The sequence below is a fragment of the Azospirillum sp. NS33 genome (genome assembly GCF_059703765.1).
In genome coordinates, this window is sequence record NZ_BAAKJB010000011.1 from 112,447 (window position 1) to 162,335 (window position 49,889).

Consider the following 49,889-nt stretch of genomic DNA (forward strand, 5'->3'; position numbering starts at 1 on the left):
GCGCCGTCCTCCGCCGCGGGCCGCTCCGGCGCGGCCGTGGCGGGCGCCGTCTCGACGGCCAGCATCCTGTCGGCCATCGGCATATCCGGGGCCGGCATATCCGGGGCCGGCATATCCGGGGCCGGCATATCCGGCGCCGGACGGTCGGGGCGGCTCAACAGCGGCGGCGGGGAGTCCGTCGACGCGCCGCCGCGCGGCGGGATCGCCGGCGCGGCCGCCACCACGGCGGCCGTGGGCGCGGTCGTTTCGAAGGCGTCGATGGGCGGCGCGGCGGGGGCGGCGACGGTGACGGCGTCGGGCGTGGCCGGTCCGGCGGACGGGTCGTAGGAATCCAGCAGGATCACACCGAGCCCGACACCGGCGGCGGCGAACAGGGCCACGGCGATGCGGCCGAACGGGACGCCGCGCGCCGGCTCGGCCACCTCGTCGTCGTCGTCGTCCTCGTCGGCGCTCACGCCGCGGCGGTCGCCCTTGAGATCCTCGTCGATCGCCCGCAGGAGCTGCGCGATGTCGTCGTTGCTGGCCGCCGCGCCGCCGCCGGCCTTGGCCACCGCGGGGCCGCCACCGGTGCCGGCGGCCGCGGCGCCGCGCGGCACGCGGGTGGCGCGCGGCGCCGCACCCTTGGCGGCCGAGAGGTCGTCGCCGGATGAGGCGGCGCCGGACGGGTCGGCGGTGTCCTTCCTCTTGTCCATGGTCACGGCGGGGGCTGCACCCGATCTGTCGCGGTCGGCCGTCGTCAGGGCCCGTCAGTGGGCCTGCGAACGGAACGGGACCGTTCTACCCGATTTCCGCGAGTCGCGAAACGGTCGATGCGCCGCAGGCACGTGAGAAAGCCGTGACCGGCCGTCGCTCCGCCGCCTCAGCCCTGCGCGGCCGGTTCCTCGGCGGTGGCCGGGCGGCGGCGGATGGCCGGGAGGTGCAGCAGCAGCGCGGCGCCCACGTACACCGACGAGAAGGTGCCCAGCAGGATGCCGAAGGTGAGCGCCAGGGTGAAGTTGAAGAGGGCGCTGCCGCCGAACAGCAGCAGGGGCAGGATCGCCAGCAGGGTCGAGCCGGAGGTCAGTACGGTGCGCGACAGGGTCTGGTTGACCGCCTCGTTGATGACCGAGGCCATGTCGAGCTGCTTGTGCCGGCGCATCATCTCGCGGATGCGATCGAAGACCACCACCGTGTCGTTGATGGAATAGCCGGCCAGGGTCAGCAGCGCCGCCACCGCGGTCAGGTCGAATTCGAGCTGGAACAGGGTGTAGAGGCCGAGCGTGACCAGCACGTCGTGCCCGGTGGTGATGAGCGCGGCCACGCCGAACTGCCACTCGAAGCGGAACGCGACGTAGGCGGTGATGGCCAGCACCGCCAGCACCGTGGCGACCACGCCGTCCTGCAGAAGCTCGCCGCCCACCTTGGGGCCCACCAGTTCGACCCGGCGGTACTCCCACCCTTCGCCCAGCACGCCGCGCACGGTGGTGATCGCGGCGCGGTTGGCGGCCTCGCCGCCGGCCTGCTGCTGCACGCGGATCAGGATGTCGCGGGGGCTGCCGAACTCCTGGAGCTCCACCGCGCCGAGGTCGGCGGCGGTCAGCCGCTGCCGCAGCCCGCCGACGTCGATGTCGTGGTCGGCCTTGGCCTCGATCAGGATGCCGCCGGCGAAATCGATGCCGAGGTTCAGCCCCTGAACCGCCAACGACCCCAGGGTCAGCACGAACAGCGCGATGGAGAACGCGTACGCGAGCTTGCGCTTGCCGATGAAATCGAACCGTGGGCGGTCGGGGACGAGGCGCAGCAGACGCATCGATGACTTCCTGATCGGGGGGCGGGGGCCGTCGCGCCTGGGATTAGCGGCTTTTGCCCCGCGGGGCAAGGGCGCAGGCGGCCCTCGCTGCGGCGAGCCGGGCGGCGGTGTGATTTGTCTTGAATGCAGATAGGAAATATGTGAGATCCGGTCCGGATTGAACACGATCGAAGTGCGGTTGGTTTTATATTTCACGACCGCGACCGGGGTGTTGTGAACGGACGCTTGTCGCGGCGAAGCCACCGCTCCCATAATGCGCCCGCACCCCGGCGTGGCGCGCGTGGGCGGAACGGAGCCGGAAGCGGCATGACATTCGACCAGGTTTTCGTGCTCGTTCTGCTGGCGGTGATCTTCGTGGCGTTCATCCGCGAGTGGGTGCCGCCCGACATCGTCGCCCTGACCACCACCGCGTCCCTGCTCGCCGCGGGCGTGCTCACCACCGACGAGACGCTGGAGGTGTTCTCCAACCCCGGCGTGGTCACCGTGGGAGCGATGTTCGTGCTGTCGGCGGCGCTGGAGCGCACCGGCTGCATCGAGGCGCTGGGGGACGCCGCCACCCGCTGGGTCGGGCGGACGCGCCATCTGGCGCTGCTCGGCATCGTCGGGCTGGCGGTGGCGGTGTCGGCCTTCATCAACAACACGCCGGTGGTGGTGATCCTGACCCCGGTGGCGATCCGGCTGTGCCACCACATCAAGATCGCGCCGTCGAAAATGCTGATCCCGCTGTCCTATGCGGCGATCTTCGGCGGCACCTGCTCGCTGATCGGCACCTCGACCAACCTGCTGGTGGACGGGGTGGCGCAGCGCCTGGGCCAGCCCGCGTTCGGCCTGTTCGAGATCGCGCCGCTCGGCCTGGTCATGGCGGCCCTGGGCATCAGCTATCTGCTGCTGTTCAGCGACCGCCTGCTGCCCAACCGCGAGACCGTGGCGTCGCTGATGGACGAGCTGCCGCAGCGCCAGTTCCTGACGGAGATGATCGTCCTGCCGGACGCCGCGGTGATCGGAAAGTCGCTGGAGGAGGCGAAGCTCACCAAGCTGGAGGGGGGGCGTGTCGTCGACGTGGTGCGCGGCGACGAAAGCCAGCGCCGCCAGCTACCGGCGGTGCGCCTCAAGGCCGGCGACCGTCTGGTGATCAAGACCGCGGTGGAGGGGCTGATGGGGCTGCGTGAGCGCGCCGGCATCGGCTTCGACCCCGACGACCGCTTCCAGGAGGTGGCGAGCCGGCGCACGGTGCTGGTCGAGGGCATCGTCGGCCCGCGCTCCAGCTTCGTCAACCACCGCCTGTCGGAGTTCAACCTGCGCCGGCGCTACGGCGTCTACATCATCGCCGTGCACCGCCAGGGCGAGAACCTGCGGGGCAAGTTCGAGGACGTGCGCCTGGAGGTCGGCGACACCGTGCTGCTGGAAGGGCCCACCGACGGCATCCGCCGGCTGGTCGATTCCGGCGACCTCATCAACCTCACCCAGCCCGAGCACCACCCCTTGCGCACCGACAAGGCGTGGATCGCCGTGGCCGCCGTGCTGGCCGTGGTGCTGCTCTCCTTCTTCGAGGTGATGCCCATCGCCGGGCTGGCGCTGATCGCCTCGGTCGCCGTGGTGCTGGCGGGGTGCGTGCCCCATTCCGAACTCTACAAGTCGATCGAGTGGCGCATCCTCTTCCTCATCTTCGGCATGCTGCCGCTGGGCATGGCGCTGGAGAAGAGCGGTGTGGTCGAGCTGGTGGCCACCGCGGTGATCGACCAGATCGGCCATTTCGGGCCCTGGGTGGTGCTGTCGCTGCTCTACCTGCTGGCCACCATCCTGACGGAGATCGCCAGCAACAACGCGGTCGGCGTCCTGCTGACCCCGATCGCCATCGGCATCGCCCAGCAGATGGGCGTCGATCCGCGGCCGTTCATCGTCGCGGTGATGTTCGCCGCGTCGGCCTGCTTCTCCACCCCCATCGGCTACCAGACCCACCTGTTCGTCTACGGCGCCGGCGGCTACAAGTACCTGGACTTCGTGCGCATCGGCGTGCCCCTGAACACCGCCTTCTGGATCGTCGCCAGCCTGCTGATCCCCGTGTTCTGGCCGTTCTGACGGGGGAGGAGCGGTCCCTGGCATGCACGGGCGACTTGTGGCATTGTCCGGCGCGCCCCGTGCGACCATGCGCGCCGGGGGCGGCAGGGCCAATCCGTTTTGAGAGACGTTGAAGATGACGAGCAAGGTTGCGTTGATTACCGGCGTCACCGGACAGGATGGAGCCTACCTCGCCGAGCTGCTGCTGAAGAAGGGATACAGGGTCCATGGCGTGAAGCGCCGTTCGTCCTCGTTCAACACCAGCCGGATCGAGCACCTGTATCAGGACCCCCATGACGGCGACATCCGCTTCACGCTGCATTACGGGGATCTGACCGACAGCACCAACCTGATCCGCATCGTCCAGGAGACGCAGCCGGACGAAATCTACAACCTCGGCGCCCAGAGCCACGTGCAGGTCAGTTTCGACACCCCGGAATACACCGCCAACGCCGATGCCATGGGGACCTTGCGCCTGCTCGAAGCCATCCGCATCCTCGGCATGGGCGGCAAGGTGCGGTTCTACCAGGCCTCGACCTCCGAGCTCTACGGCAAGGTCCAGGAGGTGCCGCAGCGCGAGACGACGCCGTTCTACCCGCGCAGCCCGTACGCCGTCGCCAAGCTGTACGCGTACTGGATCACGGTCAACTACCGCGAAGCGTATGGCCTGCACGCCTCCAACGGCATCCTGTTCAACCACGAGAGCCCGCTGCGCGGCGAGACCTTCGTCACCCGCAAGATCACCCGGGCCGTCGCGGCGATCGAAACCGGGCAGCAGCAGACCCTGTACCTCGGCAACCTCGACGCCAAGCGCGACTGGGGCCACGCGCGTGATTACGTGGAGGGCATGTGGCTGATGATGCAGCAGGAGCGACCGGACGACTATGTCCTGGCCACCGGCGAGACCCATTCGGTGCGGGAGTTCGTCGAGCTGGCGTTCGCGCGCGTCGGCCGGCGCATAGCGTGGCAGGGCACGGGGGTGGAGGAGAAGGGGCTGGACGCCGCCACCGGCGCGGTCCTGGTCGAGGTCGACCCCAACTACTTCCGGCCGACGGAGGTGGACCTGCTGCTGGGAGACCCGGCGAAGGCGCAGACCCAGCTGGGCTGGCGCCACCGCACCAGCTTCGAGACCCTCGTTCAGGAGATGGTCGACGCCGATCTCGCAGAATCGCGGAGGGGGGCGTGAGCGGGGCCGGCGCCGCGGCCGGCGGTCTTCCGGTGGACTTCGCCCTGCGCGGCCGGCGGGTGTGGGTCGCCGGCCATCGCGGCATGGTGGGGGCGGCCATCGTGCGGCGCCTGGCAACGGAGGACTGCACCATCCTCACCGTCGGCCGTCAGGACGTCGACCTGTGCGACCAGGCGGCCACCGGCCGGTGGATGGCGAGCGCCCGCCCGGACGTCGTCGTCGTCGCCGCCGCCAAGGTCGGCGGGATCCTCGCCAACAGCACCTGGCCGGCGGATTTCCTGTACGACAACCTGATGATCGAGGCCAACATCATCCACACGGCCGCGGCCGTGGGCGTGCAAAAGCTTCTGTTCCTCGGCTCTTCGTGCATCTATCCGAAGATGGCGCCGCAGCCGATTCCCGAGGATGCCCTGCTCACCGGTCCGCTGGAGCCGACCAACGAGTGGTACGCGCTGGCCAAGATCGCCGGGATCAAGCTGTGCGCGGCCTACCGCAAGCAGCACGGGGCCGACTTCATCTCGGCCATGCCGACCAACCTCTACGGCTTCAACGACAACTTCCATCCCCAGAACAGCCACGTCCTTCCGGCCCTGATCCATCGCCTTCACGAGGCGGTGCAGGCCGGCGCGGACGAGGTGGTGCTGTGGGGGTCGGGCACGCCGCGGCGTGAAATGCTGTTCGTGGACGATCTCGCCGACGCCTGCGTGTTTCTGCTGCGGCATTACTCCGGGGACTCCCACGTGAACGTCGGCACCGGCGAGGACGTGACGATCCTGGAGCTGGCGCAGACCGTGGCCGAGGCCGTCGGCTACACCGGGCGATTCGTCTTCGACCGGTCCAAGCCGGACGGAACGCCGCGCAAGGTGTTGGACGTCCGCCGCCTGCAGGGGCTCGGCTGGCATCACCGGGTGAGCCTGCGCGAGGGAGTCGCCGCCACCTACCGGTGGTATCTGGACAACATCCGCGAGCTGCGCGCGGAGTGACCGGGGCGGCCGGACCGGGCCGGCGCGCCGCCGGCGCTCACCCCCCGCTGACCGCGGTCATCACGAACACCTCGGCGCCCGGTTCCAGCGCGGTGTGCAGCGTCGCCCGCTCCCCGGCGACGAAGACGTTGATGTGGCGCCGCACCGCCGGCGTGCTGTCGCACAAGCGGTCGCGCATTCCCGGCCAGCGGGCGTCCAGGGCGTCCATCACGTCGGCGACGCTGGCGGCCTCGAGGTGCAGGCGGCGCGGCGCGCCGGGGAACAGCGCCACCAGGGGGGCCGGCAGGTGGATCGCCACGGGAGCGCGTGCCATCGCCTCACCCCCCGACCACCAGGGTCTCCACCGACAGGATGGCCGGCAGGTCCCGGGCCACGCAGTGCCAGCGCCCGCCCTCGTCGGCGCTGGCATAGAGGGCGCCGCCACCGGTGCCGAAATAGACCCCGGCGGGCTCCAGCCGGTCGGTCGCCATGGCCTGGCGCAGCACGCCGACAAAGGCGTTCTCCTGGGGCAGCCCGTCGCGCAGCGCCACCCAGGTCTCGCCGGCGTCGCGGGTGCGCCACACCGCGACCTTGGCGTCGGGGACGAAGCGCCCGGCGGAGTCGCCGTTCAACGGCAGCAGATAGAGGGTGTCGGGGTCGCGCGGGTGGGCGGCGGCGGGGAACCCGAAGGAGGACGGCAGCCCGGCCTCGATGCTGGTCCAGTGCAGGCCGGCGTCGTCGCTGCGGTACATGCCGCAGTGGTTCTGTTGGTAGAGCCGGTCGGGCCGCCCGGCCGCCATGGCGAGGCTGTGGACACACTGCCCGTACACCGGGTAGCGCTGGTCCTCCGGCAGGTAGTCGCAGCGCGTGCCCTGGTTGCGCGGCTCCCAGCTGGCGCCGCCGTCGGCGCTGTGGAACACCCCGGCGGTGGAGATGCCGACCCAGACGCGCTGCGGGTCGTCGGGATGCAGCAGGACGTGGTGCAGGATCAGGCCGCCGCCGCCGGGCTGCCAGTCGGCGCGCGACGGGTGGTCGCGCAGGCCGGCGAGGTGGGTCCAGGTGCGGCCGCCGTCGGTGCTGCGGAACAGCCCGGCCGGCTCGACCCCGGCGTAGAGCGCGCCATGGCCCGCGGCCAGACTCCACACCGCCTTGACCGGCGCCTCCCCTGGCGGGTAGGCCAGCCCGGCGCTGGAATGGCTCCAGCTGGCGCCGCCATCGTCGGAGCGCCAGACCGCGGGGCCGAACCACTCGTTGCCGCCGCCGGCGTAGAGGGTGCCGGTCGCCGGATCGGCGACGGCGTGGTTGATCGGCCAGGTCTCGCAGAAGGGACCGCGCAGCTCCCAGGCGCCGCGCGCCGCGTCGCCCTCGGCAATGAAGCAACCCTTCTTGGTGCCGACCAGAATGATGACCCGTTGCGCCATGCCGCCCTCCCGGCTGCCGTCCGAGTCCCGATGCTGCGGCAGCACGCCGCGGTCCGGCCACTGGACAAATAAGTTGATATCAACATTATTAGATCATGAGCGACGAACGCAACCCCCTCGTGCCCTTCGAGACCACCTTGCTGGTGCGCGACACCTGTCTGTGCCTCCACGCCCAGCGGGCGGCACGGGCGCTGGCCCGGCGCTTCGACGAGGCGTTGCGGCCGGTCGGGCTGACCAACGGCCAGTTCTCGCTGCTGATGTCGCTGAACCGGCCCCAGCCGGCGGGGCTCGGCGGCGTCGCGGCGCTGCTGGCGATGGACCGCACGACCCTGACCGCGGCGTTGAAGCCGCTGGAGCGGCGCGGCCTGATCGTGGTCTCGGTGGACCCCGCCGACCGGCGTGGCCGCCGGCTGGCCCTCACCACCGCCGGGCGGTCGCTGCTCGCCGAGGCGGTGCCCATCTGGGAGTCCACCCACGCCGAGGTGGAGGGGCTGCTGGGCACCGGCGCGGAGGGCCTGCGGGCCGCCCTCCTGGCCGTGTCCTGACGCCGGCGGCCGCCGTCAGCGCGCCGCGCAGGGGTGGCGCTCGATCCAGTGGCGGGCGATGTCGATCCGTCGGGTCACCCAGACCTTGTCGTGGGAGGCGACGTGGTCGAGGAAGCGGCCCAGCGCCGCGGCCCGGCCGGGCCGGCCGACGAGGCGGCAGTGCAGGCCGATCGACAGCATCCTCGGCCGCTCCGCCCCCTCGGCGTAGAGCACGTCGAAGCTGTCCTTGAGGTAGGCGAAGAACTGGTCGCCGCTGTTGAACCCCTGGGCCGAGGCGAAGCGCATGTCGTTGGCGTCGAGGGTGTAGGGCACGATGAGCTGCGGCCGGCCGTGCTGCTGGTCCCAGTAGGGCAGGTCGTCGGCGTAGCTGTCGGCGTTGTAGAGGAAGCCGCCCTCCTCGGCGACCAGCCGCCAGGTGTTGGGGCTGCAGCGGCCGAGGTACCAGCCCAGCGGCCGGGCGCCGGTGATCCGGGTGTGGATCTCGATGGCGCGCCGCATGTGCTCGCGCTCCACCGCCTCGGGCACGTGCTGGTAGTCGATCCAGCGCAGGCCGTGGGTGGCGATCTCCCACCCCGCCTGGGTCATGGCGGCCACCGCCTCGGGGTTGCGCTCCAGCGCCATGGCCACGCCGTAGACGGTGACCGGCAGGCCGCGCTCGATGAACAGGCGGTGCAGCCGCCAGAACCCGGCGCGCGAGCCGTACTCGTAGATCGACTCCATGTTCATGTGGCGCATGCCGGCGACGGGCTGGGCGCCGACGATCTCCGACAGGAAGGCTTCCGAGGCGGGATCGCCGTGGAGCACGCAGTTCTCCGCGCCCTCCTCGTAGTTGATCACGAACTGGACGGCGATCCGCGCCCCGCCCGGCCAGTCGGCGTGGGGCGGGGTGGCCCCGTAGCCGATCATGTCGCGTGGGTAGGCGGGGGGCGGGGCGGCCTGGCTCATGACGGGGCGGTCTCGTCCGACGGTTGATCGGGGATCTGGTGGCGCAGGATAACCGGCATCTGCGAGGCGCTGAACAGCAGAGTGAGCGGCAGGATGCCGAACACCTTGAAGTTCACCCAGTCGTCGGTGGACAGGCTGCGCCAGACCACCTCGTTGAGCGCCGCGAGCACCACGAAGAAGCAGGCCCAGCGGAAGCCGAGGATGCGCCAGCCCTCGTCGCGCAGGGCCATCACCGAGCCCAGCAGGTGCTTCAGCACGTTGCGGCGCAGGATGTGGGCCGTGAACAGCACGGTGGCGAACAGCAGGTTGACCAGCGTCGGCTTCAGCTTGATGAAGATGTCGTCGTTCAGCCACAGGGTCAGCCCGCCGAACAGCAGGACGAAGGCGCAGCCGACCACCGGCATGACCGGCACCTTGCGCTCGACGTGCCAGGAGATGGCGAGCGCCACCAGGGTGGCGACCATGAAGACGGCGGTGCCGGTCATGATGCCGAAGCGGGCGTTGGCGAAGAAGAAGGCGGCGAGGGGGCCGGCTTCGACCAGGAGGCGGACGAACGGATTCATGCCCTCTCACATAGCCCGTCGCGGCCCGCGCGAAAAGGGTGGAGCGACGGCCGGGTCAGAACAGCACAGACAGGCGCACCGATCCGTAGGCGGCGATGCCGTCCTGCTCGGCGAACTCCGGCGTCGTGACGCTGTGGGCGTAGGAGAGCGCGACCCGGTTCCAGCGCGCCGTGACGCCGACCTGGGCGCTGCCCACCAGGGGCGTGCGGTCGACGCTGTGGCTGGAGCGGAAGGTGTTGCCGTCGAGGAAGATGTTGCGCGCCACCGCGCGCGCCTCCGCCGACGCGTAGACGTACCACGAGAAGCTGGCCGGCCGGTCGGCGTCCTGGAAGGGGATGGAGGCGGTGGGGCGGGTCACCAGCGCCCCCACCGGCGGCCCCATGTTCTGCCCCAGCCGCACCGTCAGCCCGGCCCCGGCGAAGGTCAGCACGTTGCCCAGCGACCCCGCGGCGTGGGGCGACAGATCCACCGCCAGGGGACCGAACGGCACCGGGGTGCCGCGCCAGACGTGCTCGTAGCTGAGGATGATGCCCGGCTCGTTCTCCAGCTGGTGGTGCCAGCCCTTGGGGTCGTTGGCGCCGGGAACGATGCTGTGGACGAACTTCTGGGTTGGCTCGGCCAGCGAGGCCGGGCCGACGATGCCGAGGTCGAGGTCGAAGCGGTCGACCGCGCTCTCGGTGGTCTGCAGCAGCGACAGCCGGCCGTAGAGCCAGCCGGCGTAGGGGCGGTCGTCGAGGATCAGGTCGCGCCGGGTGGTGTCCTCGGGGGTGTACATGTTCTGGCCCAGGGCGAAGCCGTAGCGCCGGGCCGCCGTCTCCCCCGGGGCGGTCAGCCGGTCGGCCAGCCAGTCCAGCGCCCCCAGCGACGGCTTCTCGTCCGACAGGTAGTAGAACTGGACACCGTTCGTGTAGTAGCGATCGGTGTTGGAGAACAGGTCGTTGTCCAGCCAGAAGCCGAACACCTCCTGGCCCGCCGCCGGGGCGGCCCCGCCCATCGTCACCACGAGTCCGAGCGTCGCCGCCAGCCGCCGCACCGCCGTCGTCCCGGCCATCCCCGCCGCCATCCCCGTCTTCTCCCGTCCCGTTCCATCAGCACTGCGAGATGGTGGGCGGGGCGGGCGGATGCAAACCGACGAATGTCCTAGCGGCGGAACGGACGACGCCACGGCACCCCTGGCCGAACGGTCTGGCCGGTCGGCCGGGAGCAGGGCCTCGCCGGCCGTCGAAGACGCATCGACAAGCGCCGCGAACCGTGATTCGATGGCGGCATCGGACCTCCGGGCCTGTCCCGGGGCCCGTTCGGGACCCGTCGCCGGGGGGCGCGGGGCCGTGCGATCGGGGGGCGTCGTCATGCTGTTGTTGCAGGCCTACAGCGAGCACGAGCGGGAGCTGATGCGCTACCTGTCGCGGCGCCTGGGCTCCGCCACGCTGGCCGCCGACATCGCCCACGACCTGTACCTGAAGCTGTGCGGCGTCAAGGACCACCCGGACATCCGCGACCGCAAGGCCTACCTGTTCAAGCTGGCGGCCAACCTCGCCACCGATCACGTGCGGGCGGAGCGGCGGCGCCGGGAGATCCTGTCCGACATCAACGGCCTGGTGTGGCTGCAGAGCGAGGAGCTGACGCCGGAGCGGCACATGGCGGCGCGCGCCGAGCTGCGCGCCATGGAGGAGGTGATCGCGGCGCTGCCCGAGCGGTGCCGCCAGGTGTTCCATCTCTGCCGCTACGAGGGCCGGTCCCAGGCCGAGGTGGCGGCGGAGCTGGGCATCGGCGTCACCACCGTCTATTCGGACATGAAGGTGGTGATGACCGCCCTGCTCAAGGCGCGGCGGAGCTTCCGGGCCAGCCGCGGCCAGGGGGAGACCTGAGTGTCCATGCCCCATGTCCAGGGCGGCGGGTCCGACGGGTCCGACGGTGTCGACGACGCGGCGCAGGACTGGTTCCTGCGCCTGGCGTCGGGCGCGGCCTCCGACGCGGACCGGCGCGGCTTCGCTCGGTGGATCGCCGAGGACACCCGCCACCAGGCCGCCTACGCCGAGCTGGAGGCGCTGTGGAGCGTTGTCGCCCCGCTGGACGGCGCCTTCGCCCCGCACGGGCGGCCCGCCGCGGCGGCGCGGGACGCCCGCGCCGTGGGCTGCGGCGGGCGACCGGCCGGGAACCGCCGGCGGCGGATGGCGCTGGCGGGGGGGCTGGCCGCGGCCGCCCTGGCGCTCCTGGTGACGACGGGCGTGGTCCAGCCGGCGCTGCTGCTGGCCGACCACCGCAGCGGCGTCGGCCATCGCACGGTGGTGACGCTGCCGGACGGCACGGTGGCCCACCTCAACACCGACACCGCCATCGACGTCACCTATTCCGCCGGGTTCCGGCGGGTCCGGCTGGTGCGCGGGGAGGCGTATTTCGAGGTCCGCAAGGACCCCTCGCGCCCCTTCGAGGTGGCCGCCGAGGGCGGCCGGACCACCGCGGTGGGAACCGCCTTCGTGGTGCGCGACGCGGGCGTCGCGGCGGTCGTGACCGTCACCGAGGGCGCGGTGCGGGTGGACTCCCCCGGCGACGCACCGGCCGGGCCGGGCGTCGTCGTCAGCGCCGGCCAGCAGGTCCGGTACGGCGCGGGCGCCCGGCCCGGCACCGTGCGCGCCCTCGACACGGCCCTGGAGACGGCGTGGCTGCGCGGCCAGATCCTGATCCGCCAGAGGTCGCTGCCCGATGCCCTGGCCGAGATCGGCCGCTACCACCCCGGCCGCATCGTTCTGCTGCACGACGGCGCCGACCTCCAGCCGGTCACCGCCCGGCTGGCGCTGGACGACCTGGACGGCGGCATCGACGCCCTGGCCGCCACCCACGGCCTGTCGGTCACCCGCCTGACCCCGTATCTGGTGGTCCTGCGGTAAAACTCGCCCCTCGTAAAAAAACTCCACCGGTGTGCCCTACCTCGTTCGGTCTAAAGAGGAAGGCGCGATTGCGAGTAAGTTGCATTAGCGCCCGCCATGGATCGCAGCGAGGAGAGTGAGCATGTGGATTGGGGGCAAGGGGGCGCATGGGGGGCGCCTGGCCGGTGTCGGGCTGATGGTGGTGACGGCGGCGGCCCTGTCGCCGCCGGCGCCGGCCGCGGCCGCGGCGCCGGGCCAGCAGGTGGCGCAGTCGGCCGAGGTGCGCTCCTTCGACATCCCGCCGCAAAGCCTGGGGTCCGCGCTGGACCGCTTCGCCGACCAGAGCGGGCTGGCCTTCGCCTTCAAGAGCGAGGACGTGGCCGGTCGCACCTCCCCCGGCGTCGTCGGCGCCTATGCCGTGGACGGCGCGTTGCAGCGCCTGCTGGCCGGCAGCGGCCTGAGCTGGCGCTTCACCAACCCCCGCAACGTCGTCCTGGAGGCCTCGGCCGGCGGCGCCATGACCCTGGACCCGGTCACGGTCGAAGGGGCGCGGTCCGCCGACGTCGACCGCCCGGTCGGGCCGGACCTGTCGATCGTCGCCCGGCGCTCGGCCGCCGGCACCAAGACCGACACCGACATCCTGGACGTGCCCGCCTCCGTCTCGGTGGTGACGCAGAGGGAACTGGAGCGGCGCAACGTCCACGATCTGCAGCAGGCCCTGTCCTACACCTCCGGCGTCGTGGTGGACGGCTACGGCTCCGACGACCGCTACGACTACTTCGCCATCCGCGGCTTCCAGCAGCTGACCCTGGGCACCTACCGGGACGGCCTGGCGATGCGCGTCGCCGGCTGGACCACCAGCCGGCTGGAGCCCTACGGGCTGCAGCGGGTCGAGGTCCTGAAGGGCTCGACCTCCACCCTGTTCGGCCTCAACGGGCCGGGCGGGCTGGTCAACTCGATCACCAAGCGGCCGCTGTCCGAGCGCCACGGCGAGGTCTACTCCACCGTCGGCGCCGACCACATCGAGGCGGGGACCGATTTCGGCGGACCGATCGACGACCAGGGGATCTGGAGCTACCGGCTCACCGCCATGACCCAGGACGGCGCCTATGACGGCGACGAGTCGAACGACGACCGGATCTACATCGCGCCGGCCCTCACCGCCCGGCTGCCCGGCGGCGGCTCGCTGACCCTGCTGACCGACTACAGCAAGCGCGAGGGCAACGCCGGCTACGGCTACCCCCAGGGCGTCGACGTCAGCCACGAGGCCTTCCTGGGCGAGCCGGACTTCAACAAGTTCGACACCGAGCAGGTCGATGTCGGCTACCAGCTCGACCTGCCGATCAACGATGGGCTGTCGTTCCGCCAGAGCGCCCGCTACACCCATCTGACGCTCGACTACGAGCAGGTCTACCCCTCCTCGGCCGACCCCGCCGCCCCCCGCACCGCCTTCGCCGTCGACGGCACGGTGAACCGCTTCTCCATCGACAACCAGCTCCAGTACGACCGCCGCTGGGGGCGGGTCGACACCAAGACCCTGGTCGGCGTCGACTACTCCTACGACAAGAACGAGGAGGTCGCGCTGTACGGCATCGCCAGCGGCATCGGCTTCCAGAACCCGGCCTATTGCGGCCGGGGCTGCATCACGCTGGGCCCCTGGGTGAACTGGGCGCCCGTGCAGAACGCGCTGGGCCTCTACCTGCAGGAGCAGATCACCCTGGACGAGCGGTGGATCCTCACCCTCGGCGGCCGCTACGACAACGTCCGGACCAAGGTCGACTATCCCGACCTGGGGACCACCGACGACGGCACCGACGTCGCCTTCACCAAGCGCGCCGGCCTGACCTACAAGGCGACGGACGAGCTGTCGCTCTACGCCAACTATTCGGAGTCGTTCCAGCCCCTGGTGGCCCAGACCTTCAACGGCTACAGCGTCGAGGGCTCCCTCGAGCCCCAGGAGGGCACCCAGTACGAGGTCGGCGTGAAGTACCGGCCGCGGGGCGTCGACGCCCTGGTCACCCTGGCGCTGTTCGACCTCACCCAGACCAACGTCCCCGTCAACGTCAGCCCGGTCGTGCAGAGCCAGATCGGCGAGATCCTGGTGCGGGGCGTCGAGCTGGAAGGCAAGATGGCGTTGGACGACCGCGTCAACCTGACCCTGTCCTACGCCTACTGGGACGCCGAGACGACGGAGGACGGGATCGCCGGCAACGTCGGCAAGCGGCCGGCCCAGACGCCTGAGCACATGGCGTCGGCCTGGCTGGACTACACCCTGCCCGGGGCCGGCGCCCGCGGCGACCTCACCGCGGGGCTCGGCGTGCGCTTCGTCGGCTCGAGCTTCGGCGATCCGGCGAACACCGTGACGGTCGACTCCCACACCGTGTTCGACGCGGGCCTGGAATACCGGATCACCGACTCCGTCAGCGCCGCCGTCAACGCCACCAACCTGTTCGACATGTCCTATGTGTCGACCAACTACTACGGCACCGTCTACTACGGTGACCGGCGGAAGGTGCTGGCCACGCTGAAGTACACCTGGTGAGGCCCGGCCGGCGCGGCCCCGGGGGACGGGGCGCGCCGGCGCCAGGGGGGTGCGCGGCTACTGGAACGCCACCTCGGCGAAGCTGCGCAGCTTGCGGGAATGCAGGGTCTCCAGCCCGTTCTCGTGCAGCAGCTCCATGGCCAGCACGCCGATCTTGAGGTGCTGGTCGACCCGCTCGCGGTAGAAATGGTCGGCCATGCCCGGCAGCTTGAGCTCGCCGTGCAGCGGCTTGTCGGAGACGCACAGCAGGGTGCCGTAGGGCACCCGGAAGCGGAAGCCGTTGGCGGCGATGGTGGCGGATTCCATGTCGAGCGCGATGGCCCGGCTCTGGCTGAAGCGCTGCACCGGCTCGCGGTGGTCGCGCAGCTCCCAGTTGCGGTTGTCGATGGTCGCCACGGTGCCGGTGCGCATCAGGCTCTTCAGGGCGTAGCCGGACAGGCCGGTGATCCGCTCCACCGCCGTCTCCAGGGCGCGCTGCACCTCGGCCAGGGCCGGCACCGGCACCCAGGTCGGCAGGTCGGCGTCCAGCACATGGTCGTCGCGCACGTAGCCGTGGGCCAGCACGTAGTCGCCGAGGCGCTGGGTGGAGCGCAGGCCGGCGCAGTGCCCCAGCATGATCCAGGCGTGCGGGCGCAGCACGGCGATGTGGTCGGTGATGGTCTTGGCGTTGGACGGGCCGACGCCGATGTTGACCAGGGTGATGCCGTTCCCGTCGGGCCGCGTCAGGTGGTAGGCCGGCATCTGCGGCAGGCGCAGCCGGCGGGTCAGCGTCACCTCGTCGGGCTCGGCGTCGGGCACCAGGTTGCGGTTGAGGGTGACGATGTCCGAGGGCTCGACGAAGCGGTCGTACTGGCGCCGGTAGGCCGCCTGCTCCGGGTCGTCGGTGGGCGCCATGATGCCGTGCGCCAGCTTGATGAACTCGTCGACGTAGAACTGGTAGTTGGTGAACAGCACGAAGTTCTGGAAATGCGCGGGCGACGTCGCCGTGTAGTGCTTCAGCCGGTGCAGCGAGTAGTCGACGCGCGGCCCGGTGAACAGCGCCAGCGGGCGCGGGGCGTCGGCCTCGCAGGTGCCGTTGACGATGGTGTCGTCCATGCGCGCCAGGTCGGGCAGGTCGAACAGGTCGGGCAGGCGCATCAGCCGCTCGCGGGTCAGGTCGCCCTCGACGTAGAGGCCGCCGGGAAAGGCGAAGTGGATGGGGATCGTCTCCTCGCTCACGCCGACCTCGAGCGGCACGCCGTGGTTCTTCAGGAGCAGGCGGAACTGCTCCCGGTAATAGCCGGCGAACAGGTCGGGCCGGGTCAGCGTCGAGGTGTGCACCCCCGGCCCCTCGACGAAGCCGTAGGACAACCGGGTGTCGACGGCCGCGACGGTGTCGGTCGTCAAGGTGACGTAGGGATAGCCGGCGCGCACCCGCGCCGGCACGTCCTCGCCGCGCGTGAAGGCGGTGAAGCGGGCGCGCAGCCACGCGGTGTTGCGGTCCCAGATGGCCTGCACCTGGGCCAGCGCCGCGTCGGGGTCGTCGAACGCCCCCATCGGCCCGGGCGGCAGCGGCCCGGGCGGCAGCGGGCCGGGGGAACGGGGATCGGCAGAGGGGGACGGGGAGGGGGACGGGGAGGCGTCGGTCATGGCGGGTCCGTTGGCTGGCGGGGCCGTGGCCCCCACCATGGCGCGGCGGCGCCCGCCCTGGAAGAGGGAAGCGGCCGGCGCAGCCCTGCCGGCCGCCGCGCGGTGTCCATTGGTTCGACCCCCGAACCTTATCCTTTACGCGGGCGGGGCTTTGGCGTCATGCTTCCGGACAAGGCCCCGAAGGGCCACGGACACCCGTTCCGAGGGAGGATCTTCCAACATGAGCTGTACCATCACCCTGACGGTCAACGGCAAGGCGGTGACGCGGGAGGTCGAGGAGCGCACGCTGCTCGTCCACTTCCTGCGCGAGCACCTCGGCCTCACCGGCACCCATGTGGGCTGCGACACCAGCCAGTGCGGCGGCTGCGTCGTCCACCTCGACGGCGCCTCGGTCAAATCCTGCACCATGCTGGCGGTCCAGGCCGACGGCAGCCACGTCACCACCATCGAGGGGCTGGCGGCCGCCGACGGCACGCTGCACCCGATGCAGGAGGCGTTCCGCGAGCACCACGGCCTGCAATGCGGGTTCTGTACCCCCGGCATGGTGATGAGCGCGGTCGATCTGGCGACGACCAAGCCCGGCCTCACCGAGTCGGACGTCCGCGAGGGGCTGGAGGGCAACATCTGCCGCTGCACCGGCTACCACAACATCGTCAAGGCGGTGCTGAGCGGCGCCGAGGCGATGCGGGGCGGCACCGGCGCCGGCGCGATGGCGGCGGAATAAGAACAATCGGCTTCATGGGAGGAGTTGTGCGATGGCGAACCCCAGCGGCATCGGCGCGCCCGTGCGCCGGCGCGAGGACAAGCGGTTCCTGACCGGCCGCGGCACCTACACCGAGGACATCAAGCGGCCGGACCAGACCCAGGCCTGCATTCTCCGCTCGCCCCACGCCCACGCCCGCATCAGTGCCATCGACACGGCGGCGGCGGCGGCGGCGCCCGGGGTGGTCGCGGTGTTCACCGGCGCCGACATGGCCGCCGACGGCGTCAACGGCCTGCCTTGCGGCTGGCTGATCCACAACAAGGACGGCTCCCCCATGAAGGAGCCGCCGCACTTCCCGATCGCCCGCGACAAGGTGCGCCACGTCGGCGACGCGGTCGCCGTGGTGATCGCCGAGACCGCCGCCCAGGCCAAGGACGCGGCCGAGCTGGTGGAGGTCGACTACGAGGAGCTGCCGGCCGTGGCCTCGCTGCGCGCCGCGCTCGACGCCGGGGCGGCCGCGGTCCACGACGAGGTGGCGGACAACGTCTGCTACGACTGGCACCTGGGCGACGCCGCCGCGGTCGACGCGGCCTTCGCCCAGGCGGCCCACGTCACCCGGCTGGACCTGGTCAACAACCGCCTCGTGCCCAACGCCATGGAGCCGCGCGCGGCGCTCGGCGAGTACGACGCGGCGACCGGCGAGCACACGCTGACCACCACCTCCCAGAACCCGCACGTCATCCGCCTGCTGATGGGCGCCTTCGTGCTGGGCATCCCCGAGCACAAGCTGCGGGTGGTGGCGCCGGACGTGGGCGGCGGCTTCGGTTCCAAGATCTTCCACTACGGCGAAGAGGCCATCGTCACCTGGGCGGCCAGGAAGGTGGGGCGCCCGGTCAAGTGGACGGCCGAGCGTTCGGAGAGCTTCCTCACCGACGCCCACGGCCGCGACCACCTCTCCCACGCCGAGCTGGCGCTGGACAAGGACGGCCATTTCCTGGCCCTGCGGGTCGCCACCGTGGCCAACATGGGGGCCTACCTCTCCACCTTCGCCACCTCGATCCCGACCTATCTCTACGCCACCCTGCTGGCCGGCCAGTACAAGACCCCGGCGATCTACGCCGAGGTCAAGGCGATGTTCACCAACACCGCGCCGGTCGACGCCTACCGCGGCGCCGGCCGGCCGGAGGCCTGCTACCTGATCGAGCGGCTGGTGGACACGGCGGCGCGCGAGATGGGCATCGACCGCACCGAGATCCGCCGCCGCAACTTCGTGCCCAAGGAGGCCATGCCCTACGCCACCCCGGTGGCGCTGGAGTACGACACCGGCGACTTCGCCAAGAACCTCGACCTGGCGCTGCCGATCGTCGACTACGCCGGCTTCCCCGCCCGCAAGGCCGAGGCCAAGGCGCGCGGCAAGCTGCGCGGCATCGGCTTCGCCACCTACATCGAGGCGTGCGGCATCGCGCCGTCCAACATCGCCGGGGCGCTCGGCGCCCGGGCCGGCCTCTACGAATCGGCGGAGGTGCGCTTCCACCCCACCGGCTCGGTGTCGGTGTTCACCGGCTCGCACAGCCACGGGCAGGGGCACGAGACCACCTTCGCCCAGTTGGTGGCCGAGCGCTTCGGCATCCCCATCGAGAACGTCGACATCATCCACGGCGACACCGCCAAGGTGCCCTTCGGCATGGGCACCTACGGCTCGCGCTCGCTGGCGGTCGGCGGCTCGGCCCTGGTCAAGGCCATGGACAAGGTGGAGCGCAAGGCGCGGAAGATCGCCGCCCACCTGATGGAGGCGGCGGAGGCCGACATCGAGGTCACGGACGGCCGCTTCAGCGTCGCCGGCACCGACAAGAGCCTGGGCATCGCCGACATCTCGCTGGCCGCCTACATCCCCCACAACTTCCCCCTGGACGAGCTGGAGCCGGGGCTGGACGAGCAGGCCTTCTACGACCCCAAGAACTTCACCTATCCCAACGGCTGCCACGTCTGCGAGGTGGAGATCGACCCCGAGACCGGCGTCGCCAAGGTGGTGGCGTTCACCGCGGTGGACGATTTCGGCCGGGTCATCAACCCGCTGATCGTCGAGGGGCAGGTGCACGGCGGCATCGTCCAGGGCATCGGCCAGGCGCTCTACGAGAACTGCGTCTACGACGAGGAGGGGCAGCTGCTGACCGGCTCCTACATGGACTACTGCATGCCGCGGGCCGACGACGTGCCGTCCTTCACCGTCAGCTACCACGAGGACCAGCCCTGCACCCACAATCCGTTGGGGGTGAAGGGCTGCGGCGAGGCCGGCACCATCGGCGCCTCGGCCGCGGTGATGAACGCGGTGGTCGACGCCCTGGCCGAGCTCGGGGTGACCCACATGGAGATGCCCGCCACGCCGGAAAAGGTGTGGCGGGCCATCAACGCGCAGCAGCCCGCCCTGGCGGCGGAGTGAGGGAGGACCGACCATGTACGCCTTCGAGTACCGCCGCCCCGCCTCCCTGGCCGACGCCGTCGCCCGCCTCGCCGACGCCGAGGAGGCCCGCCCCCTGTCGGGCGGCATGACCCTGCTGCCCACCCTCAAGCAGCGCCTGGCCCAGCCGAGCGAGCTGGTCGACCTCTCCGCCGTGCCCGAGCTGAAAGGGGTGCGGGAGGAGGCCGGCGCCGTGCGGATCGGCGCCTTCACCCGCCACGTGGAGGTCGCCACCAGCGACCTCGTGCGGGCGCGCATCCCGGCGCTGGCCACCCTGGCCGAGAGCATCGGCGACCGCCAGGTGCGCAACCGCGGCACGCTGGGCGGCTCCGTCGCCAACGCCGACCCCGCGGCCGACTACCCCGCCGCGGTGCTGGGGCTGGGGGCCACGGTGGTGACCGACCGGCGGGAGGTGGCCGGCGACGCCTTCTTCACCGCCCTGTTCGAGACGGCGCTGGCGCCGGGTGAGCTGGTCGCCGCGGTGCGCTTCCCGGTGCCCGACGCGGCGGGCTACGCCAAGTTCCGCCACCCCGCCAGCCGCTACGCCCTGGTCGGCGTGTTCGTCGCCCGGATCGGCGGCGGGGTGCGGGTCGCCGTCACCGGCGCCGGCCCCTGCGTGTTCCGGGTTCCGGCCATGGAGGCGGCGTTGGCCGCCGACTTCCGCCCCGAGGCGCTGGCCGGCATCGCCATCGAGGCCGACGGCCTCAACGGCGACATCCACGCCAGCCCCGAGTACCGCGCCCACCTCGTCACCGTCATGGCCAAGCGCGCCGTGGCGGCGTGCGGCTGACGCCGGCGCCCCCCTCTCCCGCGCGCCGTCGCGGGTGAGGGGGGCGACCCCTTTGCCTTTGTCCCGCCCGCGGTTACCCTTGCCCGATGCCCACACCCATCCCCACCTCCGTCGACGCCACCCTGGACCTGCTGGCCCGCGGCGACTACGTCGGCGACCGGGCGCTGGCCACCGCGCTCTACCTCGCCCTCAAGCTGAAGCGGCCGCTCTTCCTGGAGGGCGAGGCCGGGGTCGGCAAGACCGAGATCGCCAAGGTCCTGTCGGCCACGCTGGGCCGCCGCCTGGTGCGTCTGCAATGCTATGAGGGGCTGGACGTCGCGGCCGCCGTCTACGAGTGGAACTACGCCCGGCAGATGATGGAGATCCGCCTCGCCGAGGCGGCCGGCGACCGCGACCGCGACGCGCTCGCCGCCAACCTCTTCTCCGAGGCCTTCCTCATCAAGCGGCCGCTGCTCCAGGCGCTGGAGCCGGACCCGGGCGGCGCCCCGGTGCTGCTGATCGACGAGCTGGACCGCACCGACGAGCCGTTCGAGGCGTTCCTCCTGGAGATCCTGTCGGACTTCCAGGTGACCATCCCCGAGTACGGCACGATCAGGGCGCCGGAGCCGCCGGTGGTGATCGTCACCTCCAACCGCACCCGGGAGATCCACGACGCCCTGAAGCGGCGCTGCTTCTACCACTGGGTCGACTACCCCGGCGCCGAGCGCGAGCGGGAGATCCTGCGGGTCAAGGCGCCGGGCGCGGAGGCGCGGCTGGCCGCCCAGGTCGTCGGCTTCGTGCAGCGGCTGCGCGCCATGGACCTCTACAAGGCGCCCGGAGTCGCGGAGACCCTGGACTGGGCCCAGGCGCTGGTGGAGCTGAACCAGCTCGAGCTCGACCCGGCGACCATCAACGACACCCTGGGCACCTTGCTGAAGTACCAGGACGACATCGCCCGCATCCAGGGCAGCGAGGCGGCCCGCCTGCTGGCCCAGGTGAAGACCGAGCTGGCGGCCGGCCGCGCCCCATGAGCGCGTCGACCTCCCCGGTCGGCGACACCCGGCTCGTCGCCAACCTCATGCACTTCGCGCGCGCCCTGCGCGTGGCCGGCCTGCCGGTCGGGCCGGGCCGGGTGCTGCAGGCGGTGGAGGCGCTGGAGGCGGTGGGGGTCGGCAACCGGCGCGACGTCTACTGGGCGCTGCACGCGGTGTTCGTCAACCGGCGCGACCAGCGTCCGCTGTTCGACCAGGCGTTCCACGTGTTCTGGCGCAACCCCGACCTGCTCAAGCGCATGATGGGCATGATGCTGCCCGGCCTGCGCGCGGTGCCGATGGACGACCGCAAGGCGCTGGCCCGCCGCCTGGCCGAGGCGCTCAAGGGCCCCGGGGGCGACGACGAGGAGCCCCTGCCGGAAACCACCGAGGTGGAGCTGGAGGCGGCGCTCACCGTCTCCGACCGGGAGCTGTTGCAGGGCAAGGATTTCGAGAAGATGTCCGGCGAGGAGCTGGCCGAGGCCAAGCGCCTGCTGGCCCGCCTCGCCCTGCCGCTGGCCGCCGCGACGACGCGCCGCCACCGCCCCGACCCGCGCGGTCCCCGGGTCGACCCCCGGGCCACCCTGCGGCGCATGCTGCGCAGCGGCGGCGACGTGGCGGAGCTGGCGCGGTCGCGCCGGCGCAGCCGGCCGCCGCCGCTGGTGGCGCTGTGCGACATCTCCGGCTCCATGGGCCGCTACTCGCGCATGCTGCTGCATTTCCTGCACGCCGTGACCAACGACCGCGACCGCGTGCACAGCTTCGTCTTCGGCACCCGGCTGACCCACATCACCCGGCACCTGCGCCAGCGCGACGTCGACGTGGCACTGGACGCCGTGTCGGCCAGCGTGCCCGACTGGTCCGGCGGCACCCGCATCGGCGCCACCCTGCACGAGTTCAACCGGGTCTGGGCGCGCCGGGTGCTGGGGCAGGGGGCGGTGGTGCTGCTGATCACCGACGGCTTGGACCGCGACGCCGGGGAGGGGCTGGCGGCGGAGGCCGAGCGCCTGCACAAGAGCTGCCGCCGCCTGGTCTGGCTGAACCCGCTGCTGCGCTGGGAGGGCTTCGCGCCAAAGGCCTCAGGCGTGCGGGCGCTGATGCCCCACGTCGACGAGTTCCGCCCGGTGCACAACCTCACCAGCCTGGCCGACCTCGCGAAGGCGCTGGAGCGGCCGCCGCGGCGGCGGCGCGGAGTAGAGTTCTAGCCCGAATCAGTGATGAGGGTATGCCGGAGCGCACGTTTTGGGCGAGCTGAGCTGTGGCGCCTTGGGGCGCCTTGGGGTGCGTTGTCGCGGGTTTGTTGATTGCGGGGACGGGCTCGATCGGGGGCGCACGGCCCTTCGGCTACGGCGGGATCTTTGCGGCGCGCTCGGCCAGCAAGGCCATGCTTGATCAAGGCGACGCGGATGGTGTCGAACTGGGCGTCACGCCAGCACGACGTCTTGGGCGCGAGGGGCGTCTTGCCGGGGCGCAGGATGACGGCGACCGGCTTGCCGGTGGTGGCCTCGTCGATGTGCATGGGCAGGAAGCCGTGCCCGTCGTCATGGGCGTTGAACAGCGAGAGCCGCTGGGGGCCGTGGATGCGCTCCTCGGTGTCCTCGCTGTCGAGCACGACGCGCCACGGCACGGCCGCGAAGCTGTCGCAGAACAGGCCCACCATGGCCGCCATCATGCGCTTGAGCGCCACCCCGCAGGTTCTCCAGGCGTGTCATAAACCCGGCAGAATACCGGCACCTTCCGCCATGGCGGGCGCGAACTCCGTTGATCCGTGGCGGCTTTGTTTCAGCACCAAAACCATACACGATGTCAGCGGCTTATGCCGCGCCCGCCACCCTCAATCCCGCGCCTGATGAATTGTTCGGGCTGGTTCCTTTTCATCCAGTGGCGCCGTGTTCTCATCGGCCATTGTAAAAATCTTATAAGAAGTCATTTAGTCTCATGCTGGCTCATGCCAGCAACTGAGCCGGCACGCCAAGCGCGGGTCCCGCTTCGGCAAGCCGTTGGTCCAGCGTATACAATGTGGCTCCATGTTCCGACGCGACGGCAAGATGCAGCGCATCTCCGGCGCGGAGCCCTAAGGTGTGTTGATCGGCAAACCTCGCCGCCGTCCGAAACTGCCCGCCCGAGAGGTTCAGTACAGTGAAGCTCTCGGCGACGAGCTTGTTGAACATGGCAAGCGCGGCTGCGCGCTGTTCTAGGCTGATCTGCCCGGTCCGCAGCTTGATCGCCATGGCCGAGGAGATCTCGGTAATGGTCCAATCACTGATAAGAAGCTGCGCCGGGTTCTGCTCGGCCAACCATGCCTGAACACGCGCCGTCATTGCTTCGTTGGCGAGCGCGGCGACGATCAGTGACGTGTCGAGATAGAGCATCAGTAGCGATCGCCATCCCGCATCGACCGGACGAGATCGGCGGCGCTCTGAGACTGGGGCGGCATCGCAGCTGTCAACGATTGAAGCAGTGCTGCGTCGATCGGCTTGCGCGGCTTGGCCACGGCGGTCAGCCGAGCGACCGGCTTGCCGCGGCGGGTGATATCGATTGAATCGCCCGCCTCGACCCGGTCGACCAACTCGCTCAAATGAGCCTTGGCATCTGCCAGATTGATCACTTTCATCTCACGCTCCTGACCATATAGATGGTCATATGGCGCATCGAGCTTACGAACGCCAGCCCGAATCAGTCATGAGGGTATGCCGGAGCGCACGTTTTGGGCGAGCTGAGCTGTCGCGCCTTGGGGCGCCTTCTCGCGGGTTTGTTGGTTGCGGGAACGGGCGCGATCTGGGGCACCGCCCCTTCGGCTGCGGCGGGATATCAGCAGCGCCCGGAAGCGGATCATCTCCGCGATCCCGTGCCGGATGCGCTCGGGATCGCGCGGGTCCTCGATGCACGGCGCCAGGCGTTCGCTGACGCCGAGCCGCCGGTCGGCCTCCGCAAGGAGCAGCACGCCGGCATCCGACGTGAGGTGGCCGCCGTCGCAGGTGGCGTGGACCGGCTTGCCACCAACAGGTGACGAACCCGGCAGAATCCCGGTGCCTTCCGCCATGGCGGGCGCCAACTCCGTTGATCCGTAGTGGCTTTGTTTCAGCACCAAAACCATACACGATTTCAGCAGCTTATGTCGCGCCCGCCACCCTCAAGCTCGCGCCTGACGAATTATTCGCGCTGGAGCGCGCCTAGCGCGTCTCCAGCCCCATCAGCGACTGGGCGAACTGGTCGGCGTCGAAGGGGCTCAGGTCCTCGACCCCCTCGCCGACGCCGATGGCGTGGACCGGCAGCGCGAACCTCTCCGCCAGCGCCACCAGCACGCCGCCCCGGGCCGAGCCGTCCAGCTTGGTCAGGATCAGCCCGCCGACCGAGACCATGTCGCGGAACACCTCGACCTGGTTGTGGGCGTTCTGGCCGGTGGTCGCGTCCAGCGTCAGCAGGGTGGAGTGGGGGGCGGTGTCGTCCAGCTTCTTGATGACGCGGACGATCTTCTTCAGCTCCTCCATCAGCCCGGCCTTGTTCTGGAGCCGGCCGGCGGTGTCGATCAGCAGCACCTCCACACCCTCGCGCCGGGCGCGCTCCAGCGCCTCGAAGGCGAGGCCGGCGGCGTCCGCCCCGGTGTCCTTGGCCACCACCGGGCAACCCGTCCGCTCGCCCCAGATCTTGAGCTGGCTGACCGCGGCGGCGCGGAAGGTGTCGCCGGCGGCCAGCATGACGCTGTGGCCCTGGTCGCGGAACTGGCGGGCCAGCTTGCCGATGGTCGTGGTCTTGCCGGTGCCGTTGACGCCCACCACCAGGATGACGTGGGGCCTGCGGGTGGTGTCGACGGTCAGCGGCCGGGCCACGGGCCGCACGATCTTGGCGACCTCGGAGGCCAGGGCGCGCTTCACCTCGTCGGGGCTGATCTCCTTGCCGAAGCGGGTGCGCGCCAGCTCCGCCGTCATCTTCGCCGCGGTGACCGGGCCGAGGTCGGCGGTGATCAGCAGCTCCTCCAGCTCCTCCAGCGCCTCGTCGTCCAGCTTGCGCTTGGTGAAGATGCCGGAGATGCCGTCGGTCAGCTTGGACGAGGACTTCGACAGCCCGTCGCGCAGGCGTGACAACCAGCCCTTCTTCTTCGGCTCCTCGGCCGGGGCGGGGGCCGGGGCGGGGGCGGCAGCGGGGGCGGCGGCCGGCACCGCCACCGGCGCGGCGGGCTCCTCGGGTTCGGCCACGGCCTCCTCCTCCGGCGCGCTCTCAGCGTCGGACGGGGCGATGGGCTCGGGCGGGGGAGTCTCGACGGCGGGGGGCGGCGGCAGGTCCTCCGGCAGCTCCGGCGTCTGCGGGTGCGCGGCGGGCTGGAACGCCTGCGCCGCGTCCGCGGCCTCCACCGTGTCGGGGGCGGCGGCGGGGGTGTCGTCCTCGGGCTTCTTGCGGCCGAACCAGCGCAAAATCATTGGTGCTCGACACTCCCAGTCGCGGCGGTCATGGCGCCCCGGGCGCCGTCGATCATGGCGCCCCGGGCGCCGTCGATCATGGCGCCCCGGGCGCCGTCCAATGAGGCGCCCCGGGCGCCGTCCATCAAGGTGCCGGCGAGGGGGCGGCCGGTCAGGCGTTCGCCGTCGTGGCCGGTGACCACGGCCGGCACCAGGGTGCCCGGGGCGAAGGCCGCCCCCAGGCGGATCTCGGTGAAGTGCTCGGTGCGGCCCAGGTCGTCCTTCTCCACCAGCACCCTGGCGGTGCGGCCGACGCAGGCGTCGAGGTGGCGGCGCACGGCGGCGGCGCCGGCCGCGCGCAGGCGCGCCGCGCGCTCCTTGCGGAACGGCGCGTTGTCCTGGGGCATGCGCGCCGCCGGGGTGCCGGGGCGCGGGCTGTAGGGGAACACGTGCAGCCAGGTCAGCCCGCACTCCTCCACCAGCGCCAGCGAATTGGCGAACATCGCCTCGTCCTCGGTGGGGAAGCCGGCGATGAGGTCGGCGCCGAACACCATGTCGGGGCGCAGGCGCCGCACCCGCTCGCAGAAGGCCACGGCGTCGGCCCGGCTGTGGCGGCGCTTCATGCGCTTCAGGATCAGGTCGTCGCCGGCCTGCAGCGACAGGTGCAGGTGGGGCATCAGCCGCGGCTCCTCGGCGATCAGGCGCCACAGGTCGTCGTCGATCTCGATGCAGTCCAGGGACGACAGGCGCAGCCGCGGCAGGTCTGGCACGCAGGCCAGCAGGCGGCGCATCGTCTGCCCCAGGGTCGGGGTGCCGGGCAGGTCGGCGCCGTAGCTGGTGATGTCGACGCCCGACAGCACCACCTCGGTGTAGCCGGCCGCCACCAGGGCGCGCACCTGGTCCACCACCGCCCCCAGCGGCACCGAGCGCGACGGGCCGCGTCCGTAGGGGATGATGCAGAAGGTGCAGCGGTGGTCGCAGCCCTGCTGGACCTGGACGAAGGCGCGGGCGCGGTCCTCGAAGCCGCCGATCAGGTGCCCGGCGGTCTCCGTCACCGACATGATGTCGTTGACCACCACCTTCTCGGCCGGCGGCAGGCCCCAGCTCTCGGGCTGCAGCTTCTCCTGGTTGCCCAGGACCTGGTCGACCTCGGTCATGGCGGCGTAGCGCGCCGGGTCGATCTGCGCGGCGCAGCCGGTCACGACGATGCGCGCCTGCGGGTTCTCGCGGCGCAGCTTGCGGATCGCCTGGCGGGCCTGGCGCTCGGCCTCCGACGTCACCGCGCAGGTGTTGACGATGACCAGGTTCTCCAGCCCGGCACCGCGGGCGTGCGCCCGCATCACCTCGGACTCGTAGGTGTTGAGGCGGCACCCGAAGGTGACGATCTCGGGCTCGGCGCTGCGCGTGGTCGCGTGGTCAGGCATGCCGGGCGCGCTCCCCGCCGGGCAACGGGCTGCCGGTGATGGCGCTGCAGAGAACATCCGGGTCGAGATCCGCTCCGCCTGGCCAGACGACCGCTCCAAGGTCCGGGTCCACACGGACGGCGGCGAATGCGGACGGGTCGGCCAGCGGGGCGAACACCCCGAGAAAGGGCACCAGCGTGGCCACGTCGACGCACCCCTCCACACCATCCTCGAACCGGAGATGCAGGCGGTGGCCCTCAAGCGGGCGTGCGGAAACGATGTCCTTCAGCATGTCCAACTCCAGCGGCGCAATGGCCTGCAGCGGCTGATCTCAGGCATCGGGCAGGCCGGCCGCGAGGCGGCCGGTGAAGGCGACGGCCACCGGGCCGGTCATCAGCACGTGGCCGGCCTCGGTCCACTCGATGGTCAGGGTGCCGCCGTCCAGCACCACGTCGGCCTTGCGGCCGGTCAGGCCGCGCCGGGCCGCCGCCACCAGGGTGGCGCAGGCGCCGGTGCCGCAGGCCCGGGTGATGCCGACGCCGCGCTCCCACACCCGCATGCGGATCAGCGACCGGCCGAGCACGGTGGCGAACTCCACATTGGTGCGCCCAGGGAACAGGGGGTGGTGCTCCAGGCCGGGGCCGATGCCGGCCACGTCCACCGCCTCGGCGTCGTCGACGAAGAACACGCAGTGGGGGTTGCCCATGTTCACCGCCACCGGGTCGGCGACGCCGTCCTGGGCCAGCGGCAGGTGCAGGGTGTCGGCGGCGCGGGCCAGCGGGATGGCGTCCCAGTCGAGCCGGGCCGGTCCCATGTCGACGGTGACGGATTCCGGACCGGCGCGCCAGGCGTCGAGCGGCCCGCACGCCGTCTCGAACCGCACGTGGTCGGCCCCGGTCTCCTCCATCAGCAGCCAGCCGACGCAGCGCGCGGCGTTGCCGCAGGCCTCGACCTCGCCGCCGTCGGCGTTGCGGATGCGCATCAGGGCGAGCGCGTCGGCGCTGCGCGCCGGCTCGACCACGATGAACTGGTCGCAGCCCACGCCGGTCCTGCGGTCGGCGATGGCCCGCACCGTGGCCTCGGCCGGGGTGAACGGGTCGCGGCGTGCGTCGATCACGACGAAGTCGTTGCCGAGCCCGTGCATTTTCAGGAAATCGCGCATCATGACCGCCCTTATATGGCGGAGCGCCGCGCCGAGTCCATGGGCCGCCTCACGCGCCGCGGAAGACCAGCGTCTTGGCGGCCGTGAAGTTGAGGAGCATGCCGGCCAGCGAGCCCGCCGCCACCGCCAGTTCGGGGTGCCCCGGGAACGGCGCGCCGTAGGCGATGCAGCCGGCGTAGACGGCGTAGTTGACCGCACCGCCCACGGAGTTGGCGGCGATGAAGGTGGCCCATTGGCGCCACAGCGGGGCGGGCGGAGCCGCGCGGAAGGTGAAGGCGCGGTTCAGCGCCCAGGTGGCGGTCGCCGCGGCGAGGAAGGACGGCACCCGGGCCGCCAGGAACCCCAGATCGCCGGACGCGGCGAGCCCCAGGCCGTGGAGCAGGGCGTAGAGCACCGCCACGTCGACCGCGAGCCCGGCCACCCCGACCAGGCCGAAGGCGGCGAACTGGCCGGCGAGGCGGCGCAGGGCCCGGCGGTCGGGCGCGTTCACCGGCCGGCCTCCGGCGGGCACACCCCCGGGGCGGGGATGGTGAGGTAGCGCAGCCGCTTGAACTCGCGCCGGCCGTGGGTGACGGTGTCGAGGATCAGGCCGCAGGCAAACGCCAGCAGGCCCGACAGCACCATCCCCACCGACAGGATCGCGGTGGGGATGCGCGGCACGGTGCCGGAGTGCAGGTAGGTGGCGATCAGCGGCGCGGCCAGGACGAAGGCCGCCAGCATCAGGACGGCCGCGGTGGCCGCGAAGAACGGCAGCGGGCGCTCCTCCTTCACCAGGACCAGGATGGTGCGCAGGATGCGGGCGCCGTCGCGCACGGTGCGCAGCTTGCTGGCGGACCCGGCGGGGCGGTCCTTGTAGGGGGTCTTCACCTCGGCCACGGGCATCCGCAGCTCCAGCGCGTGGACCGTCAGCTCGGTCTCCGTCTCGAAGCCAGAGGACAGCGCCGGGAAGCTCTTCACGAAGCGGCGCGAGAGCACCCGGTAGCCCGACAGCATGTCCTGGATGCGGTGCCCGAAGATGGCGGAGACGATGCCGGTCAGCATGCGGTTGCCAAAGCGGTGGCCGGGCCGGTAGGCGGTGACGATGTCGGTGATCCGCGCGCCGTTGACCATGTCGAGCTGGTCGGTCCACAGCCGCTGCACCATCAGCGGCGCCGCGGCCGCGTGGTAGGTGTCGTCGCCGTCGACCAGCACGTACACGTCGGCCTCGATGTCGGCGAACATGCGGCGCACCACGTTGCCCTTGCCCTGCAGCGGCTCGTGCCGGACCACCGCGCCGGCCGCCCGCGCCGCCTCGACGGTGCGGTCGGCGGAGTTGTTGTCGTAGACGTAGACGGTGGCGCCGGGCAGGGCGGTGCGGAAATCGCGCACCACCGCGGCGATCGCCGCCTCCTCGTTGAAGCAGGGGACGAGCACGGCCACCACCGGCGGCGCCGGCGCGGGACCCGTTGGCGCCGACGCCTGCCCCCGGTGGGCGGAGGGCGGGGCGATCACCGTCTCGTCGGTCATGCTCATGGGGCGGTGGCTCGGCGTCTGGGAGACCTCGGGGGAATTAACACCACAACCCGGCCCCTCATTCCAGAGACGAGTCGCGGCCGGGCGCGCCCCCGCGACCCTTCCGTCGTACGGAATGGGCGGCGCGCTCCCACTGGCGTCGGCGCGCGCAGTCTGCTATTCACCGGAGTGCTATCGGCGCTTTGCCGAAATTTCGCGCGCGACAGGTATTGCGATGGAAAAGTTCACCGTACTCACGGGCGTTGCCGCTCCGCTGCCGATGATCAACGTCGACACCGACATGATCATTCCCAAGCAGTTCCTGAAGACCATCAAGCGGACGGGACTGGGCAAGCACCTCTTCGAGGAGATGCGCTTCACCCCCGAGGGAACCGAAGTCGACAGCTTCGTCCTGAACAAGCCGGCCTACCGGAATGCCAAGATCCTGGTGTCCGGCGACAATTTCGGTTGCGGCTCGTCGCGGGAGCACGCGCCGTGGGCGCTGCTGGATTTCGGCATCCGCTGCGTGATCGCGCCGAGCTTCGCCGACATCTTCTACAACAACTGCTTCAAGAACGGCATCCTGCCGATCCGGCTGCCCAAGGAGCAGGTCGACCTGCTGCTGGACGACGCCGGCCGCGGCGCCAACGCGGTGGTCAGCGTGGACCTGGAGAAGCAGGAGATCACCGGCCCCGACGGCGGCCGCATCCCCTTCGACGTCGATCAGTTCCGCAAGCATTGCCTGCTCAACGGACTGGACGACATCGGCCTGACGCTTCAGCAGGTTTCGGCGATCGACACGTTCGAGGCCGGCCGCCGCGTCCAGCAGCCCTGGTTGGCCATGTGATGCCCGGGGGCGGGCCAGCCGGCACCGCCCCCACCGAACGCGGGGCGCGCCGTGCGCCCGGCCACCCATCCGACCCCAGAGACATCAAGAAAGCGGAGCCTGCGTAAGATGGCCGCCCCCAAGAAGATCCTTTTCCTCCCCGGCGACGGTATCGGTCCCGAGGTCATGCGGCAGGTGCGCCGCGTCATCGACTGGATGGACCGCAAGCGCGGCGTTCCGTTCGACGTGACGGAAGGTCTGGTCGGCGGCGCCGCCATCGAGGCCCATGGTGTGCCGCTGTCGGACGCGACCCTGGCCGACGCCAAGGCGGCGGACGCGATCCTGCTGGGCGCCGTCGGCGGCCCGAAATGGGACAACGTCGACTTCTCCATCCGTCCCGAGGCGGGCCTGCTGGCCCTGCGCAAGGAGCTGGGGCTGTTCGCCAACCTGCGCCCGGCGGTGGTCTTCGATGCGCTGATCGACGCCTCGACGCTGAAGCCGGACGTCATCCGCGGCCTCGACCTGATGATCGTGCGCGAGCTGACCGGCGGCATCTATTTCGGCGACCCGCGTGGCATCGAGGACCTGCCCAACGGCGAGCGCCGCGGCATCAACACCCAGGTCTACACCACGTCGGAGATCCGCCGGGTGGCCTCGGTGGCCTTCGAACTGGCCCGCAAGCGCGGCAACAAGCTGCACTCGGTGGAAAAGGCCAACGTCATGGAGTCCGGGCGCCTGTGGCGCCAGGAGGTGATCACCCTGCACGCGGAGCAGTTCTCCGACGTGACGCTGGAGCACATGTACGCCGACAACTGCGCCATGCAGCTGCTGCGCAACCCCAAGCAGTTCGACGTCATCGTCACCGACAACCTGTTCGGCGACATCCTGTCCGACGAGGCGGCGATGATGACCGGCTCGTTGGGCATGCTGCCGTCGGCCTCGCTGGGCGGCGCCGACGCCCAGGGCAACCGCAAGGCGCTGTACGAGCCGGTGCACGGCTCGGCCCCCGACATCGCCGGCAAGGACCTGGCCAACCCGATCGCCTCCATGCTGTCGTTCGCGATGGCCCTGCGCTACTCCTTCGATCTCGGCGGCGACGCCGACCTGATCGAGAAGGCGGTGCAGAACGTGCTGGGCGGCGGCATGCGCACCACCGACATCATGGCGCCGGGCATGGCCCGCTGCTCGACCACCGTGATGGGCGATTCGATCCTGCGCGAGCTCGACAAGCTGGCGTCCTGACGGGACGCCCCCCGTCCCGCCGGGAAGGGGGGCGCCTTCAAGCCCGGGGCGGCCCGCCGCCGGGGGCCCCCGCGCCGGGGCTCCCCGGCCGGGGTCAGTCGCCAGGGTCGGTCGCCGGCTCGGTGCCGCGGCCGCCATGGCTGGCCTGCCCCCCCTTGCGGCCGGCCTCGGCCGCCAGGGACGGGTCCTTCGAGAAGCTGCGCGAGGTGGCCGGCACGCTGCGCCCCCCCTTGCGGCCGGCCGCGGCGGCGAGTGCCGGGTCCTTCGAGAAGCTCCGCTTGGCAGCCGGCACGCTTTCCCCGCCCTTGCTGGCGATCGCCCGCTGCCGGTCACGATCCATCGACGCGAAGCCACGGTTCGACGTTCGTCCACCGTCCTTGGAAGCCATCTCCCACCTCCACCTTTGCCACGTCTCCGGAAACCGGCGACCGGGGGCGGTGGTTCCGTCGGCGGGTTCCGGCGGCGGGCGGGAGCGGCTCAGCGCCGGATGGGCGGGCGCAGCGCCCCGCCCATCGTGCGCACCGGCAGGCCGGCTTCCATGCGCCGGGTGTCGAACTGGTCGAAGATGCGCAGCAGGTGCCCCGCCGTCTCGTCGCCGTAACGCACGTCGATCCGCGCCCGCCCCAGTTCGCTCGCCAGCTCCGTGCGCAGATGGCCGAACATCGCCTCGAACAGCCGGTCGAAATGCCCGTCGGTGAAGGCGAAGCGCTTCTCACGCAGGACGTCGACCATCCGCCGGACGAAGGACTGCCGCTGGAAGTGGAACTGCTTGAAGCGCAGCAGGATCCGCACGAACACGGCGCCGGTGATCGCCGGCAGGGTGGCGTGCCGGCGGATGCGGTCCCACACCTGGGCGTCGCTCTCCGTGCCGATCTCGCGGAACACGGCGACCGCGTCCTCGTTCATCGCCTCCCATTCCTTCTCGTAGAACAGGGCCGACAGGGTGGTCTGCAGGCCGGGCGCCACCACCCGGGGGAACACCGCGCCGGTGAGCGGGTCGAACTCGTCGGGCAGGGCGCCCAGCACGGTGCAGAACATCAGCCGGGTGACGTAGTCGCGCCGCCGCCCGTCCGCTGGCACCCCGTCCGCTGCCACCCCGTCCGCCACACCATCCAGCGCACCATCGGGCAGGATGGCGGTGCCCGGCGCGGCCCCCCCGCCGCACCCGGCGCCGCAGGCCGGCGGGGCATGCCCGTCACGGGGCGCGCCGGGTGCGGCGGGGCGGGCGAGGCAGGTCTGGCAAGTCCGGGCGAACAGCGGCAGCACGCGCGGCCACTGCTCCATCATCACCGCGAAGGCGCGGGTCATCTCGTCCCGGGAGATCGCGCCCTTGGTCGCCAGATGGGGCTCGACCGATTCGTGAAAGGTGCGCACCAGGGCGCGCGCGGTGTCATGGTGGCGCACGAAGGGGGGCGTTTCGGTGGTCTTGGCCATGACGCGTCTTCTTCCTCACCCGCACGGAGGTCGCCCGCCCACCCTTCGCTACCAATCACCGATGCATTTGTCGATAATTTTATGCAATAGGGGCGGTGGGTGCCCGCCATCGTGCCACTGTGCCATCACCGGGCGCCCAGCGCTGTGACGGCCGTCACGGGCCGGCCGGCGGAAGGCAAAAAAAACGCCGCGCCCCGGGGGGCGGCGGCGCCTTGAGAGTAGGGAGGAAACGCCCGGCACACGTGCCGTCGTCGCCCGCGACAGTATGGCCCCCGCTGTCCGCCGGGTAGCCCCGATTCCTCATGAGAGCGGTGCTATACGCGCATATGCACACCGCGGGCGGGGCCGTTCCGGCGGCGACCGGCGGGTCACCCGGCCAAGCGCTCCTCGATCAGCGCCCTGGTCTCGGCGACGCCGTAGAGTTCGATGAACGAGCCCATCCGCGGCCCGGTCGTCTGGCCCAGCAGCACCTCGTAGAGCGCGCCGAACCACGCCCGCAGCTCGGTGAAGCCGTGGCGCTTGCCGACCTCGAACACCTCGTTCTGGATGGCGGGTGCGTCGGCCCCGGCGGGCAGGGCGTCGAGTGCCGCGACCAGCTCCGTCAGGGCCGCCCGCTCCTGCTCCGTGGGCGCCCGGAAGGTCTTGGTCGGCTTGACGAAATCCTGGTAGTAGCGGACCGCGTACCCGGCCAGCGTGTCGAGGAACGGGCTGTTGGCCGGCGACGCCTCCGGCGCGTAGCGCGCGATGAAGCCCCACATCACCTCCTTGGTTTCGGCGTTGGCCACGCCGGCCAGGTTCAGCAGCAGACCGAAGCTGAGATCCGCGCGCATCGCCGGCGGGCGCCCGGCGTGGATGTGCCACGCCGGGTTTTCCAGCCGCTTCGCCGGCTCCTCCGCCGCGACCTTGGAGGTGAAGGCGATGTACTCGTCCACCGCACGGGGGATGACGTCGAAGAACAGGCGCTTGGCGGTCCGCGGCTTCTGGAACATGTAGAGGGCCAGGCTCTCCGGCGGGGCGTAGGCCAGCCAGTCCTCGACGGTCAGGCCGTTGCCCTTGGACTTGGAGATCTTCTGCCCCTTGTCGTCGAGGAACAGCTCGTAATTGAAGCCCTCGGGGGGTGTGCCGCCGAGGATGCGGACGATCTTGCCCGCCAGATCGACCGACGGGATCAGGTCCTTGCCCGACATCTCGTAGTCGACGCCCAGCGCGTACCAGCGCATGCCCCAGTCGGGCTTCCATTGCAGCTTGACCGCGCCGCCGGTCACCGGCGTTTCCACCTTCCGGCCGTCCTCGTCCTCGAAGACGATGGTGCCGGCGTCGGCGTTCCTCTCCAGGATCGGCACCTGGAGGACGCGGCCGGTGGCCGGCGACACCGGCAGGAACGGGCTGTAGGTCTGCTGCCGCTCCTCGCCCAGGGTCGGCAGCATCACCGCCATGACCTCGTCGTAGTGGCGCAGCACCGTCAGCAGGGCCGCGTCGAAGCGCCCGGAGGTGTACCAGTCCGTCGAGGACTGGAACTCGTACTCGAAGCCGAAGCCGTCTAGGAAGGCGCGCAGGCGCGCGTTGTTGTGGGCGCCGAAGCTCTCGTGGGTGCCGAAGGGATCGGGCACCCGGGTCAGCGGCTTGCCCAGGTGTTGCGCGACCATCTCCCGGTTGGGAATGTTGTCGGGCACCTTGCGCAGCCCGTCCATGTCGTCGGAGAAGCAGAACAGCCGGGTCGGCAGGTCGCTCATGGCCTGGAAGGCGTGGCGCACCATGGTGGTGCGCACCACCTCCCCGAAGGTGCCGATGTGGGGCAGGCCCGACGGGCCGTAGCCGGTCTCGAACAGGACGTGGCCTTTGGCGGGCGGGGCCTTGGCGAAGCGCGCGACCAGCTTGCGCGCTTCCTCGAACGGCCACGCCTTCGCCTGCAGAGCCAGTTCCCGCTCGGTCGTCATCGCCCGCGATCCTTTTCCATTCCACTCGTCCACCGGACGGGCGACCCTAGGGCGGTTGGCCGTGCAGGTCAATTCCGGGCGAGACCACGGGGGAGGGGGGAATGGAGGAGACGCCTGGACGGGTGGCTGGACGGCCGGCCGGGGGGGCGCCGGGACGGCGCCGATCCGGTGCGCGCGGCATCGCCACGGTGCTGGCGCTGCTGGCCGGTCTGGCGCTGGTGGTGGCCGCGGAGGCGCTGGCCGCCGACCGCGCCGCCGCCTATCTGGGCGGCCTGCAGGAGCGGGCGCTGGCCACCTTCGCCGCGGCCCGCGGGCTGAACGCGGCGCTGTCGGTGCTGAGCTCCACCGACGTCTCCATCGTCGTCGCCCAGATCGGGCCGGGCCAGGTGCTGGACCCGCTGGACGACCTGGTGGAGCAGTTCTCGGTGGTCATGCTGGGCGCGGTCGCGGCCATCGCCGTGGAGCGCCTCGCCCTGGAGATGGTGGGAGACCTGCCGGCGCTGCTGCTGGTCGGCCTGCCGCTGGCCGCCGTGCTGGCGGTGCGGCTGTGGCGCGGCCATCTCCGCACCCCGGCGGGACGCGCCGTGCTCGCCGTCCTGGTGGTCGCGGTGGCGGTCAAGGTGGTGGTGCCGCTGGCGCTGCTGGCGGTCGAGGCGGTGTCCGCCGCCTATCTCGACGAGCGCTACGTCGCCGCCCAGCAGACGATCGCCCTGTTCGCCGCCAGCGAACCCGCGCCCGAAACCCTGGGGGAGGACGGCACCCTGCTCGACGTCATGCCCGGGCGCGGCCAGATCAACACCTGGGTGGAGCGCATCTGGCGCGACAGCCGGGCGATCCTGGAGGCGGTGGTCGGCCTGATCGTGGTGTTCCTGGTGGAGACGGTGCTGCTGCCGCTGGGCGCCGTGTGGCTGCTGGCCCGCGGTGCCTCGGCGGTGGTGCGCCGGGTGCTGCGGAGCGGGGCGTCCGCCGCGGGCGGGGAGCAGGCATGACGGTCGGCCAGCTTGCCCGGCGCCGCGCCCCGGTCCAGGGTGGCGCGCCACATCAACCGGGATGCGCATGCCATGGGCTGGATCTATCTGTGGGTCGCCATCGTCTTCGAGGTGACCGGCACCGTCTTCCTGAAGAAGTCCGACGGCATGAGCCAGCTGGTTCCCAGCCTGGTGGTGCTGGGCTGCTATTCCGTGTCCTTCACCCTGCTGGCGCTCACCCTGAAGACGCTGGAGGTGGGCATCGCCTACGCCATCTGGTCGGCGGTCGGCACCGCCGCCATCGCCGTGCTGGGCATCCTGGTGTTCGGCGAATCGGTGAGCGCGGTGAAGATCGCCGGCCTCGGCCTCATCATCGCCGGGGTGGTCAGCCTGAACCTTGCCGACCGGGCGCTGTAAGCGGGCGCGGGGGACACGAGCCGACAGAAGATTGATAATCGTTCGCAATCGCCTTAGGCTCCGCGGCGATCCTCCTCCCGTCGTGACGCTCGGTCTTGCCCCATCCCACCGGAAAAAAACTGGCGCTGTTCCTCAGCCATCGCGCCGCCCTGGTCGACTATGCCACGCCGATCATCGGCGACCGCAGCCGCGCGGAGGACGTGGTGCAGGAGGCGTACCTGCGCTTCGTGCCGGATGCGGCGCCTCGGCACCGGTCCAAGCCGGACGCGGCGGCGATCGACCAGCCGGTCGGCTATCTCTACCGGGTGGTGCGCAACCTCGCCCTGGACTGGCGGCGGCGGCGCAGTCTGGAGGCGCGGCGCGGCGACGGTGATCCGGCGTGGTGGATGGTGCCGCCGGCGCCGCGCACGCCGGAGCAGGACCTTCAGCACCGCCAGGACGTGGAGCGCCTCGCCGCGGTCCTGGCCACGCTGCCCGACGAGGCCCGATTGGCGGTGGAGATGCACCGCTTCGGCGGCTATACACTGGAGGAGATCGCCGGGCACCTCGGGGTGTCCGTCGCCACGGCGCACCGCCTCGTCCGCAACGCCCTGGTGCGCCTGGCCGGGAGCCTTGACGAGGCCGGCGCCCGATGATGACAACACGGTGTGTGACAACACGGCTTGTGACAGGGACCGCGCCATGACCCCCGACATGGGCGAACCGCACGACGGTGCGGGCGGCGACCGCGCGTCGCCGGCCGAGGCCGCGGCGGACTGGATGCTGCGCCTGAGCGAGGCGCCGGACGCCCCCGCGGCGCGCGCCGCCTTCGACCGGTGGCTGGCCGCCGATCCGGCGAACGCGGCGGCCTGGCAGCGGGTGCGCGCCGCATGGGGGCTGCTGGGGGAGGTGCCCCCCGGCACCGCCGCGCGGTGGCCGGCGGCGACCGCGACGGGCCCGGTGACGGGTCCGCCCCGGACGCCCTTGCGCCGGCGGCGGGGCATCGTGGCCGGCGCGGCCGCCCTCGCGGTCGCCGCCACCCTGGCCCTGGTGCTGGCGCCCTCCCTGGCGCTGCGGTGGAGGGCCGACCACGCCAACACCACCACCGGCGTGCGCCACGTGGTGCTGGAGGACGGCAGCGCCCTCGACCTCGCCCCCGGCGCCGCCCTGGATGCCCGCTTCACCGCCGAGAGGAGGTCCGTCGCGGTGCTGGAGGGTGAGGTGTTCTTCGACGTGGCCCGCGACGCCGAGCGCCCCTTCACCGTCACCGCCGGGGGGCTGACGGTCACGGTGCTGGGGACCGCCTTCGACGTGCGCCGCGCCGGCACCGCCCTCGCGGTGGAGGTGCAGCGGGGCGCCGTGGCGGTGCGCGTCGCCGGGAGTGGCGGGGGCAGCGGCGGTGGCGGGGGCGGCCTGGACGCCCGGCTCGGCCCCGGGGACCGGGTGGCGGTCGACCTGGGCACGGGGGCGGTGACCCAGGGGCGGATCGCGCCGGACGAGGTGGCGGCGTGGCGCGAGGGGCGGCTGTTCGTGGCCGATGCCACGGTTGCCGACGTGGTGGCCGAGCTGCGCCGCGTCCATCCCGGCTGGATCGTCGTCGCCGACGCCGCGCTGGCCCGCCACCGCGTCACCGGCCTTTACGACCTGCGCGACCCCGACCGCGCCCTGCGCGCCCTGGTGCAGCCGGCCGGCGGCCGGGTCACCGCGGTAACGCCGCTGCTGCACGTCCTCACCCTGCCCTGAGGCGCCGGGCGCCGCGCCGGCAAAAAAAGGTACCGAAGGGGTGAAAAGAATCCGCGGGCTCTTCGTCCTTTGCCCCGACCGCGCGAATGCAAGGCATTCGCGCCATTGATGGGTGAGGACGGGGGACCGACGCGATGGTGCGGAACGAGGGGGTGGCGTGGCCGGTGGCCGCGGCGATGGCGGTGCTGGTGGCGGGGACGCCGGCGCTGGGGCAGGGCGGCGGGGCGGCCGGAGGGACGGCGGTGCAGGCCCCCGGCGATGGACGGCAGGTGCGCTTCGACATTCCGGCGCAGCCGCTGGCCGCCGCGCTGAACGCGTTCGGCCGGCAGGCCGGGCTGCAGGTGACGGTCGACGCGGCCACCGCGGCGGGGGCCAGCGCCCGGGCGGTGTCCGGCGCCTACACCGCCCAGGAGGCGCTGGGCCGGCTGCTGGCCGGCACCGGCATCGTCTGGCGCTTCGACGGCGACCGCACGGTGGTGCTGTCGCGCGCGGCACCGCAGTCGGGCGTGCTGCATCTGGACCCGGTGACGGTGGAGGGCCGCCAGGGGGCGGGCGAGACGGCGACCGGCCCGGTGGAGGGCTACCTCGCCCGGCGCAGCCTGACCGCCACCAAGACCGACACGCCGATCCTGGAGGTCCCGGCCTCGGTCCAGGTGGTGCCCCGCGCCGTGATCGAGGACCAGGGCGCGGTGGCGCTGAAGGACGTCTACGAGAACGTCAGCGGCGTCGCCCAGGCCGGCAACACCCTGAACGCCCAGACCGAGGTGCTGCCGATGGTCCGCGGCTTCGAGTCGCCGACCCTGCTGCGCAACGGGCTGCGCACCACCGGCGTCGGCGCCGTCGACCTGGCCAACGTGGAGCGGGTGGAGGTGCTGAAGGGCCCGGCCTCGATCCTCTACGGCGCGCTGGAGCCGGGCGGCACCCTCAACCTGGTCACCAAGCGGCCGCAGCCCACCCCCCGCCACGCGCTGGAGCAGCAGGTGGGCAGCGAGGCGTTCCTGCGCACCACCGCGGACAGCACCGGGCCGATCGCCGACGACGGGTCGCTGCTTTACCGCCTGAACCTCGCCTACACCAACGCCGACTCCTTCCGCGACGCGATCGGGGTGGAGCGGTTCGCGGTGGCACCCAGCGTGCTGTGGCTGCCCACCGACACGACCGAGCTGCTGGTCGACGCCTCCTTCGTGCGCGAGACCCAGCCCTACGACACCGGCGTGCCCCTGGACGCCGACGGCAACCCGCTGGTCGGCCTCGACACCTACTTCGGCGACCCGGACCTGGGCGGCCGCACCCTGCGCGACACCGCCGCCAGCTATCAGCTCAGCCACGAGGTGAACCCGGTCTGGACGGTGCGCCACCAGCTCCAGCTTCACCGCGCGAGCGCCGAGAACGAATCGGTCCGGCCCCGCGGCGTCGGCCGGGCCGGCGGCCGCACGGTGATGGCCCTGCGCTACCAGAACGAGGACCGCCAGGACGACGAGGCCCAGGCGGTGGTCGACGCCACGGCCGCCTTCACCACCGGCGCCGTCGCCCACACCCTGCTGCTGGGGGCGGATCTGCTGGGCCAGGAGTCCGACTTCCGCCGCTACCGCCAGAACATCCCGGCGGTGGTGGTCAGCGACGACCCCCAGGTCGCCTTCACCCCGCCCGCCGACCAGCCGCGCCAGGTCATCACCGGCACCACCCGCTGGGCCGGCCTCTACGTCCAGGACCAGCTGTCGCTGCTCGACGGCGGCCGTCTCAAGCTGCTGGTGGGCGGGCGCTACGACGTGGTGCACCAGGAGAACCGCACCGACGGCGTCGCCGCGCCGGACGTCGATGACCAGGCGTTCTCCGGGCGGGCCGGCGTGCTCTACCAGGTGACGCCGCAGCATTCGGCCTACGCCAGCCTCAGCCAGTCGTTCCAGCCGCAGGCCCCGGGCACGCTGGACGCCGCCGGCTCGTCCCTCGATCCCGAGACCGGCGTGCAGGTCGAGGTCGGGGTGAAGAGCGCCTTCCTCGACGAGCGGCTGCTGGCCACCGCCTCGCTGTTCCGCATCGAGAAGACGAACGTCGCCGTGCTGGACCAGCCGCTGTTCGCGGCGACCGGGCAGATCGCCTACTTCCCCGGGGTCGAGCAGCGCAGCCAGGGTGTCGAGGTGGACGTGACCGGGGCCCTGACCGAGACCCTGTCGATCATCGCCAACTACAGCTACACCCACACCGAGGTGCTGGAGAACGCCGGCGACCCGGCGATGGTGGGGGCGCCGCTGGGCGGCGTGCCCAAGCACAAGGCCCGGCTGTGGATGACCTACCGCTTCGCCGAGGGCAGCGGCTTCGAGGGGCTGGGGCTTGGCGCCGGTGTGCGCTACGTCGGCGCCAGCACCGCCCAGTTCGACACCGCCGTGCGCCTCGACCCCTACACCGTGGTCGACGCCGCGGCGTGGTACGACTGGAAGGCGCTGCGCCTGGGGCTCAACGTCCTCAACCTGACCGACCGCGCCTACATCGCCCGGGCCAGCGACCGTGCCATCGCCCATCCCGGACAGCCGTTGACGGTGATCGGCTCCCTGTCCGTGCGCTTCTAGCGGCGGGGAGCGGCGATGACGCCGACCCTGCGCCGGCGCCTGTTCCGCCTCCACGCCTGGATCGGGCTTCACCTGGGCGGGCTGCTGTTCGTGGTCTGCTTCTCCGGCACCGTGGCGGTGTTCGGGCCGGAGCTGAACTGGCTGGCCGACCCGGCGCTGCGGGTGGAGCCGCCGTCGGGCGCCGCCCCCGCGCCGCTGTCGTGGCAGCGCCTGCGCCAGGCGGTGGCCGAGGCCCATCCCCACGCCGTGGTGCTGGCCCTGGCGGCGCCGGCGGGACCGCGCTGGGCGGCCTTGGCCACCGTGTCCTACGGGCCGGGGGACGTCCGCCGCGTCGCGGTCGACCCCTTCACCGGCCGTGTCCAGGGCCAGCGCAGTGGCTTCGGCGTCGCCGCCTTCCTGCGCATCGTCCACAAGCAGCTCTACATCGTCCCCTCGGTCGTCGGGGTGCACGGCACCCTGCTGGTGGGGGCGCTGGCGTTGCCCTTGCTGGCGGCGGCGGCCGCGGGGTGGCTGGCGCTGGCCCGCTGGTGGCGGGCCCTGGCCACGCTGCGCACCGGGCGCAGCCCCCGCCTGCTCGTCTCCGACCTGCACCGGCTGGCCGGGCTGTGGGCGGTGCCGGTCACCGCCGTGCTGTGCGTCACCGGCCTCTGGTACCTGGTGGAGACGGCGCTGGGCAGCGCCGGCATCCCGGTGGAGGAGCCGGCGCCGCGGCCGCTGGCCGCCGAGACCCTGCGCCAGCGCCCGCCGGTGCTGGCGCCGCTCGACCTGGACCACGCGGTGGCGCTGGCCGGTGCCGCCTTTCCCGGGCTGCGGGTGGAGCGCATCGCCCTGCCGGTGCGCCACGGCGACCCCCTCACCCTCAGCGGACAGGCCGCGGTCTGGGTGGTGCGCGACCGCGCCAACCTGGTCCGCCTCGACCCCTACGACGGGACGGTGCTGGCGGTGCGGAGCGGCGCGGCGCTGGGCCTGGCGGAACGCTGGGTGGAGACCGCCGATCCGCTGCATTTCGGCACCTTCGCCGGGCTGCCCGGGCGCGTTCTGTGGCTGGCCGGTGGGATGGCGCTGTGCGCCGGCATCCTCGCCGGCCTTTACGGCGCGTGGCTGCGGCTGGCGGCGGCGCGGCCGCACGGCGGGCGCGGGATGCGCACCGCCGGCCTGGCGGCGGCGGTGCCGACGCTGGCTGTGCTGGCGCTGGCGGCGGCGGGAACCTGGGTCTACGGCGGCGAGGCCCTCCGCACGGCCCGCGCGCCGGCGGCCGTGGTGCCGCTGGGCGAGGGCGTGCTGGGGCCGTGGGCGGTGTCGCTGGAGCGGCGCTTCGCCCCGGTGGCGCCACCGGGAACGGTCGACGTGGCGCTGCGCATGGCCGGCGGCGCCACCGCGAACGCGGCGGCGGTGACCCTGTGGACCGGCGACGCCGGGCCGCCGGCGGGGGCGGAGCGGTCGACCCGCCGCCTCGCCGACCGGGTGTGGGCCCGGGTGGCCACCTGCGCCCCGCCGTGCGTCCTGAACGTCCGGATCGACGGCTGGGACGGCGCCAGCCACCGCCTGTCCGTGCCGCTGTATCCGGAGCAGCCGGCGTTGCGCGCGATTCCCGCGGCCGGCGGGCCCACCGCGGGCGAGGTGGCGGTGATCGCCCTGGTCGTCGCCGGGCTGCTGGGGCCGCTGGCGGCCTGGGTGCGGCTGGTGCTGCGCTGAGCCGGGGTCAGGCCCCGCCACCGGCGCAGGCGTCCAAGCGGTCGCGGGCGACGATGGCCATGCGCTGCTGGATGACCCCGGCGCGGCGCGCGACGTAGGCGCTGGGCCGCGCCGGGTCACGGCCGCGGGGGCTGGGCAGCACCACCGCCAGCAGCGCCGCCTCGCGCCGGGTCAGCGCCGCCGCCGGCTTGCCGAAATGGGTGCGCGCCGCCGCCTCGGCGCCGTAGACCCCGTCGCCCCATTCGGCGACGTTCAGATACACCTCGAGGATGCGCGCCTTGGGCCACAGCGCCTCGATCAGCACGGTGAACCACGCCTCCGCCCCCTTGCGCACCCAGGTGCGGTCGGGCCACAGGAAGGCGTTCTTGGCGGTCTGCATGGAGATGGTGGAGGCGCCCTTGAGGCCGCCGCCCTCCTCGTTGTCGGCCAGCGCCGCCTCGATCGCCTCGAAGTCGAAGCCGCGGTGCTGGCAGAACTTGGAATCCTCCGCGGCGATGACCGCGCGCACCAGGTGGGGCGAGACGGCGTCGAGGCCGACCCAGGTCCGGTCCAGGCCGGCGCCGCCCGCCGCCCGCAGCAGCATCAGTGCCGTCGCCGGCGGCGGCACCACCCGGTAGAGCAGCACCCACCCGACACTGACCGCCCCCAGCGCCAGCACCACCGCCAGCGCCGCGCGCGCGAGTCGCCGTTTCATGCCCGCCAAAAGCCGCCCCGCGTTCCGTGCCGAAGGTCCAGGCCAAGGTCGGGTGTGGCGGGGCGCCGGTCAACCCTTCCGTGCCGTGGCCGGAGCGGCACCCCTCGTGGCACTCGCTTTGCTCCACGCCGCTTCCCTATACTCCGCGGCCATGACCATGGCCCCCGTTCCCGCCGGCTTCCGAGCCCTTGCCGAGGCGCCCGCCATCGTGGCCGGGCCGCGGCAGGTGGTGTGGCTGAGCGCCGATGGCGAGGTGGAGGTGGTGACCCCGGCCCAGGCGGCGGCGCGGGTGCGCCGGACCCCGGCCATCCTCTGCCACGCCCGCGCCGTCGCCCGACGCCTCGGCCTCGCCGAGCCGGTGCCGTCCCTGGACGTGCTGGAGCTGTTCGCCTTCGTGAAGCCGGCCAGCTTCTGCGTGCCGACGCCGCGCGGCCTGGCCGAGGCGCTGGACCTGCCGGCGCCGAGCGGCGCCGAGGGCGAGGCGCTGGCGCTCCAGCGCGCGGTGCGCCGCCTGCTCGGCCTGCTGGCCGCACCCGACCGGGCCGACGCGGCGGAGGCGGTGGCGGTGGCCTGGGAGATGGGCCGCGCCGGCTGGCCGTGGGCGCCGCCGGTCCTGGCGGCGCTGGGCCACCCCGAGGGGCCGCAGCGCGGCCGGGCGCTCGACGGGTTCCGCGTCTGGAACCGGCTGAAGGAGTGGCAGGAGGGCGCGCCGGAGCCGCCGCCGCGCCAGCTCCCGGTCGAGCCGGAGGAGGCGCGCCGCCGCCTCGCCGAGATGTTGAGCGCCGTGGTGGCGGGCAAGCACACCGAGCCGCGCCCCCAGCAGGCCGACTACGCCAGCGCCGTTGCCGCCGCCTTCGCCCCGCGCCCGGCGCCGGAGACCCCCAACGTGGTGCTGGCGGAGGCCGGCACGGGCGTGGGCAAGACGCTGGGCTACCTCGCCCCGGCGACGGTGTGGGCGCAGAAGAACGGCGGCACGGTGTGGATCTCCACCTTCACCCGCAACCTGCAGCACCAGATCGACGCCGAGCTGGACCGCCTGTTCCCGGACCCCGCCGACAAGGCGCGCCGCGTGGTCGTGCGCAAGGGGCGGGAGAACTACCTGTGCCTGCTGAACCTCGAGGACGCGGTGCGCGGCCTGTTCGCCTCGCCCCACGCCGCGACGGCGGTGGGGCTGATGGTGCGCTGGGCCGGCGCCACCCGCGACGGCGACCTCACCGGCGGCGACTTTCCGGGCTGGCTGGTCGACCTGCTGGGCCGCCAGCACACGCTGGGCCTGTCGGACCGCCGCGGCGAGTGCATCTACTCGTCCTGCGACCACTACGCCAAGTGCTTCATCGAGAAGAGCGTGCGCCGCGCCCGCAAGGCCGAGGTGGTGATCGCCAACCACGCCCTGGTGATGGTCCAGGCGGCGCTGGGCGGCGGCGACGAGATGGCGCTGCCCACCCGCTACGTCTTCGACGAGGGGCACCACGTCTTCGATGCCGCCGACAACGCGTTCTGCGGTCATCTCACCGGCCGCGAGGCGCACGAGCTGCGGCGCTGGCTGGTCGGGGCGGAGGGCGACGGCGGGCGCAGCCGGGCGCGCGGCCTGAAGCGCCGGCTGGAGGACATCGTCGCCGGCGACGGCGAGGCGGAGGCGCTGCTCGACGCGGTGCTGGAGGGGGCCCGCGCGCTGCCCGGCGAGAGCTGGGCGGCGCGGCTCGGCGCCGGCAACCCGCAGGGCCCGACCGAGCGGTTCCTCTTGATGGTGCGCGAGCAGGTGCGTGCCCGGGCGCCCGGCCAGGACGGCCCCTACAGCCTGGAGGCCGACACCGGCGCGCCGGTGGACGGGCTGGTCGAGGCGGCCGATGCGCTGGAGTCGGCTCTGGGCCGCCTGGAAACGCCGCTGACCGGGCTGGCCCGGCGCCTCGCCCAGCGCCTGGAGGACGACGGGGCGGCGGAGCTCGACCCCGACCAGCGTCGGCGCATCGACGCCCTGGCGCGGAGCCTGCAAAAGCGCGGCGCGCTGACGGTCGAGGCGTGGCGCTCCATGCTGCGGGCCTTGAAGGCCGCCCCGCCCATCCAGTTCGTCGACTGGTACGCGCTGGAGCGCCAGGACGGCCGCGACGTGGACGTCGGCCTCTATCGGCACTGGATCGATCCCACCGTTCCCTTCGCCGAGGCGGTGGGCGCCCAGGCCCACGGCATGGTGGTGACGTCGGCGACGCTGACCGACGGCACCGGCGACCTCGCCCTGGACTGGCGGGCCGCCGAGGACCGCAGCGGCGCCAGCCATCTGCCGCGCGCCGCGCTGCGCGCCCAGGTGCCGTCGCCCTTCGACTACCCGGCGCGCACCCGGGTGCTGGTGGTCACCGACGTGCGCAAGGACGACCTGGGCCAGGTGGCGGCGGCCTACCGCTCGCTGTTCCTGGCGGCCGGCGGCGGCGGCCTCGGCCTGTTCACCGCCATCAGCCGGCTGCGCTCGGTCTACGACCGCATCGTCGCGCCGCTGGACGAGGTGGGGGTGCCGCTCTATGCCCAGCACGTCGATCCGCTGGACGTCGCCACCTTGATCGACATCTTCCGCGGCGAGGAGCACGCCTGCCTGCTGGGCACCGACGCGGTGCGCGACGGCGTCGACGTGCCGGGCCGCAGCCTGCGCCTCATCGTCTTCGACCGGGTGCCGTGGCCCCGCCCCGACATCCTGCACCGCGCCCGGCGCGACGCCTTCGGGCGCCGCCGCTACGAGGACATGATCGCCCGGCTGCGCCTGAAGCAGGCGTTCGGCCGGCTGGTCCGCCGCGCCGACGACATGGGCGTCTTCGTCCTGCTCGACCCGATGATGCCGAGCCGCCTGTTCGGCGCCTTCCCCGAGGGGGTGGAGGTGCGCCGGGTCGGGTTGAAGGAGGCGGTGGAGGTGACGCGCGCCTTCCTGCCCGCGCCGGCCGGGGAGTGACGCTGGCTTGGTGCAGCCGCCGATCGCCTCGGCCTCTCCAGGCGGCCGGCCGGGTTGAAAACTGTCAGAAAACCGCTTAGGGTTCTGACAGGAGAATGGCGATGCAGCGGTTGGCCGAACGGATTCTCGCGCATGCCGACGGGGTGCCGGAAGGCACCCCCTTAGCGGCCAAGAGCCTGCTCCATCTCGGCGATCGAGCTGCGGTGGACCAGGCTTTGTCGCGTCTGACCAAGCGGGGTCAACTGATCCGGGCCGGGCGCGGCGTCTACCTCCGTCCCATCACGAGCCGGTTCGGCACGAGGGCTCCCTCCGTCCAGCAGGCTGTCGAGGCGCTCGCCAGCCAGCGCGGCGAAGTCATCGTTTCGAGCGGGGCGGCGGCGGCCAACATGCTGGGCCTGACCACCCAGGTGCCGGTCCGGTCGGTCTATCTGACGTCCGGCCGCAGTCGAACGATGACACTCGGCAAGCAGGTCGTCGAACTTCGTCACGCGCCGCGTTGGCAGCTGGCCTTGGGTCACGGGCCGGCTGGCAAAGCGGTGCGGGCGCTGGCCTGGCTTGGGCCGGAGAAGGCGGACGCCGCCTTGAAAACATTGAAGCGGGTGCTGCCGCCGTCGGCCTTTGGCGAACTGGTGGCGGCCGCGCCGCAGCTTCCGACTTGGCTCGCACGCAGTGTGGGCAAGGCGGCGCATGGCTGACGACTTCCTCCTCCTCCCGGTCGCCGACCGGCGCGACGCGCTCGGCGTCGCGGCCGATCGATCCGGGCGACCGGCGCACCTTCTCGAGAAGGATGTGTGGGTGGTGTGGGCGCTCGCCACGCTCTATGGATCGGCGCTCGGCGAGCATCTGGTGTTCAAGGGGGGCACGTCGCTGTCGAAGGCCTATGGGGTCATTCGGCGCTTTTCCGAGGACGTCGACCTGACCTACGACATCCGGGCGATCGTGCCCGATCTTGTGGACGGCAACGGCGAGGCGCTGCCGAAAACGCGCAGCGAGGAGAAGCGCTGGTCGAGCGAGGTGCGCAAGCGCCTGCCGGAGTGGGTGGCGGGGGTCGCGCGGCCGGTCATCGCCGACGCGGTGACCGCGCAGGCGTTGACCGCGACGATTCGTGTCGAGGGCGAAACGCTGTTCATCGACTATGAGGCGACGGCGGCAAGCTCCGGCTACGTGGTGCCGAGCGTGATGCTGGAGTTCGGCGCTCGATCGACGGGCGAGCCGGCACGAGTGCGGAATATCGTCTGCGACGCGACGGGCTTCGTCGAAGGCGTGACCTTTCCGGTGGCACAGCCCCGCGTGATGCACGCCGAGCGAACCTTTTGGGAAAAGGCTACGGCCATCCATGTGTTCTGCCTGCAGGAGCGGCTTCGCGGGGATCGCTTCGCACGACACTGGCATGATGTTGTGCGGCTGGATGCGGCCGGTCTTGCGCAATCGGCTTTTGCGGATCGCGCGTTGGCGAACGCGGTCGCGCGCCACAAGAGCATGTTCTTCGCCGAGAAGGCCGCCGATCGCAGTCCGATCGACTACCTGGCGGCGGTGAACGGCGGTTTACAGCTGGTGCCCGACGGCGACGCCGCCAAGGCATTGCAGGAAGACTATGACCGCATGGTCGAGGACGGGTTGCTACTGGACGACGCGGAGTCCTTCGAGACGTTGACGGCGCGCTGCGCCGATATCGCCGCGCGGGCCAATCGCGCGGGCACGTAGTGGGGGAGGCGAATGTTAAGTCGAGGATCAGAATGGCGTAGATGGGAACCACATATTCATGCGCCGGGGACATTGCTGAACAATCAGTTCCGAGGTCCCACAGCATGGGATGACTATCTTGCCGCGTTAGAGAGGGCCGTACCGCCCATCGAGGCAATTGCCGTCACCGACTACTACGTCACTGATGCCTACCAAGAGTTGTGAGGCACAAAGCGGCGGGTCGGCTGCCTGCCGTCAAGCTGATCTTCCCAAATGTCGAGCTGCGACTCGACGTGGCCACTGCTAAGGGTGGCTTCGTCAATCTCCACCTGTTTGTCAGTCCGGAGGATACCAATCACGTTGAGGAACTGCAGCGGTTTCTGTCACGCCTGCAATTCGACGTTATGCAGGATAGATTCGACTGCACGCGCGCGGACCTCATAAGGCTTGGAAAGAAAGCCGACCCCAATATCACTGATGACGTTGCTGCACTTGCCTATGGAGCCAACCAGTTCAAGGTTAACTTCCAGGGGTTGCGTGATGTGTTTTCGAAAAGCGGATGGGCGGAGAAGAACATCCTGATTGCGGTTGCGGGTGGCGCTACAGACGGAATGTCGGGGGTGCGGGAGGCGGCGGACCAGACGATCCGGCGTGAGATCGAGGGATTCGCACACTTGATTTTTGCGAGCAGCCCTGCGCAACGCGAGTTCTGGCTGGGCCAGAGGAGTCTTGGCCCCGAAGAGATGCGCGCTCGATACGGTGGGTTGAAGCCTTGCCTGCACGGGAGCGACGCGCATAAGCTCGACGATGTGGCCTCACCGTTCGGCGACCGGTTCTCCTGGATCAAGGGTGGATTGGAGTTCGATGCCCTACGCCAGGCATGCATCGATCCGAGCGGCCGTGCGCATGTGGGCGCCGAGCCGCCGACATCGGCAACGCCATCACAGGTGATTTACGGAATCGAGATTCTAGATGCACCGTGGATGACGACGCCGGTCATTCCGCTCAACCCTGGACTGGTCGCTATCATCGGCGCCCGAGGATCCGGCAAGACCGCGCTTGCAGACATAATTGCGGCAGGATGTGATTCCGTTTCGGACGAGGCTTGGAATGCTGACGAATGGGCCAACCCGTCTTTTCTCGTTCGTGCCCGGCCCCTTGTCGGGGATGGCAAGGTAAAGGTGCATTGGGCATCTGGAGATCCGAGCGTCCGGGCACTTGATGGCTCTGATGCGAATGGGCCGTTTAGCTATAAGCGCGTCCGGTATCTGTCGCAGCAATTCGTAGAAGAGTTGTGCTCATCGAGCGGACTGACCGATGGACTCTTGCGCGAAATCGAACGCGTGATCTTTGAGGCCCATCCGGACGACGCGCGGGACGGTACTCTTGACTTCGCCGAGCTTCTTGAACACCGCGCGTCACGCCATCGCCTTGCACGAGAGCGCGAAGCAGATGCCGTGGCGCAGATTTCCGAGCGAATCAGCACAGAGCTGGAGAAGGAAAAGCTGATTGGGACTTAGGAGGGGCAGATTGCGCAAAAGATGAAGCTTGTCGACGCTTACACGGCAGATCGGGCCAAGCTCGTATCGGCCGGCAGCGAAAAGCGGGCTGAGCGTCACACCGAGCTGGCGGGAGCCGCAAACCGAATACGAGCGAAGCTGCGCCAGTTCGCCGGCCAGCGGCAGACCTTTCTCGCATTGCAGGACGAGGTGAACGACCTGCGGCGTAACCAGGCTCCTGAGAGTCCGTTTGACAACCCTATCTGTGGCAGACTCGCCGGAGTAGCAGGCTCGCCATAGCGAGTTGAATCATGCCGCCGGAGACGTCGATCCTGGCTTCGTAGTCGCG

General features: G+C 71.6%; 47 protein-coding genes (1 of these 47 running past the window's edge). 25 read left to right on the plus strand and 22 right to left on the minus strand.

Features of this window, described 5'->3' with window-relative positions; translation table 11 throughout:
• Nucleotides 1-692 carry the 5' portion of an SPOR domain-containing protein gene (locus AC6H2I_RS12070; RefSeq protein WP_497500930.1) on the minus strand. The gene continues 631 nt to the left of window position 1, outside the view, so only the first 692 of its 1,323 coding nucleotides appear in the window; the start codon lies at nt 690-692; its stop codon lies off the left edge, out of view.
• A gap of 167 nt (nt 693-859) precedes the next feature.
• Complete coding sequence (gene secF, locus AC6H2I_RS12075) at nt 860-1,789, minus strand: protein translocase subunit SecF (protein ID WP_497500886.1); 930 nt, start codon at nt 1,787-1,789, stop codon at nt 860-862.
• 306 nt (nt 1,790-2,095) lie between these two features.
• On the opposite strand from secF, the gene AC6H2I_RS12080 reads away from it, so the two are divergent.
• The 3 genes from AC6H2I_RS12080 to fcl all read left to right on the plus strand — a co-directional run bounded on the left by AC6H2I_RS12080 (nt 2,096) and on the right by fcl (nt 6,016).
• On the plus strand, nt 2,096-3,868 hold the full coding sequence (locus AC6H2I_RS12080) for an SLC13 family permease (protein ID WP_497500887.1): 1,773 nt from the start codon (nt 2,096-2,098) through the stop codon (nt 3,866-3,868).
• Nucleotides 3,869-3,983: 115 nt separating this feature from the next.
• Nucleotides 3,984-5,033, plus strand: a complete 1,050-nt coding sequence (gmd, locus tag AC6H2I_RS12085; RefSeq protein WP_497500888.1) for a GDP-mannose 4,6-dehydratase — start codon at nt 3,984-3,986, stop codon at nt 5,031-5,033.
• Entirely contained in the window at nt 5,030-6,016 is a 987-nt protein-coding gene (gene fcl, locus AC6H2I_RS12090) for a GDP-L-fucose synthase (protein WP_497500889.1), read from the plus strand. The genes gmd and fcl overlap by 4 nt, the downstream gene beginning before the upstream one ends.
• A gap of 37 nt (nt 6,017-6,053) precedes the next feature.
• On the opposite strand, the gene AC6H2I_RS12095 is transcribed toward fcl, so the two are convergent.
• Together AC6H2I_RS12095 and AC6H2I_RS12100 are read right to left on the minus strand one after the other, a co-directional pair.
• Nucleotides 6,054-6,329, minus strand: a complete 276-nt coding sequence (locus AC6H2I_RS12095; protein ID WP_497500890.1) for a MoaD/ThiS family protein — start codon at nt 6,327-6,329, stop codon at nt 6,054-6,056.
• 4 nt (nt 6,330-6,333) lie between these two features.
• The gene (locus AC6H2I_RS12100) at nt 6,334-7,416 is read right to left on the minus strand and encodes a WD40/YVTN/BNR-like repeat-containing protein (RefSeq protein ID WP_497500891.1); all 1,083 of its coding nucleotides are present in this window, start codon (nt 7,414-7,416) and stop codon (nt 6,334-6,336) included.
• A 95-nt stretch (nt 7,417-7,511) separates the two neighbouring features.
• Between AC6H2I_RS12100 and AC6H2I_RS12105 the strand changes: the two genes are divergently transcribed.
• Complete coding sequence (locus tag AC6H2I_RS12105) at nt 7,512-7,961, plus strand: MarR family winged helix-turn-helix transcriptional regulator (protein WP_497500892.1); 450 nt, start codon at nt 7,512-7,514, stop codon at nt 7,959-7,961.
• 15 nt (nt 7,962-7,976) lie between these two features.
• On the opposite strand, the gene puuE is transcribed toward AC6H2I_RS12105, so the two are convergent.
• From puuE to AC6H2I_RS12120, 3 genes are read right to left on the minus strand one after another with little or no spacing between them, the layout of a single operon-like run.
• The gene (puuE, locus tag AC6H2I_RS12110) at nt 7,977-8,906 is read right to left on the minus strand and encodes an allantoinase PuuE (RefSeq protein ID WP_497500893.1); all 930 of its coding nucleotides are present in this window, start codon (nt 8,904-8,906) and stop codon (nt 7,977-7,979) included.
• Nucleotides 8,903-9,469, minus strand: a complete 567-nt coding sequence (locus tag AC6H2I_RS12115; protein ID WP_497500894.1) for a septation protein A — start codon at nt 9,467-9,469, stop codon at nt 8,903-8,905. Before AC6H2I_RS12115 ends, puuE begins: the two co-directional genes overlap by 4 nt.
• A gap of 55 nt (nt 9,470-9,524) precedes the next feature.
• Nucleotides 9,525-10,520 (minus strand): lipid A deacylase LpxR family protein, encoded by a 996-nt coding sequence (locus tag AC6H2I_RS12120; RefSeq protein WP_497500895.1) that lies wholly within the window; start codon nt 10,518-10,520, stop codon nt 9,525-9,527.
• 298 nt (nt 10,521-10,818) lie between these two features.
• Between AC6H2I_RS12120 and AC6H2I_RS12125 the strand changes: the two genes are divergently transcribed.
• From AC6H2I_RS12125 to AC6H2I_RS12135, 3 genes are all read left to right on the plus strand, one after another.
• Nucleotides 10,819-11,337 (plus strand): RNA polymerase sigma factor, encoded by a 519-nt coding sequence (locus AC6H2I_RS12125; RefSeq protein ID WP_497500896.1) that lies wholly within the window; start codon nt 10,819-10,821, stop codon nt 11,335-11,337.
• Nucleotides 11,338-11,343: 6 nt separating this feature from the next.
• Nucleotides 11,344-12,357 (plus strand): FecR family protein, encoded by a 1,014-nt coding sequence (locus AC6H2I_RS12130; protein WP_497500931.1) that lies wholly within the window; start codon nt 11,344-11,346, stop codon nt 12,355-12,357.
• Between the two features lie 121 nt (nt 12,358-12,478).
• A complete protein-coding gene (locus AC6H2I_RS12135; protein WP_497500897.1) occupies nt 12,479-14,878 on the plus strand; it encodes a TonB-dependent siderophore receptor in 2,400 nt (799 codons plus the stop codon).
• Between the two features lie 57 nt (nt 14,879-14,935).
• Here AC6H2I_RS12135 and AC6H2I_RS12140 read toward each other — a convergent pair whose 3' ends face one another.
• On the minus strand, nt 14,936-16,414 hold the full coding sequence (locus AC6H2I_RS12140) for an AMP nucleosidase (protein ID WP_497500932.1): 1,479 nt from the start codon (nt 16,412-16,414) through the stop codon (nt 14,936-14,938).
• Nucleotides 16,415-16,727: 313 nt separating this feature from the next.
• Here AC6H2I_RS12140 and AC6H2I_RS12145 point away from each other — a divergent pair, with 313 nt between their 5' ends.
• The 5 genes from AC6H2I_RS12145 to AC6H2I_RS12165 all read left to right on the plus strand — a co-directional run bounded on the left by AC6H2I_RS12145 (nt 16,728) and on the right by AC6H2I_RS12165 (nt 22,673).
• A complete protein-coding gene (locus AC6H2I_RS12145; RefSeq protein WP_497500898.1) occupies nt 16,728-17,231 on the plus strand; it encodes a (2Fe-2S)-binding protein in 504 nt (167 codons plus the stop codon).
• Between the two features lie 31 nt (nt 17,232-17,262).
• Entirely contained in the window at nt 17,263-19,650 is a 2,388-nt protein-coding gene (locus tag AC6H2I_RS12150) for a xanthine dehydrogenase family protein molybdopterin-binding subunit (RefSeq protein ID WP_497500899.1), read from the plus strand.
• Nucleotides 19,651-19,663: 13 nt separating this feature from the next.
• Nucleotides 19,664-20,458, plus strand: a complete 795-nt coding sequence (locus AC6H2I_RS12155) for an FAD binding domain-containing protein (RefSeq protein WP_497500900.1) — start codon at nt 19,664-19,666, stop codon at nt 20,456-20,458.
• 86 nt (nt 20,459-20,544) lie between these two features.
• Entirely contained in the window at nt 20,545-21,468 is a 924-nt protein-coding gene (locus tag AC6H2I_RS12160; RefSeq protein WP_497500901.1) for an AAA family ATPase, read from the plus strand.
• Entirely contained in the window at nt 21,465-22,673 is a 1,209-nt protein-coding gene (locus AC6H2I_RS12165; RefSeq protein WP_497500902.1) for a vWA domain-containing protein, read from the plus strand. The genes AC6H2I_RS12160 and AC6H2I_RS12165 overlap by 4 nt, the downstream gene beginning before the upstream one ends.
• On the opposite strand, the gene AC6H2I_RS12170 is transcribed toward AC6H2I_RS12165, so the two are convergent.
• The 10 genes from AC6H2I_RS12170 to AC6H2I_RS12215 form a co-directional block, all read right to left on the minus strand.
• Nucleotides 22,670-23,155, minus strand: a complete 486-nt coding sequence (locus AC6H2I_RS12170) for a transposase (protein WP_497500903.1) — start codon at nt 23,153-23,155, stop codon at nt 22,670-22,672. The two genes, AC6H2I_RS12165 and AC6H2I_RS12170, sit on opposite strands and share 4 nt — an antisense overlap.
• Nucleotides 23,156-23,414: 259 nt before the next feature.
• Nucleotides 23,415-23,840, minus strand: coding sequence for a type II toxin-antitoxin system VapC family toxin (locus tag AC6H2I_RS12175; RefSeq protein WP_497500904.1), 426 nt, complete (start codon nt 23,838-23,840; stop codon nt 23,415-23,417).
• Nucleotides 23,840-24,082: a type II toxin-antitoxin system Phd/YefM family antitoxin gene (locus AC6H2I_RS12180; RefSeq protein WP_497500905.1), complete on the minus strand. Its 243-nt coding sequence runs from the start codon at nt 24,080-24,082 to the stop codon at nt 23,840-23,842. The genes AC6H2I_RS12175 and AC6H2I_RS12180 overlap by 1 nt, the downstream gene beginning before the upstream one ends.
• Nucleotides 24,083-24,148: 66 nt before the next feature.
• Nucleotides 24,149-24,565, minus strand: a complete 417-nt coding sequence (locus AC6H2I_RS12185; protein ID WP_497500906.1) for a transposase — start codon at nt 24,563-24,565, stop codon at nt 24,149-24,151.
• Between the two features lie 76 nt (nt 24,566-24,641).
• A complete protein-coding gene (gene ftsY, locus AC6H2I_RS12190; RefSeq protein ID WP_497500907.1) occupies nt 24,642-25,886 on the minus strand; it encodes a signal recognition particle-docking protein FtsY in 1,245 nt (414 codons plus the stop codon).
• Complete coding sequence (gene mtaB, locus AC6H2I_RS12195) at nt 25,883-27,289, minus strand: tRNA (N(6)-L-threonylcarbamoyladenosine(37)-C(2))-methylthiotransferase MtaB (protein ID WP_497500908.1); 1,407 nt, start codon at nt 27,287-27,289, stop codon at nt 25,883-25,885. The genes ftsY and mtaB overlap by 4 nt, the downstream gene beginning before the upstream one ends.
• On the minus strand, nt 27,282-27,560 hold the full coding sequence (locus AC6H2I_RS12200) for a DUF2442 domain-containing protein (RefSeq protein WP_497500909.1): 279 nt from the start codon (nt 27,558-27,560) through the stop codon (nt 27,282-27,284). Before AC6H2I_RS12200 ends, mtaB begins: the two co-directional genes overlap by 8 nt.
• Before the next feature lie 39 nt (nt 27,561-27,599).
• Nucleotides 27,600-28,433, minus strand: coding sequence for a diaminopimelate epimerase (gene dapF, locus AC6H2I_RS12205; RefSeq protein ID WP_497500910.1), 834 nt, complete (start codon nt 28,431-28,433; stop codon nt 27,600-27,602).
• A gap of 46 nt (nt 28,434-28,479) precedes the next feature.
• Nucleotides 28,480-28,920, minus strand: coding sequence for a GtrA family protein (locus tag AC6H2I_RS12210; RefSeq protein ID WP_497500911.1), 441 nt, complete (start codon nt 28,918-28,920; stop codon nt 28,480-28,482).
• Nucleotides 28,917-29,942 carry a glycosyltransferase family 2 protein gene (locus AC6H2I_RS12215; protein ID WP_497500912.1) on the minus strand — a complete coding sequence of 342 codons (1,026 nt, stop codon included), beginning with the start codon at nt 29,940-29,942 and terminating at the stop codon, nt 28,917-28,919. The genes AC6H2I_RS12210 and AC6H2I_RS12215 overlap by 4 nt, the downstream gene beginning before the upstream one ends.
• A 214-nt stretch (nt 29,943-30,156) precedes the next feature.
• On the opposite strand from AC6H2I_RS12215, the gene leuD reads away from it, so the two are divergent.
• Both leuD and leuB read left to right on the plus strand, forming a co-directional pair.
• On the plus strand, nt 30,157-30,768 hold the full coding sequence (leuD, locus tag AC6H2I_RS12220) for a 3-isopropylmalate dehydratase small subunit (protein WP_497500913.1): 612 nt from the start codon (nt 30,157-30,159) through the stop codon (nt 30,766-30,768).
• Between the two features lie 108 nt (nt 30,769-30,876).
• Entirely contained in the window at nt 30,877-31,989 is a 1,113-nt protein-coding gene (leuB, locus tag AC6H2I_RS12225) for a 3-isopropylmalate dehydrogenase (RefSeq protein ID WP_497500914.1), read from the plus strand.
• A gap of 94 nt (nt 31,990-32,083) precedes the next feature.
• On the opposite strand, the gene AC6H2I_RS12230 is transcribed toward leuB, so the two are convergent.
• The 3 genes from AC6H2I_RS12230 to AC6H2I_RS12240 form a co-directional block, all read right to left on the minus strand.
• A complete protein-coding gene (locus AC6H2I_RS12230; RefSeq protein ID WP_497500915.1) occupies nt 32,084-32,377 on the minus strand; it encodes a con-10 family general stress protein in 294 nt (97 codons plus the stop codon).
• Nucleotides 32,378-32,466: 89 nt separating this feature from the next.
• On the minus strand, nt 32,467-33,423 hold the full coding sequence (locus AC6H2I_RS12235) for a hypothetical protein (RefSeq protein WP_497500916.1): 957 nt from the start codon (nt 33,421-33,423) through the stop codon (nt 32,467-32,469).
• A 368-nt stretch (nt 33,424-33,791) separates the two neighbouring features.
• Entirely contained in the window at nt 33,792-35,360 is a 1,569-nt protein-coding gene (locus tag AC6H2I_RS12240; protein WP_497500917.1) for a lysine--tRNA ligase, read from the minus strand.
• 101 nt (nt 35,361-35,461) lie between these two features.
• Between AC6H2I_RS12240 and AC6H2I_RS12245 the strand changes: the two genes are divergently transcribed.
• The 6 genes from AC6H2I_RS12245 (at nt 35,462) to AC6H2I_RS12270 (ending at nt 42,729) form a co-directional block, all read left to right on the plus strand.
• Complete coding sequence (locus tag AC6H2I_RS12245; RefSeq protein WP_497500918.1) at nt 35,462-36,349, plus strand: hypothetical protein; 888 nt, start codon at nt 35,462-35,464, stop codon at nt 36,347-36,349.
• 72 nt (nt 36,350-36,421) lie between these two features.
• Nucleotides 36,422-36,745 (plus strand): DMT family transporter, encoded by a 324-nt coding sequence (locus tag AC6H2I_RS12250; RefSeq protein WP_497500919.1) that lies wholly within the window; start codon nt 36,422-36,424, stop codon nt 36,743-36,745.
• A 95-nt stretch (nt 36,746-36,840) separates the two neighbouring features.
• Nucleotides 36,841-37,380 carry a sigma-70 family RNA polymerase sigma factor gene (locus AC6H2I_RS12255; RefSeq protein WP_497500920.1) on the plus strand — a complete coding sequence of 180 codons (540 nt, stop codon included), beginning with the start codon at nt 36,841-36,843 and terminating at the stop codon, nt 37,378-37,380.
• Between the two features lie 46 nt (nt 37,381-37,426).
• The gene (locus AC6H2I_RS12260) at nt 37,427-38,467 is read left to right on the plus strand and encodes a FecR family protein (RefSeq protein WP_497500921.1); all 1,041 of its coding nucleotides are present in this window, start codon (nt 37,427-37,429) and stop codon (nt 38,465-38,467) included.
• Between the two features lie 134 nt (nt 38,468-38,601).
• Complete coding sequence (locus tag AC6H2I_RS12265) at nt 38,602-41,034, plus strand: TonB-dependent siderophore receptor (RefSeq protein ID WP_497500922.1); 2,433 nt, start codon at nt 38,602-38,604, stop codon at nt 41,032-41,034.
• Between the two features lie 15 nt (nt 41,035-41,049).
• Nucleotides 41,050-42,729, plus strand: a complete 1,680-nt coding sequence (locus AC6H2I_RS12270; protein WP_497500923.1) for a PepSY-associated TM helix domain-containing protein — start codon at nt 41,050-41,052, stop codon at nt 42,727-42,729.
• 7 nt (nt 42,730-42,736) lie between these two features.
• On the opposite strand, the gene mtgA is transcribed toward AC6H2I_RS12270, so the two are convergent.
• Nucleotides 42,737-43,423: a monofunctional biosynthetic peptidoglycan transglycosylase gene (gene mtgA, locus AC6H2I_RS12275; RefSeq protein WP_497500924.1), complete on the minus strand. Its 687-nt coding sequence runs from the start codon at nt 43,421-43,423 to the stop codon at nt 42,737-42,739.
• Nucleotides 43,424-43,574: 151 nt separating this feature from the next.
• Between mtgA and AC6H2I_RS12280 the strand changes: the two genes are divergently transcribed.
• From AC6H2I_RS12280 to AC6H2I_RS12300, 5 genes are all read left to right on the plus strand, one after another.
• Nucleotides 43,575-46,358 carry an ATP-dependent DNA helicase gene (locus tag AC6H2I_RS12280; protein WP_497500933.1) on the plus strand — a complete coding sequence of 928 codons (2,784 nt, stop codon included), beginning with the start codon at nt 43,575-43,577 and terminating at the stop codon, nt 46,356-46,358.
• A 101-nt stretch (nt 46,359-46,459) separates the two neighbouring features.
• Nucleotides 46,460-47,053 (plus strand): DUF6088 family protein, encoded by a 594-nt coding sequence (locus AC6H2I_RS12285; RefSeq protein WP_497500925.1) that lies wholly within the window; start codon nt 46,460-46,462, stop codon nt 47,051-47,053.
• Nucleotides 47,046-48,062 carry a nucleotidyl transferase AbiEii/AbiGii toxin family protein gene (locus tag AC6H2I_RS12290; protein WP_497500926.1) on the plus strand — a complete coding sequence of 339 codons (1,017 nt, stop codon included), beginning with the start codon at nt 47,046-47,048 and terminating at the stop codon, nt 48,060-48,062. The genes AC6H2I_RS12285 and AC6H2I_RS12290 overlap by 8 nt, the downstream gene beginning before the upstream one ends.
• A gap of 200 nt (nt 48,063-48,262) precedes the next feature.
• The gene (locus AC6H2I_RS12295; RefSeq protein WP_497500927.1) at nt 48,263-49,561 is read left to right on the plus strand and encodes a hypothetical protein; all 1,299 of its coding nucleotides are present in this window, start codon (nt 48,263-48,265) and stop codon (nt 49,559-49,561) included.
• A 21-nt stretch (nt 49,562-49,582) separates the two neighbouring features.
• The gene (locus AC6H2I_RS12300) at nt 49,583-49,840 is read left to right on the plus strand and encodes a hypothetical protein (protein ID WP_497500928.1); all 258 of its coding nucleotides are present in this window, start codon (nt 49,583-49,585) and stop codon (nt 49,838-49,840) included.
• The last annotated feature ends 49 nt before the right edge of the window (nt 49,841-49,889 follow it).

Bases quoted from the DNA above. Each gene is read 5' to 3' on its own strand.
- AC6H2I_RS12215 (WP_497500912.1), bottom strand. From the start codon at position 29,942: ATGAGCATGACCGACGAGACGGTGATCGCCCCGCCCTCCGCCCACCGG.
- AC6H2I_RS12265 (WP_497500922.1), top strand. From the start codon at position 38,602: ATGGTGCGGAACGAGGGGGTGGCGTGGCCGGTGGCCGCGGCGATGGCG.
- AC6H2I_RS12290 (WP_497500926.1), top strand. From the start codon at position 47,046: ATGGCTGACGACTTCCTCCTCCTCCCGGTCGCCGACCGGCGCGACGCG.
- leuB (WP_497500914.1), top strand. From the start codon at position 30,877: ATGGCCGCCCCCAAGAAGATCCTTTTCCTCCCCGGCGACGGTATCGGT.
- AC6H2I_RS12080 (WP_497500887.1), top strand. From the start codon at position 2,096: ATGACATTCGACCAGGTTTTCGTGCTCGTTCTGCTGGCGGTGATCTTC.
- AC6H2I_RS12180 (WP_497500905.1), bottom strand. From the start codon at position 24,082: ATGAAAGTGATCAATCTGGCAGATGCCAAGGCTCATTTGAGCGAGTTG.
- AC6H2I_RS12115 (WP_497500894.1), bottom strand. From the start codon at position 9,469: ATGAATCCGTTCGTCCGCCTCCTGGTCGAAGCCGGCCCCCTCGCCGCC.
- AC6H2I_RS12280 (WP_497500933.1), top strand. From the start codon at position 43,575: ATGACCATGGCCCCCGTTCCCGCCGGCTTCCGAGCCCTTGCCGAGGCG.
- AC6H2I_RS12130 (WP_497500931.1), top strand. From the start codon at position 11,344: ATGCCCCATGTCCAGGGCGGCGGGTCCGACGGGTCCGACGGTGTCGAC.
- secF (WP_497500886.1), bottom strand. From the start codon at position 1,789: ATGCGTCTGCTGCGCCTCGTCCCCGACCGCCCACGGTTCGATTTCATC.
- AC6H2I_RS12095 (WP_497500890.1), bottom strand. From the start codon at position 6,329: ATGGCACGCGCTCCCGTGGCGATCCACCTGCCGGCCCCCCTGGTGGCG.
- AC6H2I_RS12250 (WP_497500919.1), top strand. From the start codon at position 36,422: ATGGGCTGGATCTATCTGTGGGTCGCCATCGTCTTCGAGGTGACCGGC.
- AC6H2I_RS12150 (WP_497500899.1), top strand. From the start codon at position 17,263: ATGGCGAACCCCAGCGGCATCGGCGCGCCCGTGCGCCGGCGCGAGGAC.
- AC6H2I_RS12160 (WP_497500901.1), top strand. From the start codon at position 20,545: ATGCCCACACCCATCCCCACCTCCGTCGACGCCACCCTGGACCTGCTG.
- mtgA (WP_497500924.1), bottom strand. From the start codon at position 43,423: ATGAAACGGCGACTCGCGCGCGCGGCGCTGGCGGTGGTGCTGGCGCTG.
- AC6H2I_RS12235 (WP_497500916.1), bottom strand. From the start codon at position 33,423: ATGGCCAAGACCACCGAAACGCCCCCCTTCGTGCGCCACCATGACACC.
- AC6H2I_RS12165 (WP_497500902.1), top strand. From the start codon at position 21,465: ATGAGCGCGTCGACCTCCCCGGTCGGCGACACCCGGCTCGTCGCCAAC.
- gmd (WP_497500888.1), top strand. From the start codon at position 3,984: ATGACGAGCAAGGTTGCGTTGATTACCGGCGTCACCGGACAGGATGGA.
- AC6H2I_RS12260 (WP_497500921.1), top strand. From the start codon at position 37,427: ATGACCCCCGACATGGGCGAACCGCACGACGGTGCGGGCGGCGACCGC.
- mtaB (WP_497500908.1), bottom strand. From the start codon at position 27,289: ATGCCTGACCACGCGACCACGCGCAGCGCCGAGCCCGAGATCGTCACC.
- AC6H2I_RS12105 (WP_497500892.1), top strand. From the start codon at position 7,512: ATGAGCGACGAACGCAACCCCCTCGTGCCCTTCGAGACCACCTTGCTG.
- AC6H2I_RS12270 (WP_497500923.1), top strand. From the start codon at position 41,050: ATGACGCCGACCCTGCGCCGGCGCCTGTTCCGCCTCCACGCCTGGATC.
- AC6H2I_RS12100 (WP_497500891.1), bottom strand. From the start codon at position 7,416: ATGGCGCAACGGGTCATCATTCTGGTCGGCACCAAGAAGGGTTGCTTC.
- AC6H2I_RS12285 (WP_497500925.1), top strand. From the start codon at position 46,460: ATGCAGCGGTTGGCCGAACGGATTCTCGCGCATGCCGACGGGGTGCCG.
- AC6H2I_RS12200 (WP_497500909.1), bottom strand. From the start codon at position 27,560: ATGCTGAAGGACATCGTTTCCGCACGCCCGCTTGAGGGCCACCGCCTG.
- AC6H2I_RS12230 (WP_497500915.1), bottom strand. From the start codon at position 32,377: ATGGCTTCCAAGGACGGTGGACGAACGTCGAACCGTGGCTTCGCGTCG.
- AC6H2I_RS12135 (WP_497500897.1), top strand. From the start codon at position 12,479: ATGTGGATTGGGGGCAAGGGGGCGCATGGGGGGCGCCTGGCCGGTGTC.
- dapF (WP_497500910.1), bottom strand. From the start codon at position 28,433: ATGATGCGCGATTTCCTGAAAATGCACGGGCTCGGCAACGACTTCGTC.
- AC6H2I_RS12185 (WP_497500906.1), bottom strand. From the start codon at position 24,565: ATGGTTTTGGTGCTGAAACAAAGCCACTACGGATCAACGGAGTTGGCG.
- puuE (WP_497500893.1), bottom strand. From the start codon at position 8,906: ATGAGCCAGGCCGCCCCGCCCCCCGCCTACCCACGCGACATGATCGGC.
- AC6H2I_RS12145 (WP_497500898.1), top strand. From the start codon at position 16,728: ATGAGCTGTACCATCACCCTGACGGTCAACGGCAAGGCGGTGACGCGG.
- AC6H2I_RS12140 (WP_497500932.1), bottom strand. From the start codon at position 16,414: ATGGGGGCGTTCGACGACCCCGACGCGGCGCTGGCCCAGGTGCAGGCC.
- AC6H2I_RS12155 (WP_497500900.1), top strand. From the start codon at position 19,664: ATGTACGCCTTCGAGTACCGCCGCCCCGCCTCCCTGGCCGACGCCGTC.
- AC6H2I_RS12300 (WP_497500928.1), top strand. From the start codon at position 49,583: ATGAAGCTTGTCGACGCTTACACGGCAGATCGGGCCAAGCTCGTATCG.
- ftsY (WP_497500907.1), bottom strand. From the start codon at position 25,886: ATGATTTTGCGCTGGTTCGGCCGCAAGAAGCCCGAGGACGACACCCCC.
- AC6H2I_RS12175 (WP_497500904.1), bottom strand. From the start codon at position 23,840: ATGCTCTATCTCGACACGTCACTGATCGTCGCCGCGCTCGCCAACGAA.
- AC6H2I_RS12245 (WP_497500918.1), top strand. From the start codon at position 35,462: ATGGAGGAGACGCCTGGACGGGTGGCTGGACGGCCGGCCGGGGGGGCG.
- leuD (WP_497500913.1), top strand. From the start codon at position 30,157: ATGGAAAAGTTCACCGTACTCACGGGCGTTGCCGCTCCGCTGCCGATG.
- AC6H2I_RS12125 (WP_497500896.1), top strand. From the start codon at position 10,819: ATGCTGTTGTTGCAGGCCTACAGCGAGCACGAGCGGGAGCTGATGCGC.
- AC6H2I_RS12240 (WP_497500917.1), bottom strand. From the start codon at position 35,360: ATGACGACCGAGCGGGAACTGGCTCTGCAGGCGAAGGCGTGGCCGTTC.
- AC6H2I_RS12120 (WP_497500895.1), bottom strand. From the start codon at position 10,520: ATGGCCGGGACGACGGCGGTGCGGCGGCTGGCGGCGACGCTCGGACTC.